The sequence below is a fragment of the Nocardia sp. NPDC004068 genome, from assembly GCF_042874315.1.
Lineage (GTDB): Bacteria > Actinomycetota > Actinomycetes > Mycobacteriales > Mycobacteriaceae > Nocardia.
Window position 1 is genome coordinate 409,769 of the sequence record NZ_JBIAMW010000004.1, and the last position, 54,577, is coordinate 464,345.

The window sequence follows — 54,577 nt, forward strand, 5'->3', positions numbered from 1 at the left end:
GCGTCCGCCCGAGCCTCCGCGTCCGCCCGAGCCTCCGCGTCCGCCGGAACCTCCGCGTCCGCCCGAGCCTCCGCGCCCGCCGGAACCTCCGCGCCCGCCGCATCCCCCGCGCCCGCCGGAACTGCCCGCGCCCCCGGTGCCACCGTGGCCGCCGAATCCACCCGAACCTCCGGGCATTCCGTGGCCGCCCCAACCCCCGGGTGGTCCGTGGCCACCCCAGCCTCCGGGGACTCCTGGTAACCCTTGGCCCCCGGTGCCGCCGGGTGCTCCTGGGACGCCGGGCAATCCCTGGCCCCCGGTGCCGCCGGGTGTGCCGGGTAACCCGCCCCCTCCGGGTGGTCCTGGAACGCCGGGTGACCCCTGGCCCCCTGTTCCGCCGGGAACGCCGGAAAACCCCTGGCCGCCGCGCAATCCGCAGTTGCCGAAGCCACCGGAGTGGCCGGGGACGGGATCGGCGGATCGGTCGCCGGGGCTCGGGTACTCGACGCCGGGTGACGGGCTGCCGCAGGTGCCGTCCGATGGTGCTGGCGGGCAGGCGAATTCGTGGCCATCCGGGAATGGTGCGGCCGGGGCGGATCGGCACGGGCTGGGGGACGCTCCCGGTGGGCACGGCAATGGGATGCCGCACGGTCCCGCTCCGGATTGGAGCGGTTCGCTGGCGAATTCGACTGGGACGCAACAGAACAACTGGGACGCGTCCTCTGGCGGCCACGATTCGCAGCAGCCGCAGGGGAACGGGATGCCGGGCACCCCCGCACCCCCGTTCGCGCCTCCATCCCCGGCGGGACGACCCTCGAACGGGCAGCGCCGCCGCATGTTCACCACCGCGCCCGCCGTGCCCTCGGCTCGGATCACCGTGCAGCCCTATGCCGGATTCGGGGAGTACTTGCAGCTGGATCCGGTGAGCGGGCGGTTGGAGCCGACGCCGATGGCGAGGCAGGCGCCCGGTGGTGTGTACGGTGAGCTCGACGGGGTGCGGGTGGTGTTCTATCGCGGGCCCGGCGGGCTGGCGTTGCGTGTGGGGGATCGGGTGGTCGATCTCGAGGATCACGCCGCGGCGGTGGTCTGGGACGGCGGGCCGGGCGGCGGGCGGACCCGATTCGCGGTCACCGTGGCGGGGGAGACCGTGAGTGAGCTGTGGTACCCGGCCGTGCCCGCGGATTTCGATGTCGGGCGGTTGGTCCGGGACGTGTGCGCGGACCCGGAACGTCGCGAACTCATCTTCGCGCGTTGACGATTCGGAACAGGAGCGAGAAACCATGCGCGAGGACCATCCATCCGACGACGACCTGCGCCGCGAGTTCGAGCGGGCGCTGGATTCGGTGTCGCGGGGTGCGGGCCTCACCTCCGAATCGGGGCTGGACGACGAGACCGAGAACGCCCTGTGGGCCATCGCCGACGCCCACCCGGACGTCCCCCCGGATCTGATCGAGGCCGCCCGCCGCGTCTTCGCCGCCCAGCTCGACGGCACCCACGCCCGGGACCAGGACGCGGAGCTGGATCGCCTGCTGGAAGAATTCGGTTCCGGAAACGACTGAGGAGATATCGTGCGCCTGAATCCCCCCACGGAAGAGGAGCTGCGCCGCGCCTTCGCCGAGGAACTGCGCTCGGCCCGCACCGGCGGCGGCCTGTCCACCGACACCGGCCTGGACAGCACGACCGAGGCCGCGCTCTGGGAGATCCTGCGCGCCTACCCGGACGTTCCCACCGCGCTCGTCGAGGAGGCCGAGCGCGCGTTCGCCGGTCAGCTCGACGGCACCAACGCGGCCGCGCGCAAGGTCCGGCTCGAGGAGATGTTCGAGCAGGTCAAACGGGAAGAGGGTCAGCGGCCCTGATCACCATGCCGCGCTCGGCAGGTCGAAGGCGGTGAGGGTGGCGGTGGCGAGGTCGCGCAGCGCCGCGTGCGAGTCGATCCGCTCGGGATCGAGGCTCACCAACGCCAGCGTGTAGGTGTGCGCGGTGCGCGACAGATACGCCGACAGCCGGGTGCGCGGCAGGACCGTGAGCCCGGGATGGATGGCCCGCGCGGCGACCCCGGTGCAGCGATGCGGCCCCAGCCGGGACAGCGACGCGGGCAGCACGCCGATATTGGAGCACAGGATGTCCCGCTCGCCCGCGCCGCGCGAGAGCGCGTAGGCCAGCCGGTCCGGCAGCACCTGGAGGATCTCCTCGGGCAGGCCGCCGGGGCTCGACATCCGGTATTCGTATGCGGCCCGGCACTTCTCGCGAATCGAGGCGGTGGTGTCCGCGCGGGTGACGGTGATCTCGGTCATCGCCATATCGTTGTCCACCCGCGACTCGGCCCGGGTGTCGACGGGCAGGCTGGCCGCGATATCGGGGGATCGAAAACCGCTGTCCCACAGCATGTGTGACACCACCTGCACGAACAAGCTGTTCGGCGTGCCGCCCCGGGCGGCGGCCGTCAACTCCCAATCGGCGGCGGGGATCTGGAGCACCGCGCTCGGCAACGGTCCGATTGCCCGGCGCACGTCGCCCGAAAGAGAACCCTTCGGCCGCTTCGGAACTCCGCTCCGCAACGCCTTCGCGGTCCCGCCCAGCACCGTCGCCCACTGCCGCCGCGCGTCCGCCCAATCCGATTGCGTCGCAACAACTTCCGTGCCACCTCGCCCGCGTAACGCCTGATCGACCGCGATCACCAGCCCGCGCCCGTCCGCCAGCGCGTGCGAACACGTCAGGCTGATCAGCGACCCCTTGTCCGCCAGCCGCGCCGCCGCCAGCCGCCAACCCGGCCCGAACTCCGGATCCAGATCGAAACCCTGCGCGTCCGCCCACTCCCACAGCTCCTCCGGGCGCAGCGGTCGCGGCGCGATCACCAGCGGATACGCGCGATCATTGGCCCGCCAGTACCGTCGCGCGCCCGGCACGCTCGGCCGCACCACCCGCCGCCCCAGCGGTCCCACCCGCAGCGCGGAATGCAACTGCCGCAACAACTCCGGATGCACCCGGTCGGCGGTCCGCCACAAACCTTGCAGCGCGATCGGCGTGCCCATGCCGCGGTGGGTACGCAGGAAGATCTCGTCGACGACGGTCAGCCGATTCGCCATGCCGTCATCGTGCCATCATCGGCGCGGCGGCCCCTTTCGCGGGCGATTGTCAGCGCGTTCTCGGTGACGGCACGCCAGGGGTGTGCGAACGAGCACCCGCGCGGGCTCAGGCCCGGCTGCCGTGGCGGCCCGCGCCCGAGGCGAAGCGTTGCGCACCCGCCAGGGCGCCGTCGGCGTCGGCGAGCGCGGTCATGCCGTGGCGCAGTTCGTTGCCGATCGCGGCGTCCTCGTCCAGGCCCCACTGCTCGAGCGCCGACAGCCGATCCGAGCGCAGGCAGGTCTGCGGCAGGGCCGCCAGCTCTGCGGCCAACGCCTCTGCGGCAGAACGGGATTCGCCCGGCGGCACCACCCGGTTCACCAGGCCCATCTGCAACGCCTCGGGCGCGCCGACCGCGCGGCCGGTGAGGATCATGTCCATGGCCCGGCCGGCCCCGACGATCCGCGGCAGCCGCACCGTGCCGCCGTCGATGAGCGGCACGCCCCAGCGGCGGCAGAACACGCCGAAGGTGGCGTCCTGCTCGGCGACCCGCAGATCGCACCAGAGCGCCAACTCCAGCCCGCCCGCCACCGCGTACCCCGACACGGCCGCGACGACCGGCTTGGACAGCCGCATCCGGGTCGGTCCCATCGGGCCGTCGCCGTCCGCGGTCACCTGGTTGGAGCGTTGCGTCCCAAGGGATTTCAGGTCCGCGCCCGCGCAGAAGGTGCCGCCCGCGCCCCACAGCACCGCCACCGCCGCCCCGGGATCGGCGTCGAATTCGCGGAACGCGTCGGCCAGGGCCGCCGCGGTCGGGCCGTCGACGGCATTGCGCGCCTCGGGCCGGTCGAGGATGACGGTGCACACCGGGCCGGTGCGCTCGATTCGTACGCTCATGACTGCGTCCCCTTCGGACCTGATCGGCAGGACCCTGCGTGGGCTCGACCATACGACGTAAACCCACCCTTGCGTCAAGAAATGAATTCGTGCTTCACTTCTTGCGTGGCCTACCGCAGAACCCCGGCCGTCCAGGCCCGGCTCGACGCCCAGGCGGGTGTGATCACGCACGCCGCCCGCAAGGTGCTCTCGCGCGAGGGGTTTTCGGGGTTGTCCATGGCCGCGGTCGCCGCCGAGGCCGGGGTGGCCACCGGCACGGTCTACAAGAACTTCAGCGGCAAGGCCGAATTGGTCACGGCCGTGTTCCGCGACGTCGTCACCGGTGAGGTGGCGGCGGTCGCCGCGGCCGGGGCCGAGGGCGGCGCGGTCGAGCGGGTCACCGCCGCGGTGGAGACCTTCGCCGGACGCGCGCTGAAGAATCCGAAGCTGGCGTACGTGCTGCTGGCCGAGCCCGTGGACGCGGCCGTCGACGCGGAGCGGCTACGGTTCCGGCGCGCCTTCGCCGAAACCTTCGAATCCGCGGTGGCCGCCGGTGTCGCCGCCGGTGAACTACCCCCGCAGGATCCCCGGATCAGCGCCACAGCCCTGGTGGGCGCCATCGGTGAGGTCCTGGTCGGACCGCTCGCCGAGGCGTTGCAGAGCGAGGCGCTGGTCCCCGAACTGGTCGCCTTCGCGCTGCGCGCCCTGGGACTGCACGAATAGGAGCTCCGCATGCCCACCCACGAAGTGTTCAATCAGGTTCCGCCGCTGGTCCCGTTCGACTTCTCCCGCAATCCGGCGCTGCTCGAGGGCCTGCACCGCGAGGGCGCGGGGTGGGCCGAACCGGAGGTGCGCGAATTGGGCGCGCTCGCAGGCGGTTTCGAGGCGCAGGAGTGGGGGCGGCTGACCAACGAGTACCCGCCGGTGCTGCGCACCCACGACCGGTACGGGCATCGGGTGGACGAGGTGGAGTTCCATCCGCACTGGCATCGGCTGATGGAAGTCGCGGTGGCGCACGGTCTGCACGGTTCGCCCTGGGTCGACGACCGTCCCGGCGCGCACGTCGCCCGCGCCGCCAAGTTCTACACCTGGGGCTTCGCCGACGCGGGCCACATGTGCCCGATCTCCATGACCTACGCGGTGATTCCGGCGCTGCGGCACAACCGCGAGTTGTCGCAGCGGTTCGAACCGCTGTTGGCCTCGCGCGTCTACGATTACGGCCTGCGCGAGCCCTCGACCAAGGCCGGGCTCATCGCGGGCATGTCGATGACCGAGAAGCAGGGCGGGTCCGACGTGCGGGCCAACACCACCACGGCCACCCCGCGCCCCGACGGCAGCTACCGGATCGTGGGCCACAAGTGGTTCACCTCCGCGCCCATGTCGGACATGTTCCTCACCCTCGCGCAGGCCCCGGGCGGGCTGTCGTGCTTCCTGCTGCCGCGGGTGCTGCCGGACGGCACGCGCAATTCCCTTCGGCTGCAACGGCTCAAGGACAAGCTGGGCAACAAGTCCAACGCCTCCTCGGAGATCGAGTACGAGGACGCGGTGGGCTGGCTGGTCGGCGCGGAGGGCGCGGGGGTGAAGACCATCATCGAGATGGTCAATATGACCCGCCTGGACTGCGTCATCGGATCGGCCACCGGAATGCGGGCCGGGGTGGTCCACGCCGTGCACCACGCGCGGCATCGCAAGGCGTTCGGGGCGGCGCTGATCGATCAGCCCGGCATGCGCAATGTCCTCGCCGATCTGGTGCTCGAATCCGAGGCGGCGACCACGGTCATGATGCGCCTGGCCGGGGCGACCGACCGCGCCTCGACCGATCCCGCGGAGGCCGCGCTGCGCCGCATCGCCCTGGCCGTCACCAAGTACTGGGTGTGCAAGCGGGCGCCGATGCACGCGGCCGAGGCGCTGGAATGCTTCGGCGGCAACGGGTATGTCGAGGAGTCGGGAATGCCCCGGTTGTATCGGGAGGCCCCGCTCATGTCGATCTGGGAGGGTTCGGGCAATGTCGCGGCCCTGGACGCCCTGCGCGCCATGGGCCGTCAGCCCGAGACTGTCGAGGCGTACTTCACCGAGGTCTCCCTCGCCCGCGGCGCCAACCACCACCTCGACGACGCCATCGACCGGATCGGCAAGGAACTCACCGATCTCACCGATATCGAATACCGCGCCCGGCGGGTGGTCGAGCTGATGGCGCTGGTGCTCCAGGGCGCTCAACTGGTCCGTCACGGCCACGCCGCCGTCGCGGACGCCTTCTGCGCCAGCCGTTTCGGCGGCGACTGGGGCATCGCCTTCGGCACGCTGCCGGTGGGTGTGGATACGGACGCGATCCTGGAGCGGGCGTTCGTGTAGGGCCCTCCGGGCCGTACCGGTGAGCAAGCACACGCTTCCCGTCGGGGCGGGGCGGGGGTTGTATCGAGGTATGACGAGTACAACGACGTACCGGGAGTTTCTGGCGATGCCGCGGGAGCGGCGGGCGGGGATCGAGCCGGACGAGGGGGCCCTGCGGGTCGTCATCGCGGGCGGCGCCGGGGCGCTGGGACGCAATATCGCGGCGGATCTGACCTGCCGGGGGCACGCGGTCACCATCCTGACGCGGCGGGTGGATCCGAATCTGCCCTTCGCGCAAGTGGTCTGGGACGGGCGTGGGCTCGGGGACTGGGTGCAGACCTTGCGCGGACCCGGCCCGGTGGCGGTGGTGAATCTCGCGGGCAAGCTCGTCGACTGCCGGCCCACCGAACGGAATATCGCCGAATTGCGGTCCAGCCGAGTCGATCCCACGGCCGCCCTGGTGGCCGCGTCCCGCACCCTGGACCGGCCCGTCGAGCGCTGGGTCCAGGCGAGCACGACGGCCATCTGGTCCGACGCGGGCGAAACCCGCTGCACCGAAACGACTCCGCTGCCCGTCGGCTTGCCGCAGATGACGGGGGTCGCCGAGCCCTGGGAGCGGGCGTCGGAGGGGGCGAACGCGACGCACCGGATCGTGCTGCGCACCTCGATCGTCCTGGACCCCGATGCGCCCGCGCTGAAACGCCTCGTCCAGCTCACGAGGGCCGGGCTGGGCGGCCGGATCGGCCGGGGCGACCAGTGGTTCAGCTGGATCCACCTCGCGGACTGGCTCACCCTCGTCCGCGCCGCCCTCGGACTGGAACCCGAGGTGCGCCTCCCCGACGGAATCCTCGTCGCCGCGACCGACCACCCCGTCCGCAACCGGGAACTCATGGCGGCCCTGCGCCGCCACCTGCGTCGCCCACCCGCGCCGCCGACGCCGGTCGGAGTGCTGCGACTCGGCGCGGTGCTGTTGCGCTCCGATCCCGCGCTGGGGCTCACCGGCCGCCATACCACCTCGGAGATCTTGCCCCGCACCGGTTTCCGCTTCCGCTACCCGACGCTGGACGAGGCGCTCAGCGATCTGCTGGCCGGCGCGGTCAGCGGTTCGCGCGGTACCAGCGGATGAGGGCGTCGGTGGACGAATCCGATTGGGGGGCGGGGTCTTCGATGGAGGTGAGCAGCGGCTCCAGCTCCAGGGCCTGTTGTTTGCCCAGCTCCACGCCCCACTGATCGAAGCTGTCGATGCCCCAGATCGTGCCCTCCACGAACACCTGATGTTCGTACAGCGCGATCAGCTGGCCCACCACCGAGGGGGTGAGCAGCGGGGCGAGAATCGTTGTGCTGGGGCGGTTTCCGGGCATCACCTTGTGCGGCACCAACTCCGGCGCGGTGCCCTCGGCGGCGATCTCCTCGGCGGACTTGCCGAAGGCGAGCACCTTGGTCTGCGCGAACAGATTGCTCATCAGTACGTCGTGCATGCTGCCCGTGCCGTCGCGGGTCGCGAGATCGTCGGTGGGACGGGCGAATCCGATGAAATCGGCGGGGATCAGCCGGGTGCCCTGGTGCAGCAGCTGATAGAAGGCGTGCTGGCCGTTGGTGCCGGGCTCACCCCAGAAGATCTCGCCCGTCGAGGTGGTCACCGGGGTGCCGTCCGCGCGCACCGACTTGCCGTTGGACTCCATCGTCAACTGCTGCAGGTACGCGGGGAAACGCGCCAGATCGTTCGAATACGGCAGCACCACACGGGATTCCGCGCCGAAGAAGTTCGAGTACCAGACGCCGAGCAGCCCCAGCAGCACCGGCGCGTTCGCGGCCAGCGGCGCGGTGCGGAAGTGCTCGTCGACGGCGTGCATCCCGGCCAGGAACTCCGCGAACCGCTCCTTGCCGATGGTTGCCATCACCGACAGGCCGATCGCCGAATCCACCGAATAGCGGCCGCCGACCCAGTCCCAGAAGCCGAACATGTTCGCGGTGTCGATGCCGAACTCCGACACCCGCTCGGCATTGGTGGACACCGCGACGAAATGCTTGGCGACCGCGTCCTCACCGAGCGCGGCGGTCAGCCAGCGCCGCGCGGCGGTCGCGTTGGTGAGCGTCTCCAGCGTCGAAAACGTCTTGGACGCAACGATGAACAGCGTGGTCGCGGGATTGAGGCCGTCGAGTTTCGCGATCAGATCCGCGGGGTCGATATTGGACACGAACCGCGCCGCGACGCCCGCGTCGGCGTAGTGCCGCAACGCCTGATGCACCATGACCGGGCCCAGATCCGACCCGCCGATGCCGATATTGACCACCGTGTGGATGCGCTCGCCGGTCGCGCCCCGCCACTCGCCGGACCGCAGCGCGTCGGTGAACTCGCCCATCCGGCGCAGCACCTCGTGCACCTCGGCGCCCGCGTCCGCGCCGTCGATGGTCATCGACTCGCCCGGTGGCAGGCGCAGCGCGACATGGCCGACCGCGCGGTCCTCGGAGGTGTTGATGTGCGCGCCCGCGAACATGGCGTCCCGGCGGCCCGCGACATCGGCCGCCTCCGCCAATTGCACCAGCAGATCGAGGGTTTCGCGAGTGACGCGGTGCTTGCTGTAGTCGATGTGCAGATCCGCCACCCGCAGGGTCAGCTCGCGGCCGCGGTCGGGATCGTCGGCGAACAGATCGCGCAGATGGCGCTCGGCCACGGCCGAATGATGATCGTGCAGTTTCCGCCAGGCCGCCGTCGCGGTGATGTCGCTGCTCACGTGTGCCGAGATTACCGTGGGCGGCGCTCGTGTGCAGCCACCCGCGCGCCGCGGTCCGGCCTAGGCTGGATTCATGGTGTCCGAAACCGAACTCCTCGCATCCGTTCCCACGCAGCTCTGGATCGGCGGGCCGGTGGCCGCCACCGGCGGCGCCACCTTCCCGGTCGAGAATCCGGCCACCGGCGAACCGCTCACCCACGTCGCCGACGCCACGCCCGAGGACGCCGTGCGCGCCCTGGACGCGGCCGTGGCGGTGCAGCAGCAGTGGGCCGCCACGCCCGCCCGCGAACGCGGGGAGATCCTGCGCGCGGTCTACGAGGCCATCGTCGCGCGCACCGAGGAGTTCGCGCTGCTGATGACCCTCGAGATGGGCAAGGCGCTGTCGGAGAGCCGCAACGAGGTGCGCTACGGGGCCGAGTTCTTCCGCTGGTTCTCCGAGGAGGCCGTGCGCGTGCACGGCCGCTATCAGACCGCGCCCACCGGCACCGGGCGCATCGTGGTGCACAAGCAGCCGGTCGGGCCGTGCCTGGCCATCACGCCGTGGAACTTCCCGCTGGCCATGGGAACTCGCAAGATCGGCCCGGCCCTGGCCGCGGGCTGCACGATGATCGTCAAACCCGCCTCGGCCACGCCGTTGACCATGCTCTACCTGGCGAAGCTGTGTTCCGAGGCCGGACTGCCCGACGGCGTGCTGTCGGTGATCACCAGCAGCCGGTCCTCGGCGGTGACCGAACCGCTGCTCGACGATTCGCGGCTGCGCAAGCTCACCTTCACCGGTTCGACCGCGGTCGGCAAGAAGCTGGTGGAGAAGTCGGCGAACAAACTGCTGCGCACCTCGATGGAACTCGGCGGCAACGCGCCGTTCGTGGTGTTCGACGACGCCGACATCGACGCGGCCGTCGAGGGCGCGATGCTGGCCAAACTGCGCAACGGCGGCGAGGCGTGCACCGCGGCCAACCGCTTCCACGTGCACAACGCGGTCCGCGCGGAGTTCACCGAGAAGTTCGCCGCGGCTATGCGCAAGGTGCGGCTGGGCGCGGGGGCGGATCCGGAGACGACGCTCGGCCCGCTGATCAACGACGAACAGCTCACCACGGTCACCGAACTCGTCGACGACGCCGTCGGCAAGGGCGCCACCGCGCGCCTCGGCGGCAAGGCCGAGGGCGGGCCCGGGTACTTCTACCCCGCGACCATCCTCACCGACGTGCCCACCGACGCGCGCATCCTGCGCGAGGAGGTGTTCGGCCCGGTCGCTCCCATCGTCGGATTCGACACCGAGGAGGAGGGCCTGGCCGCCGCCAACGACACCGAATTCGGTTTGGTCGCATACATTTACACCCGCGACCTGAACCGCGCCCTGCGCGTCGCGGAGGGACTCGAGAGCGGCATGGTCGGCGTCAATCGCGGCGTGATCTCCGATCCGGCCGCGCCCTTCGGCGGGGTCAAGGAGTCCGGGTTCGGCCGCGAGGGCGGCTTCGAGGGCATCGAGGAGTACCTGTCCACGAAGTACATCGCCCTCCAGTGAGACGAAAAGGGGCCGCCCCGGGGTCGGAACACCCGGGGCGGCCTCGAGGTCGCGTCGCTCGATGAACGCCGCGTGGTCTGTGGGTCGGTCAGTGACCGAGTCGGCCGCGGCCCAGCCGCAGCAGCAGCATGGCCAGCGTGTGGCCCTCCTGGCCCAGTTCGCTGAAGCGCTCCAGCACCTTCATCTCGCGGGAGTGAACCAGGCGGGGGCCGCCGTTGGCCATGCGGGTGCGGCCGATCATGCGGGAAATCTCGGTGCGCCGCTTGATGGCGGCGAGGATCTCTGCGTCGAGCCGGTCGATTTCCTTGCGGAGCTTGTCGATCTCCGCCTCGCTGCTGGGCAGCGCGGAATCCGACCCGGTCGCGGTCGTAGAGGTGCTCATACTTTCTCTCCTCGTGTCAGAAACTCGATCGGCAGGCGGCCCCGACCCGTTACCGATCGGTTCTTTCACCGTGAATCAGACCCGGTGGGCCTTTCATTGTCCCCCGACGATTGTGCACTCAGGTGCACGATCGGTGATCAAGATTGCCAGTAACCGCCCCGATTGCAGAGGTCGCGTGAGCGCTGGTCATGTGGCCAGTCTGCCACGGGGTCCAAACGAAGCAAAACATTTTCAGTTGAGAGGCGGCTGAGAACGAGCCGGGACTACATCCGTGTCGGTGCCCGCCGGTAGCGTTGATGGGCGATGGATACCACGGTGGCTGACAGGGCACGCGGCGCACGCGCGCGCGACAAGGGGCGAGACGACCGGGACGGCGAGAGCGCGGCCGAGCGCCTGCTGGCGGGGCTCAACCCGCAGCAGCGGGCCGCGGTCCTGCACACGGGTTCCCCGCTGCTGATCGTGGCGGGCGCGGGCTCGGGCAAGACGGCCGTGCTGACCCGCCGCATCGCCTACCTGCTGGACGCGCGCGGGGTCACCCCCGGGCAGATCCTGGCCATCACGTTCACCAACAAGGCCGCGGCCGAGATGCGCGAGCGCGTCGCCGGTCTGGTCGGCCCGCGCGCGGCCGCCATGTGGGTGTCGACCTTCCACTCCAGCTGCGTGCGCATCCTGCGCACCCAGGCCGCCCTGCTGCCCGGCCTGAACTCCAACTTCTCCATCTACGACGCCGACGACTCCCGTCGCCTGCTGGCCATGGTCGGCCGCGATCTGGATCTGGACGCCAAGAAGTACTCGCCGCGCCTGCTCGCCACCGCCATCTCCAATCTCAAGAACGAGCTCATCGATCCCGAAACCGCCACGGCGGACGCGGAATCCGACGAGTCCGAACTGCCCCGCATCGTCGCGCAGGTCTACACCGAGTACCAGCGGCGGCTGCGCGCGGCCAACGCCCTGGACTTCGACGATCTGATCGGCGAGACGGTCGCGCTGTTGCAGAACCACCCCCAGGTCGCCGAGTACTACCGCCGCCGCTTCCGGCACGTTCTGGTCGACGAGTACCAGGACACCAACCACGCGCAGTACGTGCTCGTGCGCGAGCTGGTGGGCCACCACGCGGCCCTCGACGACACCGACGCGGGCGCGGCCGCGGCCGATCCGGAGTTCACCCCGGCCGGGCGCGAGGCGGTGCCGCCGAGCGAGCTGTGCGTGGTGGGCGACGCCGACCAGTCCATCTACGCCTTCCGCGGGGCGACCATCCGCAATATCGAGGAGTTCGAGCGCGACTTCCCGGACGCGGAAATCATTCTGCTGGAACAGAATTACCGCTCCACCCAGCACATCCTGTCCGCGGCCAACGCGCTCATCTCGCGCAACGAGGGCCGCCGGGAGAAGAAGCTGTGGACCGACGCGGGCGAGGGCGATCTGATCGTCGGCTACGTCGCCGACAACGAGCACGACGAGGCGTCGTTCGTGGCCCGCGAGATCGACCGGCTGGTCGACCAGGGCGACTACAACTACGGCGATGTGGCGGTGTTCTACCGCACCAACAACAACTCCCGCGCGCTGGAGGAGATCTTCATCCGAATGGGGCTGCCGTACAAAGTGGTCGGCGGGGTGCGGTTCTACGAGCGCAAGGAGGTCCGCGACATCGTGGCCTACCTGCGCGTGCTGGAGAATCCGGACGACGCGGTGAGCCTGCGCCGCATCCTCAACACCCCGCGCCGCGGCATCGGCGACCGGGCCGAGGCGTGCGTGGCCGTGCACGCCGAACAGCGCGGCGTCGGTTTCGCCCAGGCCCTGCGGGAGGCCGCGGACGGCAAGGTCGCGTTGCTGAACACCCGTGCGCAACGGGCGATCTCGGGCTTCCTGGACCTGCTCGACGAGATCCGCGCGGCGGGCGTGCAGGAGGATCTGGAGTTCCCGGACGTGGGTTCGGTGGTCGACGCCGTGCTGGACAAGACCGGCTACCGGCTGGAGCTGGAGTCCTCCGACGATCCGCAGGACGGGGCGCGACTGGACAACCTCAACGAATTGGTCAGCGTCGCACGGGAATTCAGCTCCGAGGCGCGCAACAACGTGGAGGCCGCGCGCGCCGAGGGACTGGTGCCCGAGGTCGGCGAGGGCGAGCCGGAGCCGGGGTCACTGGCGGCGTTCCTGGAGCGGGTGTCGCTGGTGGCCGACACCGATCAGATCCCCGACGAGGGCGCGGGCGTGGTGACGCTGATGACCCTGCACACCGCCAAGGGCCTGGAGTTCCCGGTGGTGTTCGTGACCGGCTGGGAGGACGGGCAGTTCCCGCACATGCGCGCGCTCGGCGACCCGGCCGAACTGGCCGAGGAGCGCCGCCTCGCCTACGTGGGCATCACCCGGGCCCGGCGGCGGCTGTATCTCACCCGCGCGGTGGTCCGCTCCGGCTGGGGGCAGCCGGTGTCGAACCCGGAATCGCGCTTCCTGCAAGAGATTCCGGGCCACCTGGTGGATTGGCAGCGGCTCGAACCCGCGAATTCCCCGCAGGCGCGCGGCTTCCGGCGCCGAGGCGAGGACGAGGGCCTCGAGCGCGACTGGACCCGCGGCGACGGCTGGTCCGATCAGCGCCCCGGCCTGCGCGGCGACCGCGGCCCCCGCCGCCCGGCCCCGGGCGGCGCGGGCAAGCGCAACAACACGGATCTCGTATTGGCCGTGGGCGACCGGGTCAGCGACGACAAGTACGGCCTGGGCCGGGTGATCGCGGCCGAGGGCTTCGGTTCCCTCGCCACGGTGACCATCGACTTCGGCACAGCCGGAAAGATCCGCCTGATCCCCCAGTACAGCCGGACGCTGGTGAAGCTGTAGGAGCCTCGGGTCCCGGGACGCGTCCGTGCCGGGACCCGATTCGCCTGAGCGCGGCGGATTCGGCCCGCTGGGGTGTGGTCCGAGCGCGTGAGGTTCAGTCCCGGCTGAGGCGTATCGCCTGGGCGCGTGGGGTTCAGCCTCGCTGGGGTGTATCGCCTAGGCGCGCGGCGACTCGGCCTCGCTGGGGAATGGCTTGGGCGCGTTGCCGATTCGGTCCCGTTCGGGTGCTCGACCGAGTGCGGGGTCAGTCCCGTTCGGGGCCCAGGGAGATGCCGCGGGAGGCGAGCCAGGGGAGGGGGTCGATCTTGTCGCTGCCGTTGAGCCAGACCTCGAAGTGGCAGTGGGGGCCGGTGGAGAAGCCGCGGTTGCCGACGGTGGCGATCTGGTCGCCCGCCATGACGCGTTGGCCGACGGAGACCGTGGTGGTGTCGACGTGGCCGTAGACGGTGATGGTGCCGTCGTCGTGGCGCAGCCGTACCCACATGCCGAAGCCGGAGGCGGGCCCGGCGTCGATGACCGTGCCGTCCTCGACGGCGTAGATCGGGGTGCCGATGGGGGCGGCGATGTCGACGCCGAGATGCTGCACGCCCCACCGGCTGCCGAAGCCCGAGGTGAACGTGCCGTTGGCGAATTTGGAGAACAGCGGCCGCAGCTTGGCGGCCTCCTGGGCGGCGAGTTCGGCGGCGTACTGCTGGCCGTGGGCCAGGATGTCCTGGAACTGGCTCAGGTCCGCGACCGGGGCCGCGTTGAGGATCTGGGGGGAGGCCGAGGTGCCCGGGGCGTCGGTGCTGACGGCCTGGGCGGCGATCTCGTGCACCTGCCCGGCGGCCTCATAGTCGGCGGTCGCGGTGTGCTGCTTCTCGCCCGAGGCCATTCCGGCCTGTCCGGCGGCGACGACCGCGCCCGCGGCGACGGCCACGACGGCCGCGCGACCCTTGAGAGCGGCCGGGGGAGCGGGCATGCGATGGGCGCCGGAGCGCCGGGGGGTGGACCGCTCGGGGCGCGAATCCCGTTGCGGCCAGGCGTCTTTCAGCCGGGCCAGGGTGAACGGGCGGCCCTCGTCGGGGTGGTCGTCGTGGTCGTCGTCCGCGTCGTGGGAATCCCAGGCGTCCCACTGGTCGTCGGTCTCGCCCGCGTCCCAGGAGTTCTCGACCGGATCCCACTGGCCGGTGTCCACGTCGTTCCAGTCGCGGGCGTCGGACTGCCGCCACGCGTCGGCCGGATCGGGTTGCGGCGGAGCGTATCCGCCGAAGGAGCCCGCGTCGCCGAAGTACGGATGGGTGCCGAAGGTATCGCTCTCCGGCCGATAACGTCCGGCCGACTGCGCGCGATGACTGTGCTGGAAAGGACTGCTGCTCATCGCTGATGTTCCGGTTCGCGCGGGGAACGAATGGACGACGGGGCAATCGACGACAGAGATGAGCGGCTCGCCACCTGCGGAGCGCTGTGCTGCAACAAGCCTGCCGTCCCTCCTTAGTCCCCGACCTCGAGGTCGTGACCGTGTTGTGACATCGACCGCATCGACGGTAACGAAACGATTGCAACCGGGCAAGCGCTGCGGCCGTTCTGTCCAAACATGTGAGATTGATCACGGTAACAGCGCGGAATACGGATCTGTGCTGCCGGGTAATCCACGACCCATCGCCGTCGGCGATTCCCCCCGAAAATACTCGCGCGCCCGCTCGCTCGCCGCTCGCCCGGAAGCTACTCGCGAGTAGGCTTGGCCAGGGGTTTTGTCGACCGGATGCGGGGTCGTGACCTGCGCCACTTAGGCTGTATGCGGCTGATTTCGCCTCACTGTGACTGGTTAGAGTCCGACCCGAGCCCCCTCCGACGACGGGCCACCAACAAAGTCGTTGTCACAACAACGCAGACGAGACGGTGAGTACATGGATCTCTTCGAATATCAGGCGAAGGAGCTCTTCGTGAAGCACGGAGTGCCTTCGTCGGAAGGCCGGGTCACGGACTCGGCCGAGGACGCCCGTGCGATCGCGACCGAAATCGGTAAGCCTGTGATGATCAAGTCGCAGGTCAAGGTCGGTGGCCGCGGCAAGGCCGGTGGCGTCAAGTACGCCGCGACCCCGGAGGACGCCTTCACGCACGCGTCCAACATCCTGGGCCTGGACATCAAGGGCCACATCACCAAGAAGATCCTGGTCGCCGAAGCGAAGGACATCGCCGAGGAGTACTACATCTCCTTCCTGCTCGATCGCGCCAACCGCACCTACCTGGCCATGTGCTCGGTCGAGGGCGGCATGGAGATCGAAGAGGTCGCCGCCACCAAGCCGGACCGGCTGGCCAAGGTTCCCGTCGACGCGGTCGAGGGCGTGGATCTGGCGTTCGCGCGGTCCATCGCCGAGCAGGGCCATCTGCCCGCCGACGTGCTGGACGCCGCCGCGGTGACCATCCAGAAGCTGTGGGAGGTCTTCGTCAACGAGGACGCCACCCTGGTCGAGGTCAACCCGCTGGTCCGCACCCCCGACAACGAGATCCTGGCCCTCGACGGCAAGGTCACCCTGGACGAGAACGCCTCGTTCCGGCACCCCGATCACGCCGAGTTCGCGGACCGCGACGCCACCGATCCGCTGGAGCTCAAGGCCAAGGAGAACGACCTCAACTACGTCAAGCTCGACGGCGAGGTCGGCATCATCGGCAACGGCGCGGGCCTGGTCATGTCGACCCTGGACGTCGTCGCCTACGCGGGCGAGAACCACAACGGCGTCAAGCCCGCCAACTTCCTGGACATCGGCGGCGGCGCGTCGGCCGAGGTGATGGCCAACGGTCTGGACGTCATCCTGAACGACGCGCAGGTCAAGAGTGTGTTCGTGAACGTGTTCGGCGGTATCACCGCGTGTGACGCCGTGGCCAACGGCATCGTGAAGGCCCTGGAGATCCTGGGCGACGAGGCCAACAAGCCGCTGGTGGTCCGGCTCGACGGCAACCGCGTCGAGGAGGGCCGCAAGATTCTCGCCGACGCCAACCACCCGCTGGTGACGCTGGCGCAGACAATGGACGAAGGCGCAGATAAAGCGGCCGAGCTGGCCTCCACTTCCACCGCGACGGCCAAGTAAGGAACATTCCGAAATGTCTATCTTCCTGAACAAGGACTCCAAGGTCATCGTCCAGGGCATCACCGGCGGCGAGGGCACCAAGCACACCGCGCTGATGCTGAAGGCGGGCACCCAGGTCGTCGGCGGCGTGAACGCGCGCAAGGCCGGGACCACCGTCTCGCACGTCGCCAAGGACGGCAGCGACGTCGAATTGCCCGTGTTCGCTTCGGTTTCCGAGGCGATCGAGAAGACCGGCGCGGACGTGTCGATCGTCTTCGTGCCGCCGAAGTTCGCCAAGGACGCCATCATCGAGGCCATCGACGCGGAGATCCCGCTGCTCGTGGTCATCACCGAGGGAATCCCGGTGCAGGACACCGCCTATGCGTGGGCCTATAATCTGGAGAAGGGCGCTCGTGCCAATGGGGGCTCCGCAAGCTCCGCCCCGAAGACCCGCATCATCGGCCCGAACTGCCCCGGCATCATCACCCCCGGCGAGTCGCTGGTCGGCATCACCCCGGCCAACATCACCGGCAAGGGCCCGATCGGCCTGGTGTCCAAGTCCGGCACGCTGACCTACCAGATGATGTACGAGCTGCGCGATTTCGGCTTCTCGACCTCCATCGGCATCGGCGGCGACCCGGTCATCGGCACCACCCACATCGACGCCATCGAGGCGTTCGAGAAGGACCCCGAGACCAAGCTGATCGTCATGATCGGTGAGATCGGCGGCGACGCCGAGGAGCGGGCCGCGGCCTACATCAAGGCCAATGTCACCAAGCCGGTCGTCGGCTACGTCGCGGGCTTCACCGCCCCCGAGGGCAAGACCATGGGCCACGCGGGCGCCATCGTCTCCGGCTCCTCGGGCACCGCCGCGGCCAAGAAGGATGCGCTCGAGGCCGCGGGCGTCAAGGTCGGCAAGACGCCGTCCGAGACCGCCGCCCTCGCGCGGGAGATCCTCGAAAAGGCCGCGGTCAACGCGTAATTCGCCGATGTCGTGAGAGAAGAAGGCCGCCTCCGTCGGAGGCGGCCTTCGCCGTCGTGGGCGTTCCGGCGGATCATCAGGGCGCCGGGAACAAGTGGCACAATCCCAGCGTCCGCACGACCGTGCAGAAGACTTCGGAAAGATCCATGGCTACCTCCATTCCTCTCGACCGCATCACGACGCGGACGGCGGACGGGTTCACCGGGTTCGCGCAATCGTGACCGGAACGCCCGAGTGCAGTAGCGTCGAGAGGGCATCCAGCCGTGTAGACCATGAAGGACTCGTTAGGAGACGACGCCATGTCTTACCCGACCGGGGGCTCCGGGTACAACGCACCCAACTCGACGCCCTCGTCCGCGCCCAATTACGGTTCCGGCGCTGGATCCGCGCCCGCGAGCCCGAGCGCCGCGAGTGGCCCGAGTGGCTCGAGTGCCAAGGGCCTGCCGTTCTATCTGACCGTCGGCGTCGCCGCGCTGGGCGTCATCAACTTCCTGCTCGGCTTCACCGCGTACGCGACGTTCAAGCCGGGCGACGGCGGCTCGCTGGGTCTGCGCATTCCGGAGACTACCGCCAACTTCTTCAAGGCCGGGGGCATCTCCCCGCTGCTGGCGCTGCTGCTGCTCGGCGGCCTGCTCGCCGGACTGTCGCTGCTGCCCAAGCAGAACTGGGTGGGCGCGGCCGCGGCGGCGGCCGGTGCGGGCTTCCTCGGCCTGCTGTTCCAGTCGCTCAGCCTCGGTGACGGGTACAGCCTGGCCTGGGGCGCCTGGGTCGTGCTGTTCCTGAGCCTGGTCCAGACCGCGGCGGCCGTGGTCGCGGTGCTGTTCGAGTCGGGCGTGCTGAGCCCGCCCGCGCCCAAGCCCGCCGCCGCGCAGAGCGGATTCGGCGCGCAGAGCGGCGGTTTCGGCCAGCAGTCCTACGGCCAGCAGCAGAGCCAGCCCGCCCAGCAGCAGTTCGGCCAGGGCCAGCAGACCCCGGCGGCCTACGGTCAGTACGGCCAGCAGCCCGGCTATGGGCAGCAGGCGGCGGGTCAGCAGTCGGCCTACGGCCAGTACGGCCAGACCCAGCAGCCGTCCTACGGCCAGCAGCAGTACGGGCAGCAGCAGTACGGCCAGACCCAGCAGTACGGGCAGACCCAGCAGCCGTCCTACGGTCAGACCGGCCCGCAGGCGTACGGCCAGCAGCAGCAACAACAACAGCAGCGGCCGCAGCAGCAGCCCGCGGGTGACGAGAGCGCCACGCAGCACTTCGGCGCGACCCAGTCGGGCCAGCAGTACGGCACCCCGTCCTACGGCCAGTCCGCCCAGCCCGGTCAGCCGGGTCAGGGCCAGGCGCAGAGCGGGCAGGCGAGCCCGTTCGGCGGCGAGCAGAACGCCAACCCGGCCGCGGACGCCACCAAGGCGTTCCGCCCCGAGGACGACAAGTAATCGCTGACGTCAGCGAGTCGGGCGCGGCCTTCGCGGCGCGCCTGACTCGCCGACGCGCGTCGACCTGTCACCCTGAATGACCGTGGGCGAGCGCGGGACCGGAGGGAGGGCCGCATGAGGTCGTCGATGGTCGGATGGGACGAATCCGGGCAGCGGCGGGCGGACCCCGAGCGGGAGCCGCGACCCCCCGAGGACAATCTGTTCCTCTCCCTCACCCCCGAGCGGGCCAAGGTCCTGCTCATCGTCGCCGCGCGCACCTCGAGTTTCACCGTCGTGGCCATCGTCGCGCTGGTGCTCGTGACGCTGTTCGCCGCGGGCAGCGGACTCACCGGCGCCTCCGGCGCGATCGCCGCGTCCTGGCTTGCGGTGCACCAGGTTCCGGTGGTCATCGGCTCGACCACGCTCGGCGTGCTGCCGCTGCTGCCGACGGGTCTGGTGGTCTGGTTCGCCGCGCGGGACTGCGCGCGGGCGGTGGAACCGAACTCGTCGCGCATCGATCTCGGCTGGATCGTCGGCGCGGCGCTGTCCGGACCCTTCCTGATCACCGCGGTGTGCCTGGCCGTGGCCGAGGACGCCGCCTCGGTGGTGGCGCTGCGGCCGCCGAACACGTTGGCGGCCTTCGGCTGGGTGATCGGGCTGCATCTGTTCGCGGCGGTGGCGGGCATCCTGTCCCGGCGGCCGGAACTCGTCACCCCGTATCTGCCCGACTGGGCGCTGCCGGGTGCGCGCGCGGCCCTGCGGGCGGTGCAGCGGCTGCTGTTCGCCGGGACCGTGCTGACCCTGATCTCGTTTCTCGCGCACTGGTCGCGGATCGGTGAAACCTACAGTGCCGCAGGCAATTTCGCGGGTGTCGCCGGGCTGACCGCGCTCTCGCTGGCGTATCTGCCCAATGTCGTGATCGACGCGACGAGCGTGCTGCTCGGCGCGGACGTCCATCTCGGGGTGGGCTCGCTGAGCCTGTTCTCCGTTGCGGGCGCGCCCATTCCGGCCCTGCCCATCCTGGTGTCGGTGCCCGCCGGGCCCGCCGCCGCGTGGTGGCCGGTGCTGCTGGTGATTCCGGCGGCGGTCGGCGCGCTGGCCGGATCGGACTGCGCCCGCGACTCCGGCGACGGAATCCGCACGCCCTGGTCGACGCTCACCGCGGCGGGACTGTCCGCGCTGGCCGTGGCGCTGCTCGGCGTGGTGGCCGGGGGCGCGGCCGGATCCTTCGGCGACCTCGGGCCCGGGGTGTGGCTCTCGGCGGGGCTCACCCTGGTCTGGCTGGTCCTCGCCGGATATCTCGGCCTGCTCGCGGCGCGCTGGTTCCCGGCCAGGCCCCGAGCGCGGCGCGCGGCGCCCGAACCCGTCTACGACGACGAGTACGACGAGGACGCCTACGACGACTACCCCGAGGACGGCTACACCTACGAACCCGACCGCGACGGTTCGATCGTCGACGGCGAGGTGATCGAGGAACCGCCCGCGCTCGTCTCCCCGGCCGCCGCGAAGGCCGCCGAGAACACCGAGATCCTGGACGCGGAAGTGGTGGAGCCGGACCTGCCGGACGGTCGCCGAACCGACGGTCGTTAGGCTTTCATACGGCGGCCCGCGCCGGCCGCCGTCTTCCCACCCCGCCGCACACAGGGAGTAGAGCGCTGACGACCTCGCCCGCCCAGTTGGTGCCGCCGACCGCGCCCGCCTCCGTCGTCGTGCTCGCCTCGGGCACCGGATCGTTGCTGCGCGCGCTGATCGAGGCGACCCGCGCGGCGGACTACCCGGCCCGCGTCGTGGCCGTCGGCGTCGACCGCGCCTGTGCCGCAACCGAACACGCGACGGCCGCGGACATCCCGTGGTTCCGGGTGGCGCTCGGCGAGCACGCCGACCGGGCCGCCTGGGACGTCGCGTTCACCGAGGCCGTCGCCGCGCACGCACCGGATCTGGTGGTGTCGGCGGGCTTCATGAAGATCCTCGGTCCGGCGTTCCTGCACCGCTTCGGCGGTCGCATCCTCAACACCCATCCCGCGCTGCTGCCGTCCTTCCCGGGCGCGCACGCGGTGCGGGACGCGCTCGCCTACGGCGTGCGGGTGAGCGGTTCGACCGTGCATCTGGTCGACGGGGGCGTCGACACCGGACCGATCCTCGCGCAGGAGGCGGTGCCGGTGCGGCCCGACGACGACGAGGCGGCGCTGCACGAGCGGATCAAGGTCGTCGAACGACGGCTGCTGGCGGAGGTCGTCGCGGCCGTCGCCACCCGAGGCATTGTCTCCGATGGACGAAAGGCAGTTATCCCAGATGAGCGAGTTCTCCGGTGAGTGAGCGCAAGCCGATCCGCAGGGCGCTGGTCAGCGTCTACGACAAGACGGGCCTGGTCGAGCTGGCCACCGGGCTGCACGCCGCGGGCGTGGAGCTGGTGTCGACCGGTTCGACCGCGGGCCGCATCGCCGACGCGGGCATCCCGGTGACCAAGGTGGAGGACCTCACCGGCTTCCCGGAGACCCTCGACGGCCGGGTGAAGACCCTGCACCCGCGGGTGCACGCGGGCATCCTGGCCGATCTGCGCAAGCCCGAACACGCCGAGCAGCTGACCGAACTGGGTGTGGCGGCGTTCGAGCTGGTGGTGGTCAACCTCTACCCGTTCACCGCGACCGTCGCCAGCGGCGCGACCCCGGACGAATGCGTCGAGCAGATCGATATCGGCGGCCCGTCCATGGTCCGCGCCGCGGCCAAGAACCACCCGTCGGTCGCGGTGGTCGTCGACACCGGCGACTACGACGACGTGCTGACCGCGGCGAAGTCGGGTGGCTTCACCCTGGCGGAGCGAACGGCCCTGGCCGCCAAGGCTTTCCAGCACACCGCGAGCTACGACGTGGCGGTGGCGAGCTGGATGACCAACGTCCTCGCCGCCGATCCCGAAGCGGGACAGGCGTTTCCGGCCTGGCTCGGCGGCACCTGGACCCAGGAGTCGGTGCTGCGCTACGGCGAGAATCCGCATCAGGCCGCCGCGCTGTACCTGAACGAGTCCGGCGAGCCGGGCCTGGCGCAGGCGAAACAGTTGCACGGCAAGGAGATGTCGTACAACAACTACACCGACGCCGACGCGGCGTGGCGGGCCGCCTGGGATCACAACGCGCCCGCGGTGGCGATCATCAAGCACGCCAACCCCTGTGGCATCGCGATCGGCGCGGACATCGCCGAGGCGCACCGCAAGGCGCACGCCTGCGATCCGGTGAGCGCCTTCGGCGGCGTCATCGCGGCCAACCGCGAGGTGACCGTGGAACTGGCCGAACAGGTCGCCGAGATCTTCACCGAGGTGATCGTCGCCCCCCGCTACGCCGACGGGGCGGTGGAAGTGTTGCAGCGCAAGAAGAACGTGCGCATCCTCGTCGCCACGCCCCCGCGTCGCGGCGGCGCCGAACTGCGCCCGATCAGCGGCGGCGCGCTGTTGCAGCAGACCGATATCGTCGACGCCGTGGGCGACGATCCGGTGAACTGGACCCTGGTGTCCGGCGACGCCGTGGATACGGCCACCCTCGCCGATCTCGAATTCGCTTGGCGCGCATGCCGTGCCGTGAAGTCGAACGCGATCCTGCTCGCCCACGACGGCGCGTCGGTGGGGGTCGGCATGGGACAGGTGAACCGGGTCGACGCCGTCCATCTGGCGGTGCTGCGGGCCGGTGACCGGGCCAAGGGCTCGGTCGCTGCCTCGGACGCCTACTTCCCGTTCCCGGACGGTCCGCAGCAGCTGATCGCCGCGGGCGTGAAAGCCATTGTGCAGCCGGGTGGTTCGGTGCGCGACCAGTTGACGATCGACGCCTGCCGGGAGGCCGGGGTGGCGATGTATCTCACGGGAGCGCGGCACTTCGCGCACTGAGGCGGGCGGGCGAGGAGCCCTGCGCGGCATGTGAACTCCGCGCAGGGGCCTCGTCATCCAGGCGCCGGGCCCTAGCCATCCCGACTCCCAGGTTTCGTCAGTCACCTCGGCCGGTACGCCGGGGACTACCGACCAGGGAAACTATCACCTTCGCGAACAGCGCGAGTCAGGCGCGATGGCTATAACGCCAGTCCGGCGACATTGTGTGATGTACGTCACTGTGAAAGGTGTGTGTTCGGCGTATTCACCTGGCGCTGAGCACCTTTCGATCGCCCAAGGGCTTCTTCAGCGGCACCTCGAGGGTGCCGAACACGGCGATCATGGTGCACATTCGCCCGGCCGCCTCGGGCAGCGTGCCCTCGCGCAGTTCGATGGTCACCGTGCTGTCGGTCTCGGTGGTGCTCGCGTCCACGCCGTAGCACTCCGGCGAGCCGACCTGGAAATTGATCGCGACGCGATTGCGGTCGGCGGCGATCCGCGTCCAGCTGTCGAACGGGACGGGGTGCGCGTTCACGATCGCCGGATTCGCGGTGAAGAGGCGGCCGGGTTCCGGGGTGGTCTGCTCGGTGGGCGTGCTCGGGGCGGCGGACGGCCCCGCGCTCGTACCGCCTTGGCCCCCACCGTCGTTCGATCCGCCACAGCCCGCGGCGAGCAGCGTGAGCAGGGTGGCGACGGTGGCGGCGGCGCGCCGCGATCCCGGGATCGGCTTCATGGCTCGTCACCCTAGTGGCTCGCCGACGCGGCCCGGCGGCCCGTCCGGCTACCGGCTGGTGAACGGCAGCAGCGCCATCTCGCGGGCGTTCTTCACCGCGACGGCGACCTGCCGCTGCTGCTGCGGGGTGAGGCCGGTGACGCGGCGGCTGCGGATCTTGCCGCGGTCGGAGATGAACGTGCGCAGCAGGTTCACGTCCTTGTAGTCGACGGTCTCGACACCGGCGGCGATCAAGGGGTTCTTCTTCGGGCGGCGCGCCTGCTCGGCACGGACCTTCTTCGACGGTGCTCGCTTCACGGCCATGTCGGTTCCTTATCGTTCACGAGTATCTGCGGAGGTCTACCAACTCGATTTGTGCACACCGGGAAGCTCCCCTCGATGGGCCAGCTCACGAACCCGGACCCGGGAGAGACCGAACTTTCGGAGATGCCCGCGGGGGCGTCCATCCGTGGCGTCCCGATTGCGCAATCGTACCGGACTGGCATCGCGCGGCAGCCGTTGCAGGGCGAGCTGCGCCGCCGCGCGCTGGTCGTCGGGCGTGGTCGGCTTGCGGAGGAGTTCCTTCAGTTCGGCGCGGCGCTCGGCGTAGCGGGCGACCACGGCCCTGCGGTGCTCGTTGCGGTGGATCTTGGACTTCTTGGCCATCAGCGCTCCTCGCGGAAGTCGACGTGCCGGCGCACGACCGGATCGTATTTGCGCAGGATCATGCGGTCGGGGTCGTTGCGGCGGTTCTTGCGGGTGACGTAGGTGTAGCCGGTGCCCGCGGTGGAGCGGAGTTTGACCAGCGGGCGAATCTCGTTGCGCGCCATCAGATTCGCTCCCCGCGGGCACGCAGCCGGGCCACGACCGCCTCGATCCCGTCGCGGTCGATGGTCTTGATGCCCTTGGCCGAGACGGTCAGCGTGACGCGGCGGCCCTCGCTGGGCAGGTAGTAGGTCTTGCGTTGGATGTTCGGATTCCAGCGGCGATTGGTCCGGCGATGCGAATGCGATACGGACTTGCCGAAACCCGGCGCGCGCCCGGTGACCTGGCAGTGGGCCGACACGGTACCTCCTCTAGATGACAATCGTTTTCGACAACGGCTCCTCGACACTGTAGCGTGAGCGGCGAGGTAAATGAAAACCATTGTCGAAAGGGGTCCGGTGATGTCTCGACCCGACCGCCGCACACCCGTCGTGCTGCTGGCCGGACTGCCGGGCCACGCCGCGGCCGGGGTCGACCAATTGGCGCGGGCGCTGCGGGACGCGCCCGGCACCGTGGTCGTCCGGCACGAGCTGACGGACCTTCATGAGGGGATCGTCCGTCGCACCGTGTCCGAGGGCGGCCGGGACGTGACGACCGTGCACGAACTGGCGCACGGCTGCGTGTCGTGCACGCTGCGCGCGGATCTGCTCCCGCTGCTGTGCCTGCTGGCGGCGCGGAAGTCCGTGCGGCGCATCGTGATCGCGCTCGATCCGGCGTTCGAGGCCGAGGCGGTCTGTCACGCGATCACGACGATCCCGGTCGCCGGGGTGATCGGGCGGGTGGACGGTCCGGCCGGGCGCGATGTCCGCGTCGAGGCGGTGCTGACCTGCCTGGATGGGCGCGCGTGGCTGGCCGACGCGCTGAGCGACGACGCGCTGGCCGATCGCGGCCTCGCCGACGCGGACGACGAGCGGACCGTCGCGCAGCTGGCCGTCGGACAGGTCGAGATCGCCGACGCCGCGATCGTGCTGGCCGCGGACGAACTCACCGAGTACGACCACACCCGGCTCGCCGCCGTGCTCACCCGCTTGCTCCCGCGCGCGCCGGTGGCATGGGTCGGCGACCCGAACGAGTTGGGCCGCAACGAGTTCGACGCGCTGCTGGCACTGGTGCCGCCGGACGCGCGCCGCGGTCGCGTGCTCGACGCGCACGCCCCGCTGCTGCGCGGACAGCCGCCACTGGAGACCGACTCCGGTGTGACGCTGTTCGAATTCGCGGCGGCGCGGCCCTTCCATCCCGAGCGGCTGCACGAGGCGCTCGACGTCCTGTTCGACGGCGTGGTGACCGCGCGCGGCCGGATCTGGCTGGCGACCCAGCCCGACGAGGTGGTCTGGCTCGAGTCCGCGGGCGGCGGCCTGCGGGTCGGCGGGGCGGGCCGGTGGCTCGCGGCCATGGATGCGGAACAGGTGCGCCGGGCCGACCCCGAGCGGCGGGCGCTGGCCGCGCTGCGCTGGGACGAGCACTTCGGCGACCGCGACATCTCGCTGTCGATCCTGACCTGCGACGCCGATCCGGACGAGATCCGGCGGGCGCTGCACTGGGCGCTGGTCGACGACGCCGAACTGCTGCTCGTGCGCGGCGCGCCGGAGCAGGTCGCGGCCTGGCCCGACCCGTTCGGCGACTGGCACGAAGATCCGTGCGACACAACCGAATCCAGCGCCGCCTCAGCCGCTGAGCGGCGCGCGAACGAAAGGTAGGACGGTGCGTTCCGGCATCCATCCCGACTATCACCCCGTCGTGTTCGAGGACTCGAGCACCGGCAAGCGGTTCCTCACCCGGTCCACCGCGACCTCGGATCGGACCGTGGCATGGTCCGACGGCAACAGCTATCCGCTGATCACCGTGGACGTCACGGCCGACTCGCATCCGTTCTGGACCGGGGCGCATCGCGTGCTCGACACCCAGGGCCGGGTCGAGAAGTTCGAGCGGAAATACGGCGGACGCGTTCGCGCACGGGCGAATTCGTCCGTCCGGAAGCAGGGCTGAGCCGTGGCTGTGCCGAAGCGGCGGATGTCGCGCGCGAATACCCGCAGCCGCCGGGCCCATTGGAAGGCGACGCCGCCGGACCTGGTTCCGATCACCGTCGACGGGGTGGTGCGGCGCGTGCCGCGGCGACTGATCGCGGCGGTGCGGCGGGGGCTCATCGATCCCGGGAAACTGTAGCGAGGGATGTGCTGGGCGGGGCGGGCTCGGAGGGGTCGCCGGCCCGACGTGCCCGGCGACTCGTTCGGCGCATTTGTCCGCTCCAAGCGACCGGTGAGCTACTCGGACATTATCATCGACGTGGGGCGATGAAACCCGTTGCGGTAGCAGTGGAATAGCTGCCTGGTGAATTACCTACTGGCGGTTGGTTTCTCGGCAACGAAAAAGTCCACTCGAAGTGATGAAATCGTGTCCCGGCGGCGGTACTCTCGTCGGCGAGGGCGGGTTCTTCCGAACCTTCGGAAGAACCCGCTCATCGCCACTCCGGCGCTCGCTCGGCTATCTCCCCACCTCGCCGCCCCGGCCCGGTCGCGGCAGCTCGTCCAGCAACGCCTCGATGCGGTTCAGCCCGTCGGTGACGGCCGTGGCCGGACCGCTCAGCAGCGACAGCGGCCACGGCCAGTGATGCTGCGACAACCGCTCCACCTGCTTGCTCAACTCGGCGGTGGTGGCCTCCAGATCGCTTATCTCCGTGCGCAATTCGCTGATCTGCGCCAGCGCCGCCGCCAGCCCGTCCACCACCGTGCGATTGTGCCCCGCGGCGTCCGTGCCGAGCTGCGGCCATCCGGCCAGGCCGGGCCCGCGCAGCTGGGTCTGGACATCGCGCAGGATCGCGTCCTGTTCCGGGGTCACGTCCGAATCCTCCCTCTCGATGACATCCCATTGGCCGAATTCCTCGGCCTCGGCCTTGTTCACATCGCACACCACGCCCGCGACCAGCACCTGCTGTCCGGTCTGCGAGAGTTGCCGCCGCGGTTCGAGATTGCCGCCCGACCACGCGACCGTCTGCCAGGCCCACCGCGCCGTGCCCGCGTCCAAGGCCCGGCTCACCGGCCAATATCCGCCGTAGATCCCCACATTCGCGCGGCCCAGTACGCTCGCGGCCCCGTCCAGATAGGCGTTGATCGCGGCCTGCTGCTCGGCGGTGGCGTCGAAGTCGGCGGAGAAGTAGATCGGGCGATCCGGGCCGCCGCCACAGCGCAACACCTGCTCGAGTCCGGCGCGGGCGTCGGTCACCCCGGCCGGGTAGCCCTCGAGCATGCGGGTCGCCGTGGTCTCCCAGGTCGCCGCGATGGACACACCGTGCGCGCGCAGGTCGGCGGCCTCCTCGGGAGTCAGCTGCTTGCCCGGCAGCGTCGGTCCGCCGGGCGTGAGATAGCGGACGACGAAGTCGTAGCCCGCGGCTCGGATGGCACTGCCGCCGGGGCGGGCCGCGGCGTAGTCCAGGCCGAAACGCATGGTTCCCACTGTAATTCGCGTGCCGTAGCCCCGCGGACGCGCGGGGGGAACCGCGGCCGAAACGCGATCCGGGACTCGGCGCGCCGAATATGTCGGTGTGTGGTGATTCACTACTTCTGGCTGTGATGGGTATCACGTTCGGCGTGGTTACCCCGAGACGAGAAGGAGTGCGCAATGGCTGTTCGGAACGAGGCATGGCCCGCGGGCACACCCTGCTGGGTGGACTGTCAGGTCGATGATCCGGTCAAGGAGAGTGAGTTCTACGCGAGCCTGTTCGGCTGGGAGATCCAGGGCGGGGACGCCGAGGCGGGCGGTTATCTGATGGCCCTGAAGGATGGGCGGGCGGTCGCGGGCATCGGCCCGAAACAACAGGCGGGCACGCTCTCGGTGTGGACGACCTATCTGGCCGCCGACGACGCCGACGCCGTGGCCGAGAAGGTGGCGGCGGCCGGGGGTCAGGTCATGGTCCCGGCGTTCGACGTGCTCGACGCCGGGCGGATGGTCGTCGCGGCCGACGCGACGGGCGGGGTCTTCGCCGTGTGGGAGGCCCGCAACCACACCGGGGCCGCCGTCTACGGCGAACACGGCTCCTACTGCTGGAACGAATTGCACACCAGGGAGTTCGAGGCCGCCCAGAAGTTCTATGCCGAGGTGTTCGGCTACTCCTACGAGGACGTCGGCGACGGCACGACGATGCGCTACGCGATGTTCACCCCGCCCGGCGCGGACCACGCCGCGGGCGGGATGAACGATGACACGGTCACGCTGGGCGAACCCATGCCCAGCTACTGGCTGACCTGGTTCCAGTACGACGACGTGGACGAGGGCGTGCGCCGCGCCGAGGAATTGGGCGCGTCGACGCTCATGCCGGTGAGCGATTCGCCGGTGGGCCGGATGGCCGTCGTCGCCGGGCCGCAGGGGGAGACGTTCGGGCTCATCGACACCAACGTGCGCGTGGGCGAGATGTAGGCGCCGCCGAGTCGGCGAGCTGAGGGTTTGCCAGCTCTCGGCTCGGTGCCGCATGCGCGTTTGCGGACTGTTAACACACTCGGCACAATTTTGGCGGCTTCTTGATGGGCTTCGTTACTGAACGGTAATAATAGCGGGACAACATGGTCGCGGGTCCAGTTGCTGGGCCTGCGCGCCGGGAGTGGTGGCGCACCTGCTTCAGAAAGCGATCGGAATGAAGTTCACGAAGTTCGCCGCGACATCGGCACTGGTCATCGCGGCTCTTGGCATCTCGGCCGGAACGTCCTACGCGGAGCCGGCCGCGCCGCCCGCCTCGAACGAGACGCTGCGCACGGATATCGCGCCCGGCATCCACTACCAGGCCAGCCTGGTCGACCACTCGGTGGTGATCGGCACCGACAGCGGTTCGCTGGCCGCGCGCGGTGATCAGTTCCAGGTGCTCGACGGCGATGGCCGAGTGGTTGCCGCCCTGCCGTTGAGCTATCAGCGCGACGGTCTGCGCTTCCCGATCGCGGCGTCGGTCGACGGCAATACCGCCACGCTCACCCCGAGCACCGACCCGCTGCGGGCCACCCCGGTCGACGCCACCGCCAATCCGAATTTCAATCAGGCCGTGAGCAACCTGTCCAGTGAGGTGGCCATCGGCGTCGCCGTCGGCACCCTGATCGGCACCGCGATCGGCGCGGGCGTCGGCTGTATCGCGGGCGGCGTCGTGTCCGGCCTCGCGGGCGCGGCGATCACCATCGGCACCATCGCCGTCCCCGCCGCCATCGGCGGCTGCCTCGTCACCGGCGCGGCCCTGGCCGCCATGGGCGCCGTAGCGGGCACCATCCTCATCGGCGGCCCCGTAGCCGCCGTAGCCCTCTTCCAGTTCTTCTCCGACATCAACACCCCACCGGCCCCCGCCCCCGCCCCCTGACCCCAGCCCCACGAACCCAGCCGCACCCCTTATCTGGATCCGCACCCGTTTCAGCGCCCTGCAACGGGTGCGGATTCGAATAAGGGGTGCGGCTGGGTTGGTCAGCGGGTGGGGACGGGGTGTCGGGTGGGGGTGCGGCGGGTGCGGTCGGGGGCGACCAGGACCGCCGTGATGGGGATCGCGAGGGAGAGGGTGCCGAGGACGAAGACCGGGACGAACAGGGTGAACAGGTCGTCGCCGGGGGGTGGGGGTGCGGCGGGGTCCAGGCGGACCCGGACGCCGGCGAGGCCGAGGTAATGCAGGCCGCAGACGGCGATCGCGAAACCGATTGCCACGCCGACGAGTACGAGCATGGGGTGCGGGCGCGTCGTGGTGAACAGCACCAGCGCGGCCGCCGCGATGGCCAGCACGGTCGCGCCGAAGGCCCCGAACGGATTGAGCGACACCGAACCCTGCACCCGGATCGCGTTCATGCCCAGCAGATGCATGAGGCCGAGCCCGAGGCCCGCCACCGCGCTCCCGGCCGCCAGCCGCGGCAGGGCGGGTTCGCGCCCGACGATCAACAGACCACCCAGGACCGAGACCACCGCGAGCACCGCGGCGATGATCAGTGGCCCACGCTGTATCGGATCACGCCGCGCGACACGTCGACCCCCAGCATGGTCACGTACACGGCCAGCCACGTCCCCACCGCGCCGATCGACACCGCCGCAGCGGTCAACCACACCAGCCGGAACTTGGCCGTCACCGACATCATCGACTGCCGGACGCAGGCAAGGCCCACCAGCGCGCCCGCGGCCGAAACCCCGAGCGAGAGCACCTGCACCCACAACCCCATCGCGAAATAACTCAACACCCGGCCCCTAGTTCTGTTTGACTGCCTCGCGCTGCGCCGCCTTGAGCCGCTGGATCGCGTACTCGGTCACCGCGGCCAGCGCTCCGCGCACCTCACCCGCGTCGCGGGCGTCGATATCGACGATCGGCACCCCGTCGCGCACCGACAGCGCCTCGCGCATCTCGGTGACGGGGAAGCGCGGCGCCTCCGGAAAACGATTGACCGCCACCAGGAACGGCAGATTGCGCGCCTCGAAGAAGTCCACCGACGCGAAACTGTCCTCGATGCGCCGCGTGTCCACCAGCACCACCGCACCGATCGCGCCGCGGATCAGGTCGTCCCACATGAACCAGAACCGCCGCTGCCCGGGCGTGCCGAACAGGTAGAGGGTGAGGTTGCCCGGCAGGATGATCCGGCCGAAATCCATGGCGACCGTGGTGGTCTCCTTGCCGGGCGTGGCGGACAGGTCGTCGATGCCGTCGGACACGCCGGTGACCATCGCCTCGGTGCGTAGCGGCACGATCTCGGAGACCGCGCCGACGAAGGTCGTCTTGCCCACGCCGAAACCACCGGCCACCACGATCTTGGTGGAGGCGGTCCGGCCGTCGGGGTCCGCGGCGAACGGATTGGGTTGCTGGGTGGGAGGAGTCAGCTGCGGCATGAGGGAATTTTGGATCGGTTCCGGGGGGTCGGGTGGCGAGAATGACGAATTCGGGCTGGTAGCTGTCCGTTTCGATAAGTTCGGCTCAGAGTGCACGCAGTCCACGCAGGGTCCTCTCCATCAGGTCGCGCCGCTCGTCGAAGGTGGCATTCTCGCTGAGTGTGGTGTGGACCCGCATTGTTCCGGCCACGACCAGATCGCCGATCACGACGCGGACCATGCCCAGGGGCCGCTGCATGTGGGCGGCGATCTCCGCCACCGACAGCCGGGCCGTGCCCAGTCGCAGGATGTCGGTGCGGATATCGCCCAGGGGCCAATCGAATTGGTTGGCGTAGGGCAGCGTCTCGACCACCGCCTCGAGCGGCAGATCGACCGCGGGTTCGGTCCGGCCTGCGGTCAGCGCGTAGGGGCGGACGCGGGTGGTGGGCCGTCCGGAACCGGCCCCGAGGGAACTCGACATCGCACTCTCTAGACCGCCGAGCGGGCCGTGGCTTGCACGACCGAACCGACCCGATCGGACAACAGCGCCATCTCGTAGCCGATGCGGCCGATGTCGTGCTGCTTGTTCGCCAGGACGGCCAGATGCGAACCGTTGCCCACGCTCATCACGAGCAGGTAGCCGCGCTGCATGTCCACGATCGACTGCATGACCTTGCCGCCGTCGAACAGCTGGGCCGCGCCCGAGGCCAGACTCGCCAGTCCGGCGGTGACCGCCGCGAGCTGCTCGGCCCGGTCCGACGGCAGATGCGGGCTGGTGGCCTGCAACAGCCCGTCGGTCGAGACCAGCACCGCGTGCGACACGCCCGGGACATCACGGGTGAAGCGGGTGACCAGCCAATTCAGATTCTCGTCCGTCTCGTTCGCGGACTGCTGGGGGTCGATCATGCTGGGCCTCCGTCGTTGTGCTGGGCTTCCGCGCGTCCGCTCCGGACGCCACTCAGATGCCTGGTCAGATTGGTGCGGATTTCCTCCGGATCGGGAGCGCCGGACTTGGGCGTCGTGTCGAGCCCGCCGGGCACCAACTGCGCCCCCGGCCGACGGATCGGCAGCCCGCCCTCGGTGCGCTGCGCGGGGGTCGGGGCCGACGCCTCGGCGGCCGCCGCCCACCCGGCGTCGGCGGGAGTGGACCACACACTCGCGGGCCCGCTCGACGACGGCTCCACCAGCCACTCCGAGACCATGCGCTGATAGATAGGCGAGTCCCCGCCCACCGAATCGTCCCCCCCGGCCCATTTCCCGAGCGCGTCCTCGCCGGGCCCGAAGAGATTGTCCGCCTTGCCCGTTCCGGTCTGGGCGTGTCCGAAGCCGCCCGTGTCGGTCGTTCCGGTCTCGCCGCGTCCAAAGTCGCCTGTGTCGGTGCGGGTTTCGCTGCGCCCGAAGTCACCTGTGTCGGTGCGGGTTTCGCTGCGTCCGAAGTCGCCCGTGTCGGTGCGGGTTTCGTCGCGCCTGACGTGGCCGGTGTCGGTCGTTCGGGCTTCGCCGCGTCCGAAGCGGCCCGTGTTGGTGGTTCCGGTCTCGCCGCGCCCGAAGCGGCCCGTGTTGGTCGTCCCGGTCTCGGCGCGCCTGAAGCCGCCCGCCTCGATCGTTCCCGGCTGGGCGTGTCCGAAGTCCCCCGCCTCGGCTTCGGTCTCGCCGCGCCCGAAGTCGCCCGCCTCGGGTGTTGCGGCCTTGGCCCGCGCGGCGTCGCCCGCCTCGGCTGGTGGCGTATCGCGCCTGCCGAAGGGGTTGTCCGCTCGTGTGTCCCGTTGTCCGAAGGCATCGTCCGCTCGGGTCGCTCGGGTGTCCCTTTGTCCGAAAGCATCCTCCGGTCGCGGCGGGCGTGGGTCCTGTTGGCCGAACATGTCGTCGTCGCCGCGGGCGAAGCGGTCCCCGGCAGGGGTTCGCTCGGGGCGGCCGAATGTGTCCGGGGTGCGGGGGGATTCGGATTCGGGCTGTTCGGGGCGGCCGAAAGGGTCCGGCGTTCGGTCGGATTCGGGGCGGGGCTGTTCCGCGCGGCCGAAGGCGGCCGAGAAGGCTCCCGCCGCTCCGGTGTCGCGGCGGCCGAAGGTGCCCAGGAACGCGGAGTTCTCGCGGTCGCCGGAGGCGGGGGAGTCCTGGCCTCGTCGGGTGAAGAAGTCCGGGCGCTCGGGCGCGTCGCCGCGGGCGACGACGGACTCCGGGCGCGTGGTGGGGTCGTCGCCGGATTCGCCGCTCGGCCACGGGAACGCACCGGCCGCCTGGGTCTGTTCGGGGTCCTGGCGCGGGAAGTACTCGGTGCGTGGCAGGTCCGCGGGATCCGGTTCGGCGAAGAAGTCGGTCGCCGGGTGAGTGGTCTGCTCCGATTCGGCCGGAGCGGAATAGCCGCCGGTGAGCGCGGATTCGCGATGGGTGAACAACTCACCCGTGTCGCGATGGGTGAACAGGCCGTCGGGGAACCGGGATTCGGGCTGCTCGGCCGCGGCGGCGGCCCCGAAGTCGGCCGCCTCGCCCGGACGACGTTGCGGCAGACCGGTTTCCGTGCGGGCGAACAGACCGGTTTCCTCGGGCCCGGACGGACTCGGGAACGGCGCGATGACCTGCGGCCCGGTGCCGTGCTCCGGCGACGCGGCCACCAGCGAACTCGGCAGATGCACACTGGCCGTGACGCCCGCCTGCTGACCCGCGCTCGCGGTGCGCCGCAGACTCACCGTGACCGAATGCCGCTTGGCCAACCGGCCGACCACGAAAAGCCCCATGCGCCGGGCGGTTTCGATGGTCACCTCGCCACCGGAGGCCAGCCGATCGTTGATCGCGCGCAGATCCTCCGGCGACATGCCCAGCCCGCGGTCGGTGATCTCGATGAGATACCCGCCGTCGGTCGCCCGCGTGACCGACACCGCGACCGGCGTATTCGGCGGGGAGTAGCGCAGCGAGTTGTCGATCAACTCCGCCAGCAGATGTTCGATGTCGACCGCGGGCTCACCGGCCACCATGCCGTCGGGCACCGTGCCGATCTCCACCCGCTGATAGTCCTCGACCTGAGAGACCGCGCTCCACAACATGTCCGACAACGGCGTCGGCGGCAGCATGCCGCGCCGCAACGCGGTACCGGCCAGCACGAGCAGATTGTCGCCGTTGCGGCGCATGCGGGTGGCGAGATGGTCGAGCCGGAACAGGCTCTGCAACCGTTCCGAATCGTCCTCGTCGCGTTCGAGGTCCTCGATCAGCGCCAGCTGCTGTTCGACCAGCGACTGACTGCGCCGCGACAGCGTCTCGAACATGTTCCCGATCTGCAACCGCAACCGAGCCTGATCGGCCGCCAGATACAGCGCCTGCCGGTGCATGTCGTCGACCGCGCGGGCCAGCTGCCCGATCTCCTCGGTGGTGTGCACGTCGACCGGGACGATCTCCGGCGTCGCCCCGCCCTCGCGCACGACCGCGAGTTCGTCGGGCAGATCAATGTGGGCCACCTGCAACGCGTCCCGCCGCAGCCGCCGCACCGGCACGACCAGCGACCGCGCGACCGCCAGGGCCAGCGCCAGGCCCACCAGCAGCGTGACCACCACCAGCGCCACATCGCGCAACACCGTGGTGCGCGCGTCGATCGACTGCCGCGACAGGCTCGAATCGATCCGTGCCGCAAGCTGATCGGTGGCCTCGTTGTAGGTGTCGGTGCTGATCCGCATCGAATCCGCCACGCCCGGAACCGCGATCGGCTCGACCGCGTTCTGACTCAGCGCGGCCAACCGGGTCTGGAGGGCGTTGAGCAGCACATCCGGTTTGACCGCCGAATCGGGCTGGATCGTCGCGTACTGGTTGATCATCGTCTGCTCGGCGCCCCCGGCGTTGAGCACCCGGGCCAGCGCGGCCGGATTCCCGCCGATCTCCCCGCCCACGATCAGCAGCTGCTGCTGGATGAACTGCCGCCGCGCGGCCGCCACCGCGCCGAGCTGATCGAAGTAGTGCTGGATCCGGGCGTCCTGCGGGGTCGGCAGCGCGGTGAGCGCGGTGTCCACGTGCCGGGCCACCTCGTCGGCCTGCTGCACGATCGTGGCGGGCGTATTGGCCCGCGGATTGTTGCGCAGATTCCGCCCGGCCTCGAGCGCCTGGGTGAGTTCAGTGGTGACGCGCTCGTCGCTCGCGGTGCTCTTGACCGTCGACTGCAACTCCGCCGAGGTCTGGTCGTAGCGCGTGGACGCCTGGTCGAGTGCCGCGTCGGTGACCCGCTCCCCGCCCGCGGCGACCGCGAGCGCGTCCGCGGCGGTGGCGAACGCCAGGGTGGGCCGGATGATGCGGGCCTGTTCGCTGGCGGTGTCCAACTGGGCGATGCGGCCGAGTTCGTCGCGGATGCGCAGGACCGCGAAGGTCGAGGCCAGAAGTACGGGCAGCAGCAACACGATGCCGACCTTGCTGGTCACGGACAGGTTGGACAGACTCCTCTGCCATGGCCGCGGTGCAGTGCCCATCCCGCTTCCGTCGCCTCCACTCGCGTAGTCGCCTCGGCGTCCGCCCCCGCTGCCCGAGGCCCCGTTCACGAGGAGCGCCGTTCCCGGTGGGTGTTGTAATTCGCACTCAGTGAACTGTCGGCCGTACGGGTCCCACGGGTTGAGAACCAACTAGAGGTCTACTTTTACCGCAGGCAACATACCGTGTGAACACCCTCGCGGCAATTCGGTGCTTTGTCCTGCGGTTCGCCGAAATTCGCTGTGCGCGAGCGTTTTCGCGCGTTCGGCGAAATCAATACCGCCCGCTGCGAGTCGAACGCGCAGGTCATCCCGTCGGATAGTCTGGCGTGTCGCGGGTTTGCTTCTCAGTCGGCTCTCAGTCGATACGGTCAGACTGTGCCCATGCGCATTCTGGTAGTCGACGACGACCGCGCGGTTCGCGAATCGCTGCGCCGGTCGCTCACGTTCAACGGCTACTCCGTCGATCTGGCGGTGGACGGGGTGGATGCCCTCGACAAGGTCGCCGCCGCGCGACCCGACGCCCTCGTGCTCGACGTGATGATGCCCCGGCTGGACGGCCTCGAGGTGTGCCGCCGCCTCCGCAGCACCGGCGACGATCTGCCGATTCTGGTTCTGACCGCGCGCGATTCGGTCTCCGAGCGGGTCGCCGGGCTCGACGCGGGCGCCGACGACTACCTGCCCAAACCGTTCGCCCTCGAGGAACTGCTTGCCCGGCTGCGCGCGCTGCTGCGCCGCACCGCGGCCGACACGGCCGTCGAAGCCTCGGAGACCATGCGTTTCGCCGATCTCTCGCTCGATCCGGTCACCCGCGAGGTGGCCCGCGGCGAACGCGCGATCAGCCTGACCCGAACCGAGTTCTCGCTGCTGGAGATGCTGATGGCCAATCCGCGCCGGGTGCTGACCCGCAGCCGCATCCTGGAGGAGGTGTGGGGGTACGACTTCCCCACCTCCGGCAACGCGCTCGAGGTCTACATCGGCTACCTGCGGCGCAAGACCGAGGCCGACGGCGAACCGCGGCTGATCCACACCGTGCGCGGCGTCGGATACGTGCTGCGCGAGACGCCCCCGTAAGGCGCGGACGTCGTGGCGAGAACCAATCCACGTCAACCCGTGATCGCCGGATTCGGGTTGCCCGCGGACTCGTCGGAGATGCGGCCGCCCATGCCGCTGACGAGTTCGGTGACGTTGCGCTGGCGGGTGACGCTGCTGGCGGCCTCGGTCGTGTTCGTCGCGGTCGCGCTCACCTCCATCGCGGCCTACGCGATGGTCGCGCGGTCGCTGTACGCCGATGTGGACAATCAACTGCGGGCCCGCGCGCAGGTCATGGTGAACAACAACATCGACGAGGCGAGTTTCTCCACGTTGTTCACCTTCAGCGCGGTCTACTCCAACGACACCGGCATCGCGATCGTGTATCCCGAGCTGCCCGATACGCCGCTGACCCTGCTGAATCCGCCCATCGGCGCGCCCGAGCGGGCGGTGGTCAAGGGCACGGTCGACACCTCGCTGCGCACCGCCGACAATCAGCGCGTCTATGCCCGGCACACGAAAAACGGTGCGACACTTGTGCTTTCGCGGTCGTTGCAGCCGACCAAGGAGACCTTGGACCGGCTGGCCTGGCTGATGTTCGTGGTGGGCGGCTGCGGGGTGATCCTCGCCGGGGCCGCGGGAGCGGGCGTGGGCCGCACCGGTTTACGGCCGATCGCGCGCCTGACCGCGGCCACCGAGCGGGTGGCGCGCACCGACGACCTCACCCCCATCCCGGTCGTGGGCGACGACGAATTGGCCCGGCTCACCGAGAGTTTCAACTCCATGCTGCGGGCGCTGGCCGAATCCCGGGAAAGGCAGCGCCGCCTGGTCGCCGACGCGGGCCACGAATTGCGCACGCCGCTGACCTCGTTGCGCACGAATATGGAACTGCTGATGGCGTCCTCGCGCCCGGGCGCACCGGAAATTCCGGAACAGGAGATGGCCGAGTTGCGGGCCGACGTCGTCGCGCAGATCGAGGAATTGTCGACGCTGATCGGCGATTTGGTGGATCTGGCCCGCGAGGACGCGCCGGAAACGGTCTACGAGCAGGTGGATCTCGGCGAGGTGGCGGAGCGCGCGCTGGAACGGGCCGGGCGTCGCCGCACCGGAATCGAGTTCGACGCGGAGCTGCGGCCGTGGTTCGTCTACGGTCACGAGGCCGGCCTGGAACGCGCGATTCTCAATGTTCTCGACAACGCCGCGAAATGGAACGCCGAGGGTGAGCCGGTCCTGGTGACCATGCGCGAAACCGGCCCGGGGCTGCTGGAATTCGCGGTCGACGACGCCGGGCCCGGTATTCCGGTGGCCGAGCGGGAACTGGTCTTCGAGCGCTTCTACCGGACCACGTCGTCACGGTCGATGCCCGGTTCGGGGCTGGGCCTGGCGATCGTCAAACAGGTCGTCACCAAACACGGCGGCACGATCACGATCGACACCTCGGCCCGCGGCGGCGCGCGCATCCGCATCGTCCTGCCGGGCGCGCCGTCCTCGCAGCTCGAGGACGAGGGACGCACCGAAGCCGGGGATTTTCCCAGGTGAGTTGGATCCTAGGATGGCACGGGTATGACCACAGATGTCTAGCGGAACTGACAGTGCGGTCTCAGGGCGCTCTCAGTCGAGGTCACCACACTGGCGACAGGCTCGAGGAGAAACGAGGGACATGACCGAGGATTCGAAGGACAGGCGCGAGGAACCGGACGTGGCCGAGCAGCGGCCGACCGAGCACGAGCATTTCGCACCGCCTGCGGGACAACAGGTTCCGTATCAGCACGGTCCATCCGGCCAGAGTTCTCCGTACGACCAGCATCCCCCGCAACCGACCGCACCCCTTCCGCCTTATCAGCAGTCGCCCTATGGTCCGCCCGTGGGGCAGGGGTTCGAGGCGCATTCCGGGCCGGGGCAAGGATTCGGCGCGCAACCCTCGCAGCCGCCGCGGCGGCGCGGGCTCGGCGGTCTGATCGCGGCGGCCATCGCGCTGGCCCTGGTCAGCGGCGGCATCGGCGGGGCGGTCGGCGCACTGGTCAGCGGGCGCGACGACTCCGGTCCGGTCAGCAACGCGCTCAACTCCCCACCGCCCAAGACCGCGCCCATCGCCAACGCGCCCGCCGGGACCGTTCCGGCCGTGGCGCAGAAGGTGCTGCCCAGCGTCGTGATGATCCGGGTGGCCGGGGCGCGCGCGGAGGGCGAGGGTTCGGGCGTGGTGCTGTCCAGCGACGGCCTGATCCTCACCAACAACCACGTCGCCAGCGGCGCCGGACCCAACGCCAAGATGGACGTCCAGTTCAGCGACGGCGGCACGGCCTCGGCCTCGGTGGTCGGCACCGACCCCGTCTCGGATCTGGCCGTCATCAGGGTCACAGGTAAGCAGGGCCTCACGCCGATCGAACTGGGCTCCTCGGCGAATCTTCAAGTGGGACAGACGGTTGTCGCGATCGGCTCGCCGCTGGGCCTGGCCGGAACGGTCACCACCGGCATCGTCTCGGCGCTGAACCGCCCGGTCTCCACCAGCGGCGAGGGCGCGAACGCCCAGCCCCCGGTCATTTCCGCCATCCAGACCGACGCCCCGATCAACCCGGGCAACTCCGGCGGCGCGCTGGTCGACATGGACGGCAAGCTGATCGGCATCAACACCGCCATCGCCACCCTCGGCGCGTCCGAGGTGTCCGGCCAGCAGAGCGGTTCGATCGGCCTGGGCTTCGCGATCCCGGTCGATCAGGCCCGCCGCGTCGCCGATCAGCTGATCAAAACCGGGCACGCCACCTACGCCCAGGTCGGCATCACCGTGAACCGGGCCGAGGACACCACCAACGGCGCTCGAGTGCAGGACGTCACCCCCGACGGCCCGGCCGCCAAGGCGGGCATCCCGGCCGGGGCGGTCGTCACCAAGGTCGACGACCAGATCATCGACACCGGCAACGCGCTGGTGGCCGCGATCCGGTCGCATCAGCCCGGCGACAAGGTCAAGATCAGCTACACCGAACCCAACGGCCAGAACCCGAAGACCGTCGAGGTCACCCTCGCGGCCGCACCCGCGGAGGCACCCCGATGACCCCTCGCCAGCGGACCCTCGGTCCGATCCCGGATTCCGTTGCCGGGGGACAGGACCCGTTGTCGGACACGGACGCTACGGTGAGCGGCATGGAAATCGATGCCGCCGTGGCCGGCCGTGCTCTTGTCGTGATCGTCGACGACCGAACCGCTCATGGCGGGGTCGATTCGCTCGGGCCGCTCGTGGTCGAACTGCTCACCGAGGCCGGTTTTCTGGTCGACGCGACCGTGCTGGTCGCCAACGACGAGGTCGAGATCCGCAACGCGCTCAACACGGCCGTCATCGGCGGCGTCGACCTGGTGATCTCGGTGGGCGGCACCGGCATGTCCCCGCGCGACGTCACCCCCGAGGCCACTGCCGAGGTACTCGACCGCGAACTCCCCGGCATCAGCGAGGCCCTGCGCTCCTCGGGCCTCGCCGCCGGCTCCCTCGACGCCGGCCTGTCCCGCGGCCTAGCCGGAGTCTCCGGCAGCACCCTCGTGGTCAACCTGCCCGGCACCCGCCCCGCGGTCCGCGACGGCATGGCCACCCTGGGCCCCCTCGTCGGCCGCGTCATCGACGAACTCTCGGGATTGGCGGAGTAATCCCCACCCCGGCCACCCCCGACCCGACCCCCCGCCCGTCTCGGGCGGGGGGTTCGGTTGGTTCGGGGGATGAGGGTGCCGCGCGAGTGGAAGATGCCGAGCGGCCCCGCGACGCTGGGCGGGTACAAGACGCCGAGCAGGCACGGGACGCCCAGCGAACGAAGGACGCGGCGCGAGCGGAGGACGCCGAGCGGGTGCGGGACCTCGGGCGGGCACAACACACCGGGCGGGCCCAGGATGCCGATCGGATGCAGGACGCCGGGCGGGCCGGGGACACCGAGCGAGCGAAGGATGCCGCGCGGGTGCAGGATGCTGGGCGGGCCGGGGACGCCGGGCAGACGCTGGATGCCGAGCGGGAGCAGGGTGCTGGGCGGGGGAAGGGGGCCGGGCGTTCGCGGGAGGAGGTGGCTCGGTTGGCGCGGATCTTTGGGGAGACTCTTCCGCAAACGACCAGTGACGAGCGGTCGGCGGGTGGGGAGTCGGCGGGTACGTCCGACGAATGGTTGCGTTCACAAGTGCCGCCGCATCACCGCTGAGGGCGGGTCGCGGGCCCGGCCGGGGCACGGACCGGTCTTGTTTCGGAGTCCTCACAGCATTTATGCGGGGGTTGTTATATGAGCGAGATTCCTGTGTGATTCAGATCACACTGCCTTTACGGGCGCTTACGTTGTCATGTAGTTCCCGGGCCGTTTAATGTTCGCCTTTGGGCTGTCCAACCTGCGGTTCTGGATAGCCCGGGGAAGGCGCCTCGCGCCGACCTCGCCGGAACAAGGCCCGTTCCGACTGTTTGCAGGAAATTGGTTGTCGGTTACACGACGGCAACAATCCGGCGACAAACTGAGCTGGGCCTGAAAGGACCGCTTCCAGCCTCGGTGGTCGAGGCTGACCGTTAGAAACCTGATGAGGGGAAGTATGAGCGAGAACCGCACCAACGGTTTGCGGCGTGGTGCCCGTTTTGCGGGCATCGGCGCGGCCGCTGCCGTGGCCATCGGCCTTTTCTCTACCGGTGCTGCCAACGCCGACGCCTTCGTGCCGTTGCCGGACGGCCAGAAGCTGGGCCCCGACGGCGTTGTGATTACCCGCACCGGCGAGCATGCCGTCGTCTCGCCGTCGCTGGCGGGCAACGGCGCCGGGCGCACCGTGTGGGTCACGGGTAACGCGATCGCCGATGTGCCGAACGCGCCCGAGACCACGGCCGGTCCGTGGAACGGCCCGACCAACAACCCGGGCTCGAACAACTCGTCCACGCACGGCACGTCGATCGTGAGCACCGGCTACATCGTCGGCTGCCAGGTCAACATCGCCAGTGACGCGATCTCCGCCGGTCTGTCCGGCAGCCTGAGCCTGACCGACGGCAGCCTCGGCGGCTCCATCGGCCTGAACCTGGGCCCCGGCCAGGTGGCCTTCGTCCAGCTGGACAGCAAGGACATCACCAAGCCCGGCACCTACTCGGTCGAGTACCAGGACTCGGAGATCCAGATCCAGAACTGCGCGGGATATGCCCAGGCGCGCGCGTACACCGTCGTCGAGGTCGTCGGCGATCACTACTCGAAGACCACCCTCTACGGGCAGCCGTTCAGCATCGGCTGACGTGGTCGAATCCGCCAAAACCATTCTCGCGAAAGCGTTTCACCCTAGAGGGACCACAACATGAACATCCGTAAGACCGTGGCTCGCGCGGCCGGTGTCGGTGCTGTCGCCACCGCTGCGCTCGGCCTCTTCTCCACCGGCGCCGCCAACGCCGACACCTTCGTCCCGCTGCCGGGCGCGGACCTGACCAAGACCCTGTCCGATGGCACCGTGGTGCACATCTGGATCGACGGCGAATCCGCCAACATCAACCCCTCGCTGGGCTCGACCCCGCTGCACCGCAACGCGTGGGTGAGCGGTTCGGCCCACGTGAGCATCTCCGGCAACCCCAACGCCTCGGGCGGCAAGATCTTCCCGGGCTACACCGTCGGCTGCCAGGTCAGCATCTCCGGCGGTGGCGTCGAGGGCGGTCCGACCGTCGGTGCCAGCTGGGACTCCCAGGGCAACGTCACCCCGTCCGCCGGCGCCAGCGGCGGCGGCAACCTGACCCTCGGCCCCGGCCAGGCGCAGTCGTTCTACGTGCTCGACATCGAGCAGGCCGACGACTACGGCAACGAGTCGCACAAGACCCGCAACAAGTTCAGCGGCACCGACGGTTCGGTCTCCTGGGCCGACGAGACCATCGGCCTGACCGGTTGCGCCGGTTACGCGCAGGCTCGCTCGTTCGTCAACGTCGAGGTCGAGACCGACAACGTCATCAGCTGGGTGACCGTCTGGGGCCAGCCCTTCAGCATCGGCTGATCCCCGAAACCGCCTGAGCGGCAACCACAATGGGCTCGGTGCGCACGCGCCGGGCCCATTGCGCTGCCCGCCGCATCACGATTCGTGCCGACCCCCGCCGCTGCGCCTGCCCTCGGCCAGCAGATCGCGGATCTCGGTGAGCAGCTGGGTGTCGGTGATCGCCGCCTCCTTGTCCTTGCCCCAGCGCTTCATCGCGTGCGAGGCGGGCAGGACCAGGACGAAGTACAGGATCGCCGCGATGATGACGAAGTTCAGCGCCGCGGTGATGATCGGCCCGATCGCGATGAACGTGGCCGGTTTGCTCGAATCCAGCTGAATCCCGAGGCCGAGTTCATTGGTGCCGCCGAACAGCGCCAGCAGCGGATTGATGATTCCCTTGGTGAAGGCCGTGACGATCTCGACGAAGGCCGTGCCCATCACGACCGCGACCGCCAGATCGATCACGTTCCCTCGGAACAGGAAGTCCCGGAAACCCTTCAGCATTGCGGCTCCTGTCTCGCTCGGCGCGGCTCGTGGCCGCCGAACCTCTGGTCAAGACATCTGATGTGATCGCTGACTGCTATCGAACCGGTTAGTCGGGATGCTAGTGGAGTTCGTCGGCAAATGCTCGGCGTCAATGAAACAGCACGGTGAGTTCGGTGCGTAGCGACGCGGCCGCGACGGCGATCGCGGGAGCCGAGTCCAGGGCCACGAGCACGATCCGCTCGTCGGCGGGGCCGCGCCGATTCTCGGCCGCGGTGACCAGGACGACGACCGCGTCGGCGGCGAGGGTGCGCGGCGGTCCCGCCCGCGCCGGATCGGCGCCATCGCGTTCGGCCGCGAGCACGTCGACCCGATCGCCGACCCGCAGGATCTCGGCAACGGCCTTGTCCGCCAAGCGAATCGGCACGATGCGCGCGTCCGGTCCGGCGGCGGCACGGGCCAGGCGCGGACCGAGCACGCGCAGATCGGTCAGGATCTCCCCGGAGCGGACAGCGCCGGACACGGTCGCGCCGAGCACGGCCGAGGGGTCGCGCACGCTGCCCTCGGGGACGAACCCGGCCGGACGCGCGACGCGTCGCACGTCCTCGGCGGCCACGACGCGCCCGGGGGACAGGTCGCGGGCGGCGACGACGACGTCGGTGGAGTGCACGGACGGATCGCCGCGAATGAACAGGGCGGCGGCGCAGAGGGTCAGGATCGCGGCGAGCGCGCGCCGCAGGAAGGTCGCATCGGCCCACGAAGGCCGGTGTCGCACAAGGAATTCCCAGGGCGGCTCCCGGCCGAGGTCGGCGGTACCGCTTCGGTCACTCGGATTCGGTCGCAGAGGCATACCCGGAACGGTACGGCCGAGCGACGACCGTACCGCCGGGAAAAGCCCTGGTCGGAATCAGTCTGTGGATAAGAGATTCCCTGTGCACAACTCGCCGGGCGGCGAGCCGTCAGGCCGCGGTGCCGGTGGTCGACGCGCTGGTGGTCGACGCCGACGAACTCGACGACGACGAACCCGACGAGGAGGAACTCGACGACTCCGAACCCGACCCGTTCGAGCTGGCCGCCTTGGCCGGTTCGCTCGCGGTCGAGGAGCCGCTACGGCTGTCGGTGCGGTAGAAGCCGCTGCCCTTGAAGACGATGCCCACCGAGTTGAAGAGCTTGCGCAGCTTGCCGTCGCACTTCTCACAGGTGGTCAGAGCGTTGTCCGAGAAGGACTGCACGATGTCGAACTTGTCGCCACACTGCGTGCACTGATACGAGTAAGTAGGCACTCCAACCTCCACAGTCTCCGTCGGTTAGCACTCTACAGCCGACAGTGCCAACAGCGCCAATCCACGGTTAATTCCCGTCCAGAAGTCGCGTCCCGCCGCCCGGCGTCAGCGCCCACCCCATCCGCCGATCGTGCGGTTCCTCGGGCAGCCGCTCGACCACCTCGTCGTCGCGCACCACGGCGACGAGCCGCGCATCGGGCCGCGCCGCGGGCAGCGTCCGGTCGTAGTACCCCGCGCCGCGCCCCAGCCGCACGCCGCGCCGATCCACCGCGAGCGCGGGTATCACCACGACGCTCGCCAATCCGATTGCGGCACAGGACATTCGGTCACCGGACGGTTCGAGCAGTCCCCAGCGCGCCGGGCGCAGCGAGTCGGCCCCGGTGTACTCGGCCCAATCCAGCGGCCCGGGCGGCCCGGTCACCGGCAGCAGCACCCGCGACCCGCCCGAGCGCAGCGCGTCGAGCAGATCGATCGACCCCGGCTCGTTCCCGACCGGCACATAGGCCGCCACCCATTCCGGTCGGTCGCTCACCAAGGCCCGCGCGGCGCTCGCCAGCGCCGCCGACTCCGCCGCCCGCACCTGCGGCGGAACCGCCGCGCGCCGGGCGAGCAACTCCGTCCGCCACCGCTGTTTGTCACGCTGACCAGCCACGTCCACAGGGTCACACTAGGGGAGCTATCGCAGACCGCGGGGTTTCGTCGGCGTACCGGCGGGGAATCAGTTCATGCGATCCGGAACGGTTTCACCGACCGGTTGCCCGGATTCAGCTCGTCGGGCGGCCACGGTCGAAGACCCCTAGGCTTCCGGGATGCCGGGCCCGAGCGAAGCCGGTCCCGCGGACGACCATCGATGGATAGGGTGAGCCTTTATGACAGCTGACGCGGACACGCCGTCCTGCTTCCGCACCGCGGTGGTGCCGGCGGCCGGCTTGGGGACTCGCTTTCTGCCGGTGACCAAGACCGTGCCGAAGGAGCTGCTGCCGGTCGTCGACACGCCCGGCATCGAACTGGTCGCGGCCGAGGCCGCCGAATCCGGCGCCGAACGCCTGGTGATCGTCACCTCGCCCGGAAAGGACGGTGTCGTGGCGCATTTCGTCGACGACATGGTCCTGGAGAGCACGCTCGAGGAACGTGGCAAGCACAAGCTGCTGGAGAAGGTCCGCCGCGCCCCCGGCCTGCTCGACGTCTCCTCGGTCGTGCAGGAGGAACCGCTCGGCCTCGGTCACGCCGTCGCCCAGGCCGAACAGGTCCTCGACGACGAGGAGGACGCCGTCGCGGTGCTGCTCCCCGACGATCTGGTGTTGCCCAGCGGCGTGCTCGAGGTGATGTGCCGGGTGCGGCGCAAGCGCGGCGGCTCGGTGCTGTGCGCCATCGACGTGCCGAAGGACCAGGTCAGCGCCTACGGCGTGTTCGACGTCGAACCCGTGCCGGACGCGGTCAATCCGAATGTGCTGCGCGTCAAGGCCATGGTCGAGAAGCCCAGCCTCGCCGACGCCCCCTCCACCTTCGCCGCGGCGGGCCGCTACATCCTCGATCGCGAGATCTTCTCCGCGTTGCGGCGCATCGAACCCGGCGCGGGTGGTGAACTGCAGCTCACCGACGCGATCGCGCTGCTGATCGCCGAGGGACATCCGGTCCATGTCGTAGTGCACCGTGGGTCGCGCCACGACCTGGGCAACCCTGGCGGTTATCTTCGTGCTGCGGTCGATTTCGCGTTGGAGCGAGACGAATACGGCCCCGAGCTCCGCGAGTGGCTGGAACGTCGGCTGGCTCCCGACTGGAATCCGCAGCTGACCCCGTCCGAGTGACGCGGACGGCCCGGGTCCGGTCGGCCGCGTCGAACACTGGACATGAGGAAGGGCTGCATGCGCTCGGTTGAGGACCAGCAGATCAAGGTGACCGCGGCGGCCGTCGCGCCGCGGCCCGTGCGGGTCGCGATCTCCGAGGCCCAGGGTTTGCTGTGCGCCGAGGACGTCGTCACCGAACGCCCGCTGCCCGGCTTCGATCAGGCGGCGATCGACGGCTACGCCGTCCGCAGCGTCGACGTGCAGGGCGCGGGCGTCGACATCCGTGACGAGGACGGCGAGCCCGTCGATCTCACGCTGCCGGTGGTGGGCGAGGTCCCGGCCGGTTCGCGCCAGCCCATCCGCCTGCAACCCCGGCAGACCGTGCGCGTCGACACCGGCGCGCCGCTGCCGACGCTGGCCGACGCCGTGCTTCCGGTGGACTACACCGACGGCGGCCGCGCCCGCATCAAGGTCTACGAACCTGTGCGCACCGGCGACTACGTGCGCCGCATCGGCGACGATGTGCAGCCCGGCGACGTCGCCGTGCGCGCGGGCACGATCATCGGTCCCGCCCAGGTCGGTCTGCTGGCCGCGGTCGGGCGGGACAAGGTGCTGGTGCATCCGCGCCCGCGGCTGTCGGTGATCTCCATCGGCGGCGAACTGGTCGACATCGACCGCACCCCGGGCCCGGGTCAGGTGTACGACGTGAACTCCTACGCGCTGGCCGCGGCCGCGCGCGACGCGGGCGCGGACGTGAACCGGGTCGGCATCGTCAGCGCGGACCCCAAGCAGCTGCGCGATGTGGTCGAGGGCCAGCTGGTGCGGTCGGAGGTCGTGGTGATCGCCGGCGCGGTCGGCGGCTGGGTGTCCGAGCAGATCCGCGAGGCGCTCGAGGGGCTGGGCGAACTCGAGGTGGCCCGGGTCGCCATGCATCCGGGTTCGGTGCAGGGTTTCGGGCGACTGGGCCGCGACGAGGTGCCGACCTTCCTGCTGCCGTCGAATCCCGTTGGGGCGCTTGTGGTTTTCGAGGTCATGGTGCGGCCGTTGATTCGGATCGCGCTCGGGCGACGGCATCCGATGCGTCGCGTGGTGCAGGCGCGGACCATCATGCCGATCAGTTCCATGCCGGGCCGCCGCGGCTATCTGCGGTCGCAGCTGATGCGCGACGAGCAGACCGGCGAATATCTGGTGCAGCCGCTGGGCGTGAACGGTTCGGCGCATCTGCTCTCGACGCTGGCCGAGGCGAACAGCCTCATCGTCGTCGAGCCGGACGTCACCGAGATCCGCACGGGCGACGAGGTTCCGGTCGCCTTCCTCGCACAGCGCGGATGACGTTCGCGGCGGGGACACTGATGGATATGAACATGTTCCGGGTCGCCCAGCATCCGGGCTGGCCCGCGCATCTGGGCCCGGTCCGGGTGGCCACGGGCGGACAGGTCACGCTGCGACCCATCCGGTTGCGCGACGCGGCGGCGTGGGCGCGCATCCGCCTGCGGGATCGCGAACATCTGGAACCGTGGGAGCCGACCGGTCGCGGCACCTGGGAGGCGCGCAATCACGCGTCGAACTGGCCGTCGTTGTGGTCGAGCCTCAAGGCCGAGGCCCGCCGGGGCGCGATGATCCCGCTCGTCATCGAGGTCGATGGCGTGTTCAGCGGTCAGCTCACCATCGGCAATATCGTGCGCGGCGCGCTGCGTTCGGCGTGGATCGGCTACTGGGTGGCCAAGGACGTCGGCGGCCAGGGCGTCGCCACCGCGGCCCTGGCCCTCGGCCTCGACCATTGCTTCGGCCCGGTCGGGCTGCACCGGGTCGAGGCGACCGTGCGGCCGGAAAACCTTGCGAGCCAAGCGGTTCTGCGCAACGCCGGGTTCCGCGAGGAGGGTCTGCTGCGCCGCTACCTCGACGTCGACGGCGCGTGGCGGGACCACCTCTTGGTCGCCATCACCTCCGAGGAGGTCACCGGCACCACGGTCGACCGCCTCGTCCGGGCGGGCCGCGTCACCCTGCCCTGATCGGCATGTGCGCGAGGCGAATTCGACGGTGCCGTGCGTGCTTCGAAATGACACCTTCGATATGCGGCCCACGGTGATATCGGTACGCCAACAGCGAGCCCGATAGCCGAGCGGGAACGGCGAACTCGTGTTACTTATGTGGCGGGTGTGGACGGCGCGCCTGCGGGCTATTCCTGTGGCACCCCACTAGCCTACGGACGTCGGTGGTGCGTCCCGTGCTACCGGAAAGGAACCTGTGAAGTGGCCCGATCATGCGGCCGTGGCACACGTGCCGACATGACGAGACAGCGGGCGGGACACGAACGGGGAATGCGAACCGTCGAAGGGACCACGGCCGGGCGGAAACGGAGGTGTGAGCGCGGTGCCGAATTCGATCTTGTGGATCGGTCTCGTCGTGCTCTGGGTCTTCGTGCTGTTTCCGATGCTGGCCGACCGGCATCCGCGCATCCGGCGCACGACCGACGCGGCCTTGGCCACCCGGGTGTTGCATCGCGGCGGCACCAAGCGACGCATGAGAAAGGGACCCGGTGCCGGGCACGAAACCGATCCGGACTGGGTGCCGGCGCGCGTGCAGAGAAAGCTTTTCCACGGCGATGATGCGGAGGATCGGATGACGACATCGGCCGATGAGCCCGTCACCGAGGACGAAACGACCGACGGCACGGGCGATTCGGTCGAGGCGCCCGCCGCGGCGGCCGAGGACACCGAGATCATCGAGGCCGAGGTGGCCGAGGGCGGTGACGACGATTCCGCCCCCGCTGCCGACGAGCAGGTCGGGCCGCCCGTACCCGCCCGGGTCCCGGCGACGGTGACCGCTCCCGAGGAGCCCCGCGAGGTTCCCGAATCCGATTCCGCGCCGGGCGAATTCGTGCCCGTGCGGCGCGGGCGCGGCGGATACGATCCCGAGGCCGACGCCATCGCGCGCGCCACCCGCTACCGCTTCCGGCAGCGCACGGCGCTCGGTCTGGTGCTGAGCATGCTGATGTTCGGCGCCTTCGCCGTGGTGATCTCGCCGATGCTGTGGTCCGGCTTCCTCGTCGCGGGCGCGGTCCTCGTCACCTACCTGATCTACCTCCGCCGCCAGACCCGCATGGAGGAGGAGATCCGCCGCCGCCGCGCCGCCCGCCTCGCCCGCCCCCGCCGCCCCGCGGAGTTCGACGAGGACTACGACGAACCGGCCCCCCGCCCCGAACGCCCCGCGCACCCCGCCAAGGAGTCCACCCGAACCTTGCACCGCCGAGCCGTGGTCCTCGACATCGACGACGAGGACCCCATGTTCGACTACCTCGAACCCTTCGACGCCGCCGCGGCCCGCGCCACCCGCCACCGCGCCGCAGGCGGCGAAATCCGCAGAGCCGCAGGCGAATAGCAACCCAGCGCACCCTTTATTCGGATCCGCACCCCTTGCAGGGCTATGCAAGGGGTGCGGATTCGAATAAAGGGTGCGGCTGTGGGTTGGTATTGCTGGGGAGTGTCATACGAGTGTATGGTCGGGGTTGTACAGTCGTATGACACTTGGGAGGGTGGCATGTTTCGGATCGTCGAGGTGTTGGGGTTGGCGGCGCCGTTCGTGGGGGCGGGGATGGTCATCTATTACCGACGGCGGATGGGGGGTGCGTTCTCGCCCGCGTTGATGGCGGCTGTGGTGGCGGTGGTCGCGTCGGCGGTGGGGGTGGTGACCGGGCGGGTGATCTGGTTCGGCGGGGGTGGGGCCGAGGGGATCGGGGAGCGGATGGAGATCGGGGCGGGGGTGCGGAATCTGTTGCTGGTGGGGGCGTGGACCTTGTTGCTGGTGGCCATTTTTCGGCGGCCCCGGGTCGGACGGGAGGTGCGGTGATGGCCGGGACGTGGTTGTTCGGGGGCAGTGAGGTGGCGGTGGTGCTGCTGGTGGCGGGGTCGCTCGTCGCGGGCGCGCGCTTGGCGGGACGGCATCGGGTCGCGGGGCTTTCGCTGATGGCGGGGGCGGCGGCGTGGCTGGCGGCCGAGGGGCTGCACTGGATTCAGCTCGGGGTGATCGAGCCGCGCCTGCACGGCGAGGAACACGAGTCGAGCCGCCTGATCCTCGGAATGCTCGGTGACACCGTGTATTTCGGCCTGGGCGGGATCGGGCTGCTGCTGTTGTTCTTCGCCGCGGTCGTCGATCGCGCGCCGGACGGGGACGGGCGCCGCGAACCCGTCGCCGTGGCGCGGCAACTCGGGGCGCAGGCGTGGCGCTACTATCAGGACCGCAATCGGCGGGAGAGGAGTCGGCGCTATGGGCGCTAGGCAGGCGGCGTCGGAGCAGGTCGACCGGCGTCGCGAGCTGCTGGACCGCCTCGCTGACGTGATCTCCGAGGAGGGTGTGGAGGGCGTCAGCATCCGCACCCTCGCCGCCCGCGCGGGCGTCTCCATCGGCACCGTGCAGTACTACTTCTCCACCAAAAGCGAACTGCTGCAACGAGTCTGGGAACACGTCCGGGACGAGGCCGCCGACCGCTTCCGGAGTTCCGGCGTCACCGGCGAACCCCCCGCCCGTCAGCTCGAGCGGATGACCGAACTGCTCGTCCCGCCCGCCGCCGACGACCGCCTCGCCCGAGTCTGGCTGGCCCTCGTCGCCCGCGCCGCCCACGACCCCGAGATCGCCGCCCTCCACCGCGCCCAATGGCAGGGTATGGAGGAGCTCCTCACCCGAATCCTCGCCGCCGCCAACCCCGCTCGCGCCGCCGAGGCCCCCGACGCCGCCGCCGAGCTGCTGGCCCTCGTGGACGGCTTCGCCGTGGCGGTGATCACCGAACCCACCCGCATGCCCCCCACCCGAGCCATCCGCATCGCCCACGCGTGGACCACCGGCTGGCTCACCGGGACCGGGAACCGAACCTGACCGACGCCCCGCCGGAGCCGAGAACGCCGCGGCGGGCGAAATACGGTGCACACCAGCATATTTGGAGAAGGGACACCATGACCCCGCAGCGCGTCCTGATCACCGGTGCGGCGGGCATCATCGGCACCTTCCTCCGCCCCCGGCTGGCCCGGCCCGGCCGCACCCTGCGCCTGCTGGACCTCGTCCCGCTCGACCCCGCCGCGCCCGGCGAGGAGATCGTCACCGGTTCCATCACCGACCCCGCCACCATGGCCGCCGCCTGCCGCGACGTCGACGCGGTCGTCCACCTGGCGGGTATCAGTCGCGAGGACACCTGGGCGCGCATCCTCGAATTCACCATCGACGCAACGCATACCGTGCTGGAGGACGCCCGCGCCGCCGGGGTGCCGCGCGTCGTGCTGGCCTCGAGCAATCACGCCGTCGGCTTCCGCGACATCGGCTCGGCGGGCCCGCGCGGCCTGCCCGCCGACAGCAGCCCCCGCCCGGACACCTACTACGGCGTCGGCAAGGCCGCCGTCGAGGCGCTGGGCAGCCTGTACCACTCCCGCTTCGGCATGGATGTCACCTGCCTGCGCATCGGCAGCTGCTTCGAGCGGCCGACCGACGTCCGCCAGTTGTCGCTGTGGCTCTCCCCGGACGACTGCGCCCGCCTGATCGAGGCGTGCCTGGCCACCGAACGAGCGGATTACCGTGTCCTGTGGGGCGTTTCGGCCAACACGCGCGGCGTACTGTCGCCGGACGAGGCCGCAACGATCGGCTACCACCCCCTCGACGACGCCGAACAGCACGCCACCGCCGTACCGCCCGCAGACCTCCCCACCCGCCTGGGCGGCCACTACTGCGAAACACCCTTGGGGCGCGCCGAACCGTCCTGATCTCGCGTACCGCCCGCCGTCCTCCCGCTTGGGCGGCTACTACCGCCAGACGACCTTGGGGCGCGCCGAACCGTTCTGATCCCGCGTATCGCTCGGCGACCTCCCCACCCGCTTGGGCGGCACTACCGCCAGACGTCCTTGGGGCGCCGAACCGTCCTAATCCCGTTACCGCCCGGCGACCTCCCGCTTGGTCGGCCATTACTGCGAGACGCCCTTGGGCGCGCCGAACCGACCTGATCCCGCTTAAGGCCCGGCGACCTCCGCACCCGCTTGGTCGGCCACTACCGCGAGACCCCCTGGGGCGCGCCCAACCGTCCTGATCCCGCCCTGTGCCATGCTGGCGGTCATGAGTGCCGAGGAACCGCGCCTGAGCGCGGGCGACGCCGAACTCACGGTGAGCGCCGAAACGGGCCGGGTGACGGGCTTCCGGGTCGGCGGCGTCGATGTGCTGCGCACCGGACCCCGGTTCGGCTCCTTCCCGATGGCCCCGTGGTGCGGCCGCATGCGCGACGGCGTCCTCGAATGGGGCGGGCGCGCCTACGAACTTCCGCGCAACGCCGCACCGCACGCCATCCACGGCACCGTGCGCGACCACCCGTGGCGGATCACCCACAGTTCCGGTACCGAACTCGTACTCGCCCAGGACCTCGCCGCGCCCTGGCCCTTCCCGGGCCGCGTCACTCAGTCCTTCGCGCTCGCGGCGGACACCGCGACCTTCCGCATGTCCGTCGAGGCCGCCACGGAACCCTTTCCCGCCCAAGTGGGTTGGCATCCCTGGTTCCGGCGCGTCCTCGGCCCCGACGGGGCGCCCGTGGAACTCACCTTCACCCCCGCCTGGCAGGAGGAGCGCGGGGCCGACCACCTGCCCGACGGCAAGCGCATCGCCCCGCTGCCCGGCCCGTGGGACGACTGCTTCGGCATGCCCGACGGCGTGGACGTCACCCTCACTTGGCCCGGCGCCCTGGAACTTTCGATCACCAGCCCCCTGACCTGGGTGGTGGTCTACGACGAGCCCGCCGAAACCGTCTGTGTCGAACCACAATCCGGCCCGCCCGACGGGCTGAACACCGCGCCCCGCCCGGTGCGTCCGCACGCGCCGCTCGCCGCCGAGATGCGCTGGCGCTGGCGGACTCTCGGCTGATCAGGAGGCCCGGGAGGAGTCGGGCACCAGCCGTCCGGACTCGATGAGGATGCGCACCGCGGCCCGGCGGCGCGGGCACTCGTCGGTCCGGCAGTCCAGGTGCATCTGCATGATCGCGTGTGCCTTCTCCGGTGTGAGCTGGATGGGCTCGATCCAGCACGTACTGAACATGTCCACGATTGCTGCCTCCTCCTCGCCCGGTTGGCTCGAGGGTATGCGGAGTTTCCGGGCGAAAGAATGTGCCGACGGGACCGAATATTGGTAATTTCGGACGGTGGTCGTGTTCGATGGTGCGCGGGGCGCTGTTCCTCACGGCAGTGTCAGTGTGCGGATGATGACAGGTGTCGGTAGGGCACACGGAGTCGACGAGTCGACATTGTTGTCGGGCAGCGGAATTGCCGTCGCCGATCTCGCCGACGAGCACGCGAAAATCTGGCCGGATCAGGAATTCACGGTGGCGCGCAATCTGCTTGCCGCCGTGGGCGATCTGCCGGGTCTGGGCGTCGAGACCGCGCATCAGGCCACCATCGGCAAGGCCGGGATCGTCGGCCTCGCGGCGCTGGTCAGCCCCACCGTCGGGGCGGTGCTCACGCTGGCCGTGCGCTATCAGGACCTGGTCGCGGTGGCCGTGCGCTACGAGCTCGAGGAGCACGGCGACGAGGTGATGGTGGTGGTCGACGGCGGCCACATCCCCGAGGACGTGCGCGCCTACTTCGTCGAACGCGAGGTCGCCCTGATCTTCGTGGCGGCCCGGCGGCTCGGGATCGGCCTCCCCGTGCTCCGGCTCGAGGCCGAACTGGACGCCGAACGCGCCGCCGCCCTAGCCGAACTGACGACGCTCGACGCGGATGCCGTGCGGTCCGGGCTCGACCGCACCCAGCTCGTGCTACCCCGCTCCTACCTGGAACAACCCATGCCGCAGGCGGATTCGCACACCGCGTCGCTGATCGAACGGCAGTGCCGGGACGCGTTGCAGCGCTTGGTCGCCGGGGGCTGGCGGCTGTCCACGCTCATCCGCGACCGGCTGCTCCGCGATCCGGGCGCGGTGCCGACGATGGCCGAGGTCGCCGCGGAACTGCACATCACCGCGCGCACCCTGCGTCGTCAGCTCGCCACCGAGGGGGCGACGTTCCGGGGCCTGCTCAACACCGTCCGCGAGACCAAGGCCGCGGAGCTGCTGCGCACCGGCGCGTCGGTGGAGGACGTGGCCCGGCTGCTCGGCTACGCCGAGACCGCCAACTTCACCCACGCCTTCACCCGCTGGCGCGGCATGTCCCCGCGCGCGTATCGGCAATCCTTGCGTAAGACGCCGACTCCGGATTGAGACACCCGGAAATATGCGCACTTGTTGATTAAACCCCTACGCCGCAGCCTGATAGTTGAATAAGAAATTTCCCTCGGGATGCAATTTTCGAAATGCACGAGTGCGA

Annotated in this window: 59 protein-coding genes; 36 read left to right on the forward strand and 23 right to left on the reverse strand. The window is 70.1% G+C overall.

Going from position 1 to position 54,577, the window contains the following annotated elements:
• A partial coding sequence (locus tag ACFYTQ_RS12480) for a hypothetical protein (RefSeq protein WP_387359831.1) occupies positions 1-215 on the reverse strand: 215 nt, incomplete at its 3' end.
• Between the two features lie 599 nt (positions 216-814).
• On the opposite strand from ACFYTQ_RS12480, the gene ACFYTQ_RS12485 reads away from it, so the two are divergent.
• Genes ACFYTQ_RS12485 through ACFYTQ_RS12495 form a run of 3 tightly spaced genes read left to right on the forward strand, consistent with a single transcriptional unit; the run spans position 815 to position 1,835 of the window.
• Complete coding sequence (locus ACFYTQ_RS12485) at positions 815-1,234, forward strand: hypothetical protein (protein ID WP_387359833.1); 420 nt, start codon at positions 815-817, stop codon at positions 1,232-1,234.
• 25 nt (positions 1,235-1,259) lie between these two features.
• A complete protein-coding gene (locus tag ACFYTQ_RS12490; RefSeq protein WP_387359835.1) occupies positions 1,260-1,538 on the forward strand; it encodes a hypothetical protein in 279 nt (92 codons plus the stop codon).
• A gap of 9 nt (positions 1,539-1,547) precedes the next feature.
• Positions 1,548-1,835 carry a hypothetical protein gene (locus tag ACFYTQ_RS12495; protein ID WP_387359837.1) on the forward strand — a complete coding sequence of 96 codons (288 nt, stop codon included), beginning with the start codon at positions 1,548-1,550 and terminating at the stop codon, positions 1,833-1,835.
• On the opposite strand, the gene ACFYTQ_RS12500 is transcribed toward ACFYTQ_RS12495, so the two are convergent.
• Both ACFYTQ_RS12500 and ACFYTQ_RS12505 read right to left on the reverse strand, forming a co-directional pair.
• Positions 1,836-3,065, reverse strand: a complete 1,230-nt coding sequence (locus ACFYTQ_RS12500; protein WP_387359839.1) for a hypothetical protein — start codon at positions 3,063-3,065, stop codon at positions 1,836-1,838.
• A gap of 106 nt (positions 3,066-3,171) precedes the next feature.
• Positions 3,172-3,939, reverse strand: a complete 768-nt coding sequence (locus ACFYTQ_RS12505) for a crotonase/enoyl-CoA hydratase family protein (protein WP_387359841.1) — start codon at positions 3,937-3,939, stop codon at positions 3,172-3,174.
• A 105-nt stretch (positions 3,940-4,044) separates the two neighbouring features.
• On the opposite strand from ACFYTQ_RS12505, the gene ACFYTQ_RS12510 reads away from it, so the two are divergent.
• The 3 genes from ACFYTQ_RS12510 (at position 4,045) to ACFYTQ_RS12520 (ending at position 7,375) form a co-directional block, all read left to right on the forward strand.
• Entirely contained in the window at positions 4,045-4,641 is a 597-nt protein-coding gene (locus tag ACFYTQ_RS12510; protein WP_387359843.1) for a TetR/AcrR family transcriptional regulator, read from the forward strand.
• A 9-nt stretch (positions 4,642-4,650) separates the two neighbouring features.
• Entirely contained in the window at positions 4,651-6,270 is a 1,620-nt protein-coding gene (locus ACFYTQ_RS12515; RefSeq protein ID WP_387359845.1) for an acyl-CoA dehydrogenase family protein, read from the forward strand.
• 70 nt (positions 6,271-6,340) lie between these two features.
• On the forward strand, positions 6,341-7,375 hold the full coding sequence (locus ACFYTQ_RS12520) for an epimerase (protein ID WP_387359847.1): 1,035 nt from the start codon (positions 6,341-6,343) through the stop codon (positions 7,373-7,375).
• Here ACFYTQ_RS12520 and pgi read toward each other — a convergent pair.
• Complete coding sequence (pgi, locus tag ACFYTQ_RS12525; protein WP_387359849.1) at positions 7,347-8,984, reverse strand: glucose-6-phosphate isomerase; 1,638 nt, start codon at positions 8,982-8,984, stop codon at positions 7,347-7,349. The two genes, ACFYTQ_RS12520 and pgi, sit on opposite strands and share 29 nt — an antisense overlap.
• A 73-nt stretch (positions 8,985-9,057) precedes the next feature.
• On the opposite strand from pgi, the gene ACFYTQ_RS12530 reads away from it, so the two are divergent.
• Positions 9,058-10,509: an NAD-dependent succinate-semialdehyde dehydrogenase gene (locus ACFYTQ_RS12530; RefSeq protein WP_387359851.1), complete on the forward strand. Its 1,452-nt coding sequence runs from the start codon at positions 9,058-9,060 to the stop codon at positions 10,507-10,509.
• Positions 10,510-10,597: 88 nt separating this feature from the next.
• Here the strand turns inward: ACFYTQ_RS12530 and ACFYTQ_RS12535 are convergent, their stop codons facing one another.
• Positions 10,598-10,891 carry a chorismate mutase gene (locus ACFYTQ_RS12535; RefSeq protein WP_387359853.1) on the reverse strand — a complete coding sequence of 98 codons (294 nt, stop codon included), beginning with the start codon at positions 10,889-10,891 and terminating at the stop codon, positions 10,598-10,600.
• A 303-nt stretch (positions 10,892-11,194) separates the two neighbouring features.
• Between ACFYTQ_RS12535 and pcrA the strand changes: the two genes are divergently transcribed.
• The gene (pcrA, locus tag ACFYTQ_RS12540) at positions 11,195-13,723 is read left to right on the forward strand and encodes a DNA helicase PcrA (protein ID WP_387359855.1); all 2,529 of its coding nucleotides are present in this window, start codon (positions 11,195-11,197) and stop codon (positions 13,721-13,723) included.
• A gap of 244 nt (positions 13,724-13,967) precedes the next feature.
• Here the strand turns inward: pcrA and ACFYTQ_RS12545 are convergent, their stop codons facing one another.
• Positions 13,968-15,083: a M23 family metallopeptidase gene (locus ACFYTQ_RS12545; protein WP_387359857.1), complete on the reverse strand. Its 1,116-nt coding sequence runs from the start codon at positions 15,081-15,083 to the stop codon at positions 13,968-13,970.
• Positions 15,084-15,612: 529 nt separating this feature from the next.
• Between ACFYTQ_RS12545 and sucC the strand changes: the two genes are divergently transcribed.
• The 6 genes from sucC to purH all read left to right on the forward strand — a co-directional run bounded on the left by sucC (position 15,613) and on the right by purH (position 23,029).
• The gene (gene sucC / locus ACFYTQ_RS12550) at positions 15,613-16,794 is read left to right on the forward strand and encodes an ADP-forming succinate--CoA ligase subunit beta (RefSeq protein WP_387359859.1); all 1,182 of its coding nucleotides are present in this window, start codon (positions 15,613-15,615) and stop codon (positions 16,792-16,794) included.
• Positions 16,795-16,807: 13 nt separating this feature from the next.
• Complete coding sequence (sucD, locus tag ACFYTQ_RS12555; RefSeq protein WP_387359861.1) at positions 16,808-17,755, forward strand: succinate--CoA ligase subunit alpha; 948 nt, start codon at positions 16,808-16,810, stop codon at positions 17,753-17,755.
• Positions 17,756-18,054: 299 nt separating this feature from the next.
• On the forward strand, positions 18,055-19,179 hold the full coding sequence (locus tag ACFYTQ_RS12560) for a DUF5336 domain-containing protein (RefSeq protein ID WP_387359863.1): 1,125 nt from the start codon (positions 18,055-18,057) through the stop codon (positions 19,177-19,179).
• 114 nt (positions 19,180-19,293) lie between these two features.
• Positions 19,294-20,748, forward strand: a complete 1,455-nt coding sequence (locus tag ACFYTQ_RS12565) for a DUF6350 family protein (protein ID WP_387359865.1) — start codon at positions 19,294-19,296, stop codon at positions 20,746-20,748.
• An 89-nt stretch (positions 20,749-20,837) separates the two neighbouring features.
• Entirely contained in the window at positions 20,838-21,470 is a 633-nt protein-coding gene (gene purN, locus ACFYTQ_RS12570; protein ID WP_387360194.1) for a phosphoribosylglycinamide formyltransferase, read from the forward strand.
• Positions 21,467-23,029, forward strand: a complete 1,563-nt coding sequence (purH, locus tag ACFYTQ_RS12575) for a bifunctional phosphoribosylaminoimidazolecarboxamide formyltransferase/IMP cyclohydrolase (RefSeq protein ID WP_387359867.1) — start codon at positions 21,467-21,469, stop codon at positions 23,027-23,029. The genes purN and purH overlap by 4 nt, the downstream gene beginning before the upstream one ends.
• A gap of 244 nt (positions 23,030-23,273) precedes the next feature.
• On the opposite strand, the gene ACFYTQ_RS12580 is transcribed toward purH, so the two are convergent.
• From ACFYTQ_RS12580 to rpmB, 5 genes are read right to left on the reverse strand one after another with little or no spacing between them, the layout of a single operon-like run.
• Positions 23,274-23,741: a hypothetical protein gene (locus tag ACFYTQ_RS12580; protein ID WP_387359869.1), complete on the reverse strand. Its 468-nt coding sequence runs from the start codon at positions 23,739-23,741 to the stop codon at positions 23,274-23,276.
• 48 nt (positions 23,742-23,789) lie between these two features.
• On the reverse strand, positions 23,790-24,044 hold the full coding sequence (gene rpsR / locus ACFYTQ_RS12585; RefSeq protein WP_040695439.1) for a 30S ribosomal protein S18: 255 nt from the start codon (positions 24,042-24,044) through the stop codon (positions 23,790-23,792).
• Between the two features lie 36 nt (positions 24,045-24,080).
• Positions 24,081-24,386 carry a 30S ribosomal protein S14 gene (gene rpsN / locus ACFYTQ_RS12590; protein ID WP_387359871.1) on the reverse strand — a complete coding sequence of 102 codons (306 nt, stop codon included), beginning with the start codon at positions 24,384-24,386 and terminating at the stop codon, positions 24,081-24,083.
• Positions 24,386-24,550: a 50S ribosomal protein L33 gene (rpmG, locus tag ACFYTQ_RS12595; RefSeq protein ID WP_387359873.1), complete on the reverse strand. Its 165-nt coding sequence runs from the start codon at positions 24,548-24,550 to the stop codon at positions 24,386-24,388. Before rpmG ends, rpsN begins: the two co-directional genes overlap by 1 nt.
• The gene (gene rpmB / locus ACFYTQ_RS12600; RefSeq protein WP_387359875.1) at positions 24,550-24,786 is read right to left on the reverse strand and encodes a 50S ribosomal protein L28; all 237 of its coding nucleotides are present in this window, start codon (positions 24,784-24,786) and stop codon (positions 24,550-24,552) included. The genes rpmG and rpmB overlap by 1 nt, the downstream gene beginning before the upstream one ends.
• A gap of 100 nt (positions 24,787-24,886) precedes the next feature.
• Between rpmB and mrf the strand changes: the two genes are divergently transcribed.
• The 3 genes from mrf to rpmF are packed head-to-tail and all read left to right on the forward strand — an operon-like array spanning position 24,887 to position 26,648.
• Positions 24,887-26,182 (forward strand): ribosome hibernation factor-recruiting GTPase MRF, encoded by a 1,296-nt coding sequence (gene mrf, locus ACFYTQ_RS12605; RefSeq protein ID WP_387359877.1) that lies wholly within the window; start codon positions 24,887-24,889, stop codon positions 26,180-26,182.
• Between the two features lie 4 nt (positions 26,183-26,186).
• The gene (locus ACFYTQ_RS12610; protein WP_387359879.1) at positions 26,187-26,471 is read left to right on the forward strand and encodes a type B 50S ribosomal protein L31; all 285 of its coding nucleotides are present in this window, start codon (positions 26,187-26,189) and stop codon (positions 26,469-26,471) included.
• A gap of 3 nt (positions 26,472-26,474) precedes the next feature.
• Positions 26,475-26,648: a 50S ribosomal protein L32 gene (gene rpmF / locus ACFYTQ_RS12615; protein ID WP_387359881.1), complete on the forward strand. Its 174-nt coding sequence runs from the start codon at positions 26,475-26,477 to the stop codon at positions 26,646-26,648.
• A gap of 318 nt (positions 26,649-26,966) precedes the next feature.
• Here rpmF and ACFYTQ_RS12620 read toward each other — a convergent pair whose 3' ends face one another.
• Positions 26,967-27,926, reverse strand: coding sequence for a DUF1906 domain-containing protein (locus tag ACFYTQ_RS12620; RefSeq protein ID WP_387359883.1), 960 nt, complete (start codon positions 27,924-27,926; stop codon positions 26,967-26,969).
• Positions 27,927-28,100: 174 nt separating this feature from the next.
• On the opposite strand from ACFYTQ_RS12620, the gene ACFYTQ_RS12625 reads away from it, so the two are divergent.
• Both ACFYTQ_RS12625 and ACFYTQ_RS12630 read left to right on the forward strand, forming a co-directional pair.
• Entirely contained in the window at positions 28,101-28,895 is a 795-nt protein-coding gene (locus tag ACFYTQ_RS12625) for a VOC family protein (RefSeq protein WP_387359885.1), read from the forward strand.
• Between the two features lie 214 nt (positions 28,896-29,109).
• Positions 29,110-29,814 (forward strand): hypothetical protein, encoded by a 705-nt coding sequence (locus tag ACFYTQ_RS12630; protein ID WP_387359887.1) that lies wholly within the window; start codon positions 29,110-29,112, stop codon positions 29,812-29,814.
• A gap of 101 nt (positions 29,815-29,915) precedes the next feature.
• Here the strand turns inward: ACFYTQ_RS12630 and ACFYTQ_RS12635 are convergent, their stop codons facing one another.
• The 6 genes from ACFYTQ_RS12635 to ACFYTQ_RS12660 form a co-directional block, all read right to left on the reverse strand.
• Positions 29,916-30,410 (reverse strand): MHYT domain-containing protein, encoded by a 495-nt coding sequence (locus tag ACFYTQ_RS12635; RefSeq protein WP_387359889.1) that lies wholly within the window; start codon positions 30,408-30,410, stop codon positions 29,916-29,918.
• 11 nt (positions 30,411-30,421) lie between these two features.
• Positions 30,422-30,667: a hypothetical protein gene (locus ACFYTQ_RS12640; protein WP_387359891.1), complete on the reverse strand. Its 246-nt coding sequence runs from the start codon at positions 30,665-30,667 to the stop codon at positions 30,422-30,424.
• A 10-nt stretch (positions 30,668-30,677) separates the two neighbouring features.
• Complete coding sequence (locus tag ACFYTQ_RS12645; RefSeq protein ID WP_387359893.1) at positions 30,678-31,310, reverse strand: ATP/GTP-binding protein; 633 nt, start codon at positions 31,308-31,310, stop codon at positions 30,678-30,680.
• Between the two features lie 85 nt (positions 31,311-31,395).
• Positions 31,396-31,770, reverse strand: a complete 375-nt coding sequence (locus tag ACFYTQ_RS12650; protein ID WP_387359895.1) for a DUF742 domain-containing protein — start codon at positions 31,768-31,770, stop codon at positions 31,396-31,398.
• An 8-nt stretch (positions 31,771-31,778) separates the two neighbouring features.
• Positions 31,779-32,195 (reverse strand): roadblock/LC7 domain-containing protein, encoded by a 417-nt coding sequence (locus ACFYTQ_RS12655; RefSeq protein WP_387359897.1) that lies wholly within the window; start codon positions 32,193-32,195, stop codon positions 31,779-31,781.
• Positions 32,192-35,686, reverse strand: coding sequence for an ATP-binding protein (locus tag ACFYTQ_RS12660; RefSeq protein ID WP_387359899.1), 3,495 nt, complete (start codon positions 35,684-35,686; stop codon positions 32,192-32,194). The genes ACFYTQ_RS12655 and ACFYTQ_RS12660 overlap by 4 nt, the downstream gene beginning before the upstream one ends.
• A 429-nt stretch (positions 35,687-36,115) precedes the next feature.
• Between ACFYTQ_RS12660 and ACFYTQ_RS12665 the strand changes: the two genes are divergently transcribed.
• The 7 genes from ACFYTQ_RS12665 (at position 36,116) to ACFYTQ_RS12695 (ending at position 42,727) form a co-directional block, all read left to right on the forward strand.
• Positions 36,116-36,805 (forward strand): response regulator transcription factor, encoded by a 690-nt coding sequence (locus ACFYTQ_RS12665; protein WP_387359901.1) that lies wholly within the window; start codon positions 36,116-36,118, stop codon positions 36,803-36,805.
• A 78-nt stretch (positions 36,806-36,883) separates the two neighbouring features.
• On the forward strand, positions 36,884-38,302 hold the full coding sequence (locus ACFYTQ_RS12670; RefSeq protein WP_387360196.1) for an ATP-binding protein: 1,419 nt from the start codon (positions 36,884-36,886) through the stop codon (positions 38,300-38,302).
• A gap of 121 nt (positions 38,303-38,423) precedes the next feature.
• Complete coding sequence (locus tag ACFYTQ_RS12675) at positions 38,424-39,812, forward strand: S1C family serine protease (RefSeq protein ID WP_387359903.1); 1,389 nt, start codon at positions 38,424-38,426, stop codon at positions 39,810-39,812.
• Positions 39,813-39,901: 89 nt separating this feature from the next.
• On the forward strand, positions 39,902-40,396 hold the full coding sequence (locus ACFYTQ_RS12680; RefSeq protein WP_387359905.1) for a molybdenum cofactor biosynthesis protein B: 495 nt from the start codon (positions 39,902-39,904) through the stop codon (positions 40,394-40,396).
• Between the two features lie 86 nt (positions 40,397-40,482).
• Complete coding sequence (locus tag ACFYTQ_RS12685) at positions 40,483-40,932, forward strand: hypothetical protein (RefSeq protein WP_387359907.1); 450 nt, start codon at positions 40,483-40,485, stop codon at positions 40,930-40,932.
• A 376-nt stretch (positions 40,933-41,308) separates the two neighbouring features.
• Positions 41,309-41,986, forward strand: coding sequence for an MspA family porin (locus ACFYTQ_RS12690; RefSeq protein WP_387359909.1), 678 nt, complete (start codon positions 41,309-41,311; stop codon positions 41,984-41,986).
• Positions 41,987-42,046: 60 nt separating this feature from the next.
• Positions 42,047-42,727 (forward strand): MspA family porin, encoded by a 681-nt coding sequence (locus ACFYTQ_RS12695; protein WP_387359911.1) that lies wholly within the window; start codon positions 42,047-42,049, stop codon positions 42,725-42,727.
• 75 nt (positions 42,728-42,802) lie between these two features.
• On the opposite strand, the gene mscL is transcribed toward ACFYTQ_RS12695, so the two are convergent.
• The 4 genes from mscL to ACFYTQ_RS12715 form a co-directional block, all read right to left on the reverse strand.
• Entirely contained in the window at positions 42,803-43,210 is a 408-nt protein-coding gene (mscL, locus tag ACFYTQ_RS12700; RefSeq protein ID WP_387359913.1) for a large conductance mechanosensitive channel protein MscL, read from the reverse strand.
• A 130-nt stretch (positions 43,211-43,340) separates the two neighbouring features.
• Entirely contained in the window at positions 43,341-44,039 is a 699-nt protein-coding gene (locus tag ACFYTQ_RS12705; protein WP_387359915.1) for an SAF domain-containing protein, read from the reverse strand.
• A gap of 109 nt (positions 44,040-44,148) precedes the next feature.
• Positions 44,149-44,472 carry an FmdB family zinc ribbon protein gene (locus ACFYTQ_RS12710; protein WP_387359917.1) on the reverse strand — a complete coding sequence of 108 codons (324 nt, stop codon included), beginning with the start codon at positions 44,470-44,472 and terminating at the stop codon, positions 44,149-44,151.
• Positions 44,473-44,539: 67 nt separating this feature from the next.
• Positions 44,540-45,130: a 5-formyltetrahydrofolate cyclo-ligase gene (locus ACFYTQ_RS12715; RefSeq protein ID WP_387359919.1), complete on the reverse strand. Its 591-nt coding sequence runs from the start codon at positions 45,128-45,130 to the stop codon at positions 44,540-44,542.
• A gap of 211 nt (positions 45,131-45,341) precedes the next feature.
• Here ACFYTQ_RS12715 and ACFYTQ_RS12720 point away from each other — a divergent pair, with 211 nt between their 5' ends.
• The 9 genes from ACFYTQ_RS12720 to ACFYTQ_RS12760 all read left to right on the forward strand — a co-directional run bounded on the left by ACFYTQ_RS12720 (position 45,342) and on the right by ACFYTQ_RS12760 (position 53,147).
• Positions 45,342-46,280: a UTP--glucose-1-phosphate uridylyltransferase gene (locus tag ACFYTQ_RS12720; RefSeq protein WP_387359921.1), complete on the forward strand. Its 939-nt coding sequence runs from the start codon at positions 45,342-45,344 to the stop codon at positions 46,278-46,280.
• A 57-nt stretch (positions 46,281-46,337) separates the two neighbouring features.
• Positions 46,338-47,591 (forward strand): gephyrin-like molybdotransferase Glp, encoded by a 1,254-nt coding sequence (gene glp, locus ACFYTQ_RS12725; protein WP_387359923.1) that lies wholly within the window; start codon positions 46,338-46,340, stop codon positions 47,589-47,591.
• Positions 47,592-47,617: 26 nt separating this feature from the next.
• The gene (locus tag ACFYTQ_RS12730) at positions 47,618-48,271 is read left to right on the forward strand and encodes a GNAT family N-acetyltransferase (protein WP_387359925.1); all 654 of its coding nucleotides are present in this window, start codon (positions 47,618-47,620) and stop codon (positions 48,269-48,271) included.
• A 361-nt stretch (positions 48,272-48,632) separates the two neighbouring features.
• Positions 48,633-49,640 (forward strand): gephyrin-like molybdotransferase receptor GlpR, encoded by a 1,008-nt coding sequence (gene glpR / locus ACFYTQ_RS12735; RefSeq protein WP_387359927.1) that lies wholly within the window; start codon positions 48,633-48,635, stop codon positions 49,638-49,640.
• A gap of 159 nt (positions 49,641-49,799) precedes the next feature.
• Positions 49,800-50,108: a hypothetical protein gene (locus tag ACFYTQ_RS12740; RefSeq protein WP_387359929.1), complete on the forward strand. Its 309-nt coding sequence runs from the start codon at positions 49,800-49,802 to the stop codon at positions 50,106-50,108.
• A complete protein-coding gene (locus ACFYTQ_RS12745) occupies positions 50,108-50,536 on the forward strand; it encodes a hypothetical protein (RefSeq protein ID WP_387359932.1) in 429 nt (142 codons plus the stop codon). Before ACFYTQ_RS12740 ends, ACFYTQ_RS12745 begins: the two co-directional genes overlap by 1 nt.
• The gene (locus ACFYTQ_RS12750) at positions 50,526-51,131 is read left to right on the forward strand and encodes a TetR/AcrR family transcriptional regulator (protein WP_387359934.1); all 606 of its coding nucleotides are present in this window, start codon (positions 50,526-50,528) and stop codon (positions 51,129-51,131) included. Before ACFYTQ_RS12745 ends, ACFYTQ_RS12750 begins: the two co-directional genes overlap by 11 nt.
• A 77-nt stretch (positions 51,132-51,208) precedes the next feature.
• Complete coding sequence (locus ACFYTQ_RS12755; protein ID WP_387359936.1) at positions 51,209-52,006, forward strand: NAD-dependent epimerase/dehydratase family protein; 798 nt, start codon at positions 51,209-51,211, stop codon at positions 52,004-52,006.
• A 346-nt stretch (positions 52,007-52,352) separates the two neighbouring features.
• Positions 52,353-53,147: an aldose 1-epimerase gene (locus tag ACFYTQ_RS12760; protein ID WP_387359938.1), complete on the forward strand. Its 795-nt coding sequence runs from the start codon at positions 52,353-52,355 to the stop codon at positions 53,145-53,147.
• Here ACFYTQ_RS12760 and ACFYTQ_RS12765 read toward each other — a convergent pair whose 3' ends face one another.
• The gene (locus tag ACFYTQ_RS12765; RefSeq protein ID WP_387359940.1) at positions 53,148-53,324 is read right to left on the reverse strand and encodes a hypothetical protein; all 177 of its coding nucleotides are present in this window, start codon (positions 53,322-53,324) and stop codon (positions 53,148-53,150) included.
• 157 nt (positions 53,325-53,481) lie between these two features.
• On the opposite strand from ACFYTQ_RS12765, the gene ACFYTQ_RS12770 reads away from it, so the two are divergent.
• Complete coding sequence (locus ACFYTQ_RS12770; RefSeq protein ID WP_387359942.1) at positions 53,482-54,471, forward strand: AraC family transcriptional regulator ligand-binding domain-containing protein; 990 nt, start codon at positions 53,482-53,484, stop codon at positions 54,469-54,471.
• Positions 54,472-54,577: the final 106 nt, after the last annotated feature.

Excerpts from the sequence above, each read along its gene's own strand:
- ACFYTQ_RS12755 (WP_387359936.1), top strand. The coding sequence starts at position 51,209 with ATGACCCCGCAGCGCGTCCTGATCACCGGTGCGGCGGGCATCATCGGC.
- ACFYTQ_RS12680 (WP_387359905.1), top strand. The coding sequence starts at position 39,902 with ATGGAAATCGATGCCGCCGTGGCCGGCCGTGCTCTTGTCGTGATCGTC.
- ACFYTQ_RS12745 (WP_387359932.1), top strand. The coding sequence starts at position 50,108 with ATGGCCGGGACGTGGTTGTTCGGGGGCAGTGAGGTGGCGGTGGTGCTG.
- ACFYTQ_RS12705 (WP_387359915.1), bottom strand. The coding sequence starts at position 44,039 with ATGCCTCTGCGACCGAATCCGAGTGACCGAAGCGGTACCGCCGACCTC.
- ACFYTQ_RS12505 (WP_387359841.1), bottom strand. The coding sequence starts at position 3,939 with ATGAGCGTACGAATCGAGCGCACCGGCCCGGTGTGCACCGTCATCCTC.
- ACFYTQ_RS12565 (WP_387359865.1), top strand. The coding sequence starts at position 19,294 with ATGAGGTCGTCGATGGTCGGATGGGACGAATCCGGGCAGCGGCGGGCG.
- rpsR (WP_040695439.1), bottom strand. The coding sequence starts at position 24,044 with ATGGCCGTGAAGCGAGCACCGTCGAAGAAGGTCCGTGCCGAGCAGGCG.
- ACFYTQ_RS12515 (WP_387359845.1), top strand. The coding sequence starts at position 4,651 with ATGCCCACCCACGAAGTGTTCAATCAGGTTCCGCCGCTGGTCCCGTTC.
- ACFYTQ_RS12520 (WP_387359847.1), top strand. The coding sequence starts at position 6,341 with ATGACGAGTACAACGACGTACCGGGAGTTTCTGGCGATGCCGCGGGAG.
- ACFYTQ_RS12485 (WP_387359833.1), top strand. The coding sequence starts at position 815 with ATGTTCACCACCGCGCCCGCCGTGCCCTCGGCTCGGATCACCGTGCAG.
- ACFYTQ_RS12650 (WP_387359895.1), bottom strand. The coding sequence starts at position 31,770 with ATGTCGAGTTCCCTCGGGGCCGGTTCCGGACGGCCCACCACCCGCGTC.
- ACFYTQ_RS12740 (WP_387359929.1), top strand. The coding sequence starts at position 49,800 with ATGTTTCGGATCGTCGAGGTGTTGGGGTTGGCGGCGCCGTTCGTGGGG.
- ACFYTQ_RS12695 (WP_387359911.1), top strand. The coding sequence starts at position 42,047 with ATGAACATCCGTAAGACCGTGGCTCGCGCGGCCGGTGTCGGTGCTGTC.
- ACFYTQ_RS12630 (WP_387359887.1), top strand. The coding sequence starts at position 29,110 with ATGAAGTTCACGAAGTTCGCCGCGACATCGGCACTGGTCATCGCGGCT.
- pcrA (WP_387359855.1), top strand. The coding sequence starts at position 11,195 with ATGGATACCACGGTGGCTGACAGGGCACGCGGCGCACGCGCGCGCGAC.
- rpsN (WP_387359871.1), bottom strand. The coding sequence starts at position 24,386 with ATGGCCAAGAAGTCCAAGATCCACCGCAACGAGCACCGCAGGGCCGTG.
- ACFYTQ_RS12770 (WP_387359942.1), top strand. The coding sequence starts at position 53,482 with ATGACAGGTGTCGGTAGGGCACACGGAGTCGACGAGTCGACATTGTTG.
- ACFYTQ_RS12655 (WP_387359897.1), bottom strand. The coding sequence starts at position 32,195 with ATGATCGACCCCCAGCAGTCCGCGAACGAGACGGACGAGAATCTGAAT.
- ACFYTQ_RS12730 (WP_387359925.1), top strand. The coding sequence starts at position 47,618 with ATGAACATGTTCCGGGTCGCCCAGCATCCGGGCTGGCCCGCGCATCTG.
- mscL (WP_387359913.1), bottom strand. The coding sequence starts at position 43,210 with ATGCTGAAGGGTTTCCGGGACTTCCTGTTCCGAGGGAACGTGATCGAT.
- ACFYTQ_RS12690 (WP_387359909.1), top strand. The coding sequence starts at position 41,309 with ATGAGCGAGAACCGCACCAACGGTTTGCGGCGTGGTGCCCGTTTTGCG.
- ACFYTQ_RS12620 (WP_387359883.1), bottom strand. The coding sequence starts at position 27,926 with ATGCGTTTCGGCCTGGACTACGCCGCGGCCCGCCCCGGCGGCAGTGCC.
- ACFYTQ_RS12665 (WP_387359901.1), top strand. The coding sequence starts at position 36,116 with ATGCGCATTCTGGTAGTCGACGACGACCGCGCGGTTCGCGAATCGCTG.
- ACFYTQ_RS12670 (WP_387360196.1), top strand. The coding sequence starts at position 36,884 with ATGCGGCCGCCCATGCCGCTGACGAGTTCGGTGACGTTGCGCTGGCGG.
- ACFYTQ_RS12720 (WP_387359921.1), top strand. The coding sequence starts at position 45,342 with ATGACAGCTGACGCGGACACGCCGTCCTGCTTCCGCACCGCGGTGGTG.
- ACFYTQ_RS12645 (WP_387359893.1), bottom strand. The coding sequence starts at position 31,310 with ATGCCGCAGCTGACTCCTCCCACCCAGCAACCCAATCCGTTCGCCGCG.
- rpmG (WP_387359873.1), bottom strand. The coding sequence starts at position 24,550 with ATGGCGCGCAACGAGATTCGCCCGCTGGTCAAACTCCGCTCCACCGCG.
- sucC (WP_387359859.1), top strand. The coding sequence starts at position 15,613 with ATGGATCTCTTCGAATATCAGGCGAAGGAGCTCTTCGTGAAGCACGGA.
- ACFYTQ_RS12625 (WP_387359885.1), top strand. The coding sequence starts at position 28,101 with ATGGCTGTTCGGAACGAGGCATGGCCCGCGGGCACACCCTGCTGGGTG.
- mrf (WP_387359877.1), top strand. The coding sequence starts at position 24,887 with ATGTCTCGACCCGACCGCCGCACACCCGTCGTGCTGCTGGCCGGACTG.
- sucD (WP_387359861.1), top strand. The coding sequence starts at position 16,808 with ATGTCTATCTTCCTGAACAAGGACTCCAAGGTCATCGTCCAGGGCATC.
- ACFYTQ_RS12580 (WP_387359869.1), bottom strand. The coding sequence starts at position 23,741 with ATGAAGCCGATCCCGGGATCGCGGCGCGCCGCCGCCACCGTCGCCACC.
- ACFYTQ_RS12675 (WP_387359903.1), top strand. The coding sequence starts at position 38,424 with ATGACCGAGGATTCGAAGGACAGGCGCGAGGAACCGGACGTGGCCGAG.
- ACFYTQ_RS12750 (WP_387359934.1), top strand. The coding sequence starts at position 50,526 with ATGGGCGCTAGGCAGGCGGCGTCGGAGCAGGTCGACCGGCGTCGCGAG.
- ACFYTQ_RS12530 (WP_387359851.1), top strand. The coding sequence starts at position 9,058 with ATGGTGTCCGAAACCGAACTCCTCGCATCCGTTCCCACGCAGCTCTGG.
- ACFYTQ_RS12560 (WP_387359863.1), top strand. The coding sequence starts at position 18,055 with ATGTCTTACCCGACCGGGGGCTCCGGGTACAACGCACCCAACTCGACG.
- ACFYTQ_RS12500 (WP_387359839.1), bottom strand. The coding sequence starts at position 3,065 with ATGGCGAATCGGCTGACCGTCGTCGACGAGATCTTCCTGCGTACCCAC.
- ACFYTQ_RS12760 (WP_387359938.1), top strand. The coding sequence starts at position 52,353 with ATGAGTGCCGAGGAACCGCGCCTGAGCGCGGGCGACGCCGAACTCACG.
- ACFYTQ_RS12490 (WP_387359835.1), top strand. The coding sequence starts at position 1,260 with ATGCGCGAGGACCATCCATCCGACGACGACCTGCGCCGCGAGTTCGAG.
- ACFYTQ_RS12535 (WP_387359853.1), bottom strand. The coding sequence starts at position 10,891 with ATGAGCACCTCTACGACCGCGACCGGGTCGGATTCCGCGCTGCCCAGC.
- ACFYTQ_RS12545 (WP_387359857.1), bottom strand. The coding sequence starts at position 15,083 with ATGAGCAGCAGTCCTTTCCAGCACAGTCATCGCGCGCAGTCGGCCGGA.
- glp (WP_387359923.1), top strand. The coding sequence starts at position 46,338 with ATGCGCTCGGTTGAGGACCAGCAGATCAAGGTGACCGCGGCGGCCGTC.